We start from the raw sequence: 57,671 nt of genomic DNA on the forward strand, positions 1-57,671 counted from the left end.
AGCCAATGACAGGCAGGGTATTTGGAACGGTAGGCAGCATTATGACAGCCAGTAATATTATGGGCCCGGTGGTAGGTGGATTCATGGTCACCTCATTCGGTGTAGTGCCAGCTTTTGTCTGTTCAGGTATTTTGCTGACCCTGCTTGGTTTGATTTATTTGATGAGACGCAACAGGGAAAAAGCCGATCTGAATGGCTCCATTGCCGCCAAGACCATGATTGCAGGCGACTAAAAACATGCCGGATCTGTTCAGGTTAGAACAATTGAAATGAAGGTTTGAATTTACTTCAAATTTAAAGTTTTTGATTAAAATGCGTTTGAGTAAACGCCTTCACGTTTAATGAGGAACAGGCAGAAATCCCTGTATTCTAATTATTCCTAGGGGAAAACTCATATGCCTTGTCCCACCAACCAACGCAGTAGCGGAAAGGGGGTGAAGCAACTTGAATGTAAAGTTACCAAAATCCATAGTACGTCTTGGAAGCATACCACTGGCAATACTTGCCGGGACCTTGATGCTGGGGTTTGGATCTTCGCATGTGTATGCGGATGATGCTCAGATATCTTCTGAAAAACCGTCCAGCGGATTGTCGCTGAATCTGCTCTCACGCGATTCGGATGGCGGGTTGAACCTGACTCCGTCGGTATCGGTGTCCACACCATTATTGGATGTTGAAGTTCCGTCGATCAAAGCGAATGAATCCACAGGTAAGCTGAGTGTATCTGAGCTGAAAGTAGATACACCGCTTGGATCGGCCGGAACATCAGAGATAGGTATTGATGCGAAGGAGGGAACCGTTGAACTGCCGTCTGTACAGGCGGATACGCCGGTGATCAAAGCCGATGTATCAAGCAGTCAGGTGAATCTGAACGAAGGTACAGCTTCCTTGCCCGAGGTTACCGCAGAGGTACCCGAGGTAATCAAGGCAGAGACGTCTGCTGTGAAAACTAACCTTCGGCAGGGTAAGGTTGAATTACCTTCCGTGAAGGTGGATGTACCCGAGGTTACTTCGGTCAATATCTCTTCATCTCAAGTGGATCTGAGTAAGGGGAATGTCCAGCTACCTTCTGTGAAAGCAGAAGTTCCTGTTGTAGACGTATCCGCTGAACTCAATCCTGATCAGGAGAAGGTGGAGATTCCAAGTGTGAAGCCGGAACGGCCTGTAGTCACTCCGGAACAACAGCCGGTCGTCAAAACACCGAATGTTAAAACTTCCAATACGAGTGCACTCGCAGATCCTGTTTCATCACAGAACAACGTGGAAGGGCAGGACGCAGTTCAGGTTACGGGCAACGTGATTGAGGTCACCCCGGAACCAGGAGTACGTCCAGAACAACCTGTTGTCCCGCAGGCACTGCCTGTTGACGGAACCGATCTGACACAGGATTCCGATGTCAATGCAGATTTGCCTGATAACGAGTTATTCCTCGTGGATCAGAACACTGTTAAACCATCTGTCACTGAACAAGTGCGGAGCAACCTGGAAGCCAATTCGAAACAAGATGATGATAATGCAGCATCTCCATTGCAGCCTCGCACAGAACGACCAACAAGTTGGTCTGTTGCGGCAACTTCTCCCGGAGCAGCGAATGCTTCCGCCGGGACAAGCTCCGGTGCGTCAGGTGTAACTGGAGGTGGAGCAACCGCTCCAGCAGCTGCACTTCCGGGAGCAACAACAGGTCTGGTTACGCCGGATTATGATTTTGCTTTCCGAATGGAACGCCTGGATGGGTTCAGTCAATGGTCACAGGCACCACCGGGACGACCGCCGCAATATACCTCTTTCTCATAGACAACATTGGCGTTAATTCAACCAAAATTGAGAAGGAGTGTATATAATCATGAAAAAAGTGAATCGTTGGGTAAAATTGTCGGTATTGTCGGGTACGTTGGTGGCTGGATTGCTGGGAGCTTCGCAGGCAACTTACGCAGATAGCTATAGCAATAACAGTAATGGTAATCTGGATCTGAATGCAGGTTTGCGTCTGGAACTGGGATCTCTTCTGTCAGGACACCGGGACACAGGTTACGGTACCAATGGTAGCTATGGAGGTTCATCCAGTGCAAGCGGAGCATTGAATTTGGATCTTGGACTCAATGCCGGCTTATCCTCAGAGAGCACGAACCGATACAATGATCATTCTTCCGACCACACTGCTGAGCGTAGCAGTTCTGGCAAGCTAGGCCTTGGCTTGAATGCCAATGTGTCGGGAGAAGGTACAACGATGAGCGATTATTCACGAGGCGGCGATGGTCGGAACGTAAACAGCAGCTATACGAGCGAAAGCCGTGGAGCGCTGGGTCTCGGTCTGAACCTTAATGCGGAAGGTGAGAGTGCAACAATGACTCAAACTGAACGCAATAACAGCGTGAACGACCGTGAGCGTAACACGAGCAGTAATTTCATGAATGAAAGCCGTGGTGCGCTGGATCTGGGTCTGAACGCCAAAGCGGAAGGTGAGAGCGCAACAATGACTCAAACTGAACGCAACAACAGCGTGAACGACCGTGAGCGTAACACGAGCAGTAACTTCATGAATGAAAGCCGTGGAAGCTTGGATCTGGGCCTGAACGCCAAAGCGGAAGGTGAGAGCGCAACAATGACTCAAACTGAACGCAATAACAGCGTGAACGACCGTGAGCGTAACACGAGCAGTAATTTCATGAATGAAAGCCGTGGTGCGCTGGATCTGGGTCTGAACGCCAAAGCGGAAGGTGAGAGCGCAACAATGACTCAAACTGAACGCAACAACAGCGTGAACGACCGTGAGCGTAACACGAGCAGTAACTTCATGAATGAAAGCCGTGGAAGCTTGGATCTGGGCCTGAACGCCAAAGCGGAAGGTGAGAGCGCAACAATGACTCAAACTGAACGTAACAACAGCGTGAACGACCGTGAGCGTAACACGAGCAGTAACTTCATGAATGAAAGTCGTGGAAGCTTGGATCTGGGTCTGAACGCCAAAGCGGAAGGTGAGAGTGCAACAATGGCTCAAACTGAACGCAACAACAGCGTGAATGACCGTGATCGCAACACGAGCAGTAACTTCGCGAATGAAAGTCGTGGAAGCTTGGATCTGGGTCTGAACGCCAAAGCGGAAGGTGAGAGTGCAACAATGACTCAATCTGAACGTAACAACAGCGTGAACGACCGTGATCGCAACACGAGCAGTAACTTCATGAATGAAAGCCGCGGTGCGCTGGATTTGGGTCTGAACGCCAAAGCGGAAGGTGAGAGTGCAACAATGGCTCAAACTGAACGCAACAACAGCGTGAAAGACAGCGAGCGTAACGCAAGCAGTAACTTCACGAACGAAAGTCGTGGAGCACTGGATCTGGGTCTGAACGCGAAAGCCGAAGGTGAGAGTGCAACAATGGCTCAATCCGAACGCAACAACAGCGTGAAAGACAGCGAGCGTAACGCAAGCAGTAACTTCACGAACGAAAGTCGTGGAAGCTTGGATCTGGGTCTGAACGCGAAAGCCGAAGGTGAGAGTGCAACAATGGCTCAATCCGAACGCAACAACAGCGTGAAAGACAGCGAGCGTAACGCAAGCAGTAACTTCACGAACGAAAGTCGTGGAGCACTGGATCTGGGTCTGAACGCCAAAGCGGAAGGTGAAAGTGCAACAATGACTCAAACTGAACGCACTAACAGCGTAAACGATCGTGATCGCAACACGAGCAGTAACTTTACGAATGAAAGTCGTGGAAGCTTGGATCTGGGTCTGAACGTAGATGCGGATGCAGAAAGTGAAACTACATCTGTGGTGGAGACAAATCGGTAATATGAGATTTTCACTGTAATATGAAGAAGCAGGGGCTCCGGAACCCCTGCTTCTTTTTTTGCCGAAATAAAAACGCTCAAAATGATCAAACAAACAGCTCACAAATCGTATACAATAAAATGAGTTGATCTAATAAGCCCCGAATCAGAACAGGAGTGTTCGATATGAAGATAGAGTATGGAGGTACAGTTACACAGGAGTCCATATTGGACGTACATATTACAGAGGCAGGATACGAGCCAGGACAATCGACCATTCGCAATATTCGAATGAATGTGGCGCGAGGAGAGCTGGTAGGTATTATCGGTCCAAATGGTGCGGGCAAAAGTACCACGATCAAAACACTGCTTGGTCTGCTGGAACATGCAAACTATGAAGTGACAATTGGGGGAGATGGTCGCTATGCCTATATCCCGGAGCAACCGGTTTTTTACGAATATATGACCCTATGGGAACATCTTGATCTGGCCGCAGCAGCGTATGAAATGGAAGAAGAGGTCTTTGTCGCCAGAGCGGAGGAGTTGTTGGTTCGCTTCGGCATGGACCACGTTCGGAATGATCTTCCAGCCAGTTTTTCGAAGGGCATGCGGCAGAAAATGATGCTGATGATCGGTTTTCTGTCTTCGCCGGATATCTATATCGTGGACGAGCCGTTCATCGGATTGGACCCCCGTGCAACCAAGGATTTTCTGAAATTACTTGATGATGAACGCCGCCGTGGTGCGGGTGTGCTCATGTCTACGCATGTGCTGGATACCGCTGAACGAATCTGCGACCGATTTATTCTGATTGCTTCTGGCAGATCTGCTGCCGAGGGTACATTGGATGAGATCCGTGAAGTGGCAGGACTGCCGGGAGCCTCTTTGTTCGACTGTTTTGATATACTGACGACTTAGATAGAGAGGGTGAGAGAGGATGGAAACTTCCCGGCGTTATACACCACTTCGTTTATACAAGCGAAGACGCAAAGAGCATTTCAGGGAGCAGATGAAAAACCTCAGACTCGTCGTGGATTGGACGGTGTGGGTATACCTGCTTGTTCCGGGTCTGCTCTATCTGATTGGGTGGTACATGAGTTTATGGACCAAAATGCTGCCTGCATGGGCAACAGGATTACCACTTCCCGTACTGACCGGGCTAATTGACGTGGTCATGCTTACCGGGGGTGTGCTGATATTTGTGGAGGAAGCGGATGTATTGTTTTTGAAATCAAGGTCGTTGTGGATGCGCACCCTAATGAGGCAAGGGCTCTACCGGTCCTGTCTGCAACATCTGGGCAAGATGATCTTGGTTACAGCACTAACTGCTCCTCTGTGGTCCCGTGTCTATGAGATGTCGAATCTCCAGATTGCACTTATGGCTGTCTGGTTCGGCGCAGTAGCTTCATTTCAAGCGATAACACTACATATCACGAAGGTTCGATATACGGGTTGGCGACGCTGGATTCGGATGGTCCCTCTCGTGATTGGCATAGGTTATATGACCATCCATGCGACATCATGGATGCATGAACAGACGTGGAAAATTATCTTTGGCATCGTGCTTATCATGCTTCTTCTGATTACCGTTGGACAGATGAGGCTGTTAATGAAGGGAACGTTTGAAGGGGATGTACGAGAGGATCTGCGGAGCAGGCTGCAGCTTACAGCTCTAATGTTAAGTCGGGCGGTGAGCAAGCCGAAAGCTCCACGAACACGGTCCATAATCTTCCGCAAACCACGGAAACTGTTACGCAATCGTTCCATCGCGAATCGGACAGCAGAGATTGCGTTCAAGGCGTTTTTTCGGAACTCGGCCACGATGAAATTGTATTTGCAGCTTGGCGGACTATCCATTGCAGCAGTTGCATTACCCCCTTTTCCGGTCAATGTCATCGTGTGTGCGTTATTAATCATCATGTTGACGGTGATGTTTTATCGTTCCTGGGATGTCTTTGCAACGTCGGACTATGTTCAGCTTATAACGTATGACTCGGAGGCCCTGCATCGTGCAGGTTCTATGATGGTTCGAATGTTGTTCATTCCGATTGGTATTCTGATGGGATTCACGCTGGGATTGGCCTGGCTCGGCTGGATCGTGGGTATTCTGACAGCTGCAGGGGCGGTGGCCTTCGGACTTTGTGTATTATCGATTGCCGGATGGGTTCGGCTTACACGTGCCTAAAGGAATTCCTTACTAAGTTAGAGCATATCACGCGCTATAACTGACCATGCTATAGAAGAAGAATCTCATCTATGGGTGATGAGAGATTAGCTGTAGCAAGGAGGAAGAGATAATGATGATGGATAATAGCGAACTACAGGTGCATTTCTCAGACGGTTCAGCGTTGAATGCCGCCAAGGCAACCTTGGAGGAATTGGGATATAAGCCATATCAGTCTGGCCCGCTGGAATTGTATATCCCCACAGATCGCCAAGATCCTCAGTCTGCTGTAGAGATTGTACAATCTCATGGGGGAAGTGCTGTATTTGCCTCGCAGACGGAAGAACTGGATCAGTTTCAGAACATATCAATTCCGGCTCATCTCGTGAATGAGGACTGGAATGAGGGGTATGCGAGCGGAAACCAGGGAAGCCAGACGGAGCAGGGCAGACATAACTATAGCGAGGACCCGACATACGATGATTCAGCTGATGGATTCTCAGGCAGTGTCAAGGCATAGAAGGGAAAGATCACAAGCTAAGAGTGGTTCGTTCCGTCTTACTAAAATGAAATAATGCCCAAAAACCCCGATACTCCACAGACAGTGGATATCGGGGTTTTTGACATCTGAAGCAATTCATCGCTGATGATGCCAGTAGGCATGAGTTGTAATCAAAAGCGGACTTTTTTGAACAACCTCTACTATAATGTAGCGTGCTTATATTCAGCCGCATGCATGCCAGCCGTATATCCGGTGGAGAAAGCAGCAGTGATATTATATCCGCCGGTGTAGCCGTGAATATCCAGCACTTCACCGCAAAAGAATAGTCCAGGCAGCAGCTTGGATTCCATTGTTTTTGGGTATATTTCCTTTAAGTGAATTCCTCCCCCAGTGACGAAGGCTTCTTTGAGTGATCTCGTTCCGTCTGCACGGAAGGTAAAAGCTTTCATTAACCCACATAAGTTGCTTAACATGCCTTTGGGGAAATGGTGGAACGTAAGGTCATCACTGATCTCTGCCCGTTTCATCATTAATGGAATCATGCGCTCTGGAACCCATGTTTTCAGTATGTTTTTGACAGCCTTGCGGGACTCTTGTTCCAATACCTGTTGAACCTGTGCTTCCAATGCACCTGCGGATAGCTTTGGGAACAGATCAATGCTCATGATGACCTGCGGGTTTCCAGACTTCATCTGAACTTTGCGGATAAATTGGCTACAACGCAATGCAACCGGTCCAGACACTCCAAAATGCGTGAAGATCATATCCCCGCGATGGGAGATGACGGTTTTTCCTTTAGCGTCCAATACAGATAAGCCGATATCCCTCAATGACAAACCTTGCAGTTCTTTGGATTGAATCCAACTCTCCCCAGATACAATAGGCACTTCGGTTGGATACAACTCCGTAATCGTGTGACCCGCAGCCTCAGCCCAGGGGTAACCGTCTCCGGTTGATCCGGTTTGAGGTACGGATTTGCCACCAGTAGCGATAATGACAGAACGTCCAAGGATCGTTTTGCCGGACATCAATTTAACACCCTGTACTTGCTGACCGTTCTGAATGAGTTCCTTCACCGGTTCTTTGGTACGAATCTCAACGCCGAGGGAGACAATTTTGCCTACCAGCGCATCCACAACTGTTTTTGCTTTATCGGTTACTGGGAACATTCTGCCGTTGTCTTCTTCTTTCAGGGCGATTCCGAGATTCTCGAAGAAACGCATGATTCCCTGGTTGTCCAGATTCTGAAATGAACTATATAAAAAGCGTCCATTACCCGGAATGTGTCGGATGAGTTCATCCGTTTCCTTGGCATTGGTTACATTGCATCGACCTCCGCCAGAGATGCCGAGTTTACGACCCAGTTGATCTCCTTTATCCAGCAGAAGCACGGATGCTCCGTGCTCGGCAGCTGCAACGCAAGCCATCAGGCCCGCGGATCCGCCACCAATTACAATGACATCATACATATGTTATTACCCTCTTTTTTCATTGATTTTGTCTGTTTTACGTAAACTGTGTCTACTCCTGGCTTTTTCTGAAATATAATGGAGTTGTGGCAGTTCTATTGTGCAGTCTTAAGGGATATATTGTAATATACTGTCGCCTATGTTTTAATCAGAAATACATGAGGGAATGTGCAGGCAGAGGAGGAGATGGCATTGTGGTTGCGTTAAAGGACATGCTTTTACAAGTACTGCTGGCAGGGACGGCGGTATTTCTGATTCCCTTATTCCGTCTGGTACTCTCCAAGCGGGCTATTGCCAAAATGGATCATGCCGGAACCGTTTATACCAGTTTTGCTGTGACAAGTGCCCTGAGCATGCTATTGTGTCTGCTATTTGCACTCTATGCAAGCCCGGTAGCTGTACCCATATCATTAAGTATTGTACCTGTGATACTTGTTATTTTGTATTGTAAAACCGCTATAGGCGTAACGCTGTCCATTCTACATATTCTCTTCTATTTTCTGTTTGCGCATCCCTATGATCTGTACGGATTTCTCCTTCATACGGGCATTCTTCTCTATCCTATTGTATGGTTGTCTGCCAAACGATTCAAGCATAATACACCTTCACGCAAAATGACGATCCTCATTATCCTAATTACAATGGAACTGGTTGTAACGAGTCTGTTATGGATCGCATCCCTCCAGAATGAATCCACGTACTCTGCAACCTACCTGATACTTACAGCTCTTGGATATACCGCAGGAGCCATTGTTGCAGGCATTCTGAGTCTGCTATGGCTGGAACGGATGAAGCACTATCGCGGACTGGAGCAGCATCTCTCGGAAGTACACAACCGATACATAGACGAATCGGAGAAACTTCATCAGATTCTGAACGCAGTGCCGCTCTCCATTGCCACCGTAGATAAACAAGGCACAGTGATGTTTGTCAATGAGATGATGAAGCAAATGGCAAGAGAACAGCTTCCCTGTACCTCCACCCCTGATCTCATTGGACAGCCTGCCACTCAATTTGTTGAACAAGGTCAGGCGGACAAGATGGATAAAAGCATTCGCAGAGCCGTCGTTCATGGTGAGATTAGTGGATTGACCGTTCGTTACGGTGCAAACGTCTTGCAATCCCGAACCGTTCCGATCTATGCCTTTTCAACAGAGTCTGCGAGAGAAGTAACAGGAGCCATGCTGATCATTCAGGATATCACGGAGCTTGAGATGCTGCGAAGTGAACTCGATAATGTGGATCGTCTCAGTCTGGTAGGGCAGATGGCTGCAAGCATTACGCATGAGGTGCGTAATCCCATGGCAGTTGTGCGGGGCTTTCTTCAACTGATGCAGGAAAAGAGTCCGGACTCCCTGGATCACTATTACCGGATCGTTCTGGAAGAGCTGGATCGGGCCAACAGTATCATTAATGATTTTTTGTCTCTGGCTCAGAATCGTATTGCCGAGAAAGAGGAATCCCAGCTGCACGATATCATCCATGAACTCAGTCCATTGTTATGGGCGGATGCGAACCTGCGTGGTCAGAGTATTGAACTCATGCTCGCCCATAATGTGCCGAAGTTGCATCTCAATTCCAAGGAAATCAAACAGGTGGTATTGAACCTGGCCCGTAACGGGATGGAAGCCATGAACGAGAAGGGTGTGCTTACGCTGGAAACGCGGATCGTGGATGATAAGGTGGAACTGTGTGTACGTGACACAGGACCGGGTATACCCCGGGTGAAGAAGGAAAAGCTGTTTGAACCTTTTTACACGACAAAAGCCAAGGGAACCGGACTTGGATTGTCGATGTGCCTGAGTATTGTGGAACGACATAATGGAACCATCACTGTGGAATCGGAGGAAGGTCAGGGTACCACCTTCAAAGTGGCATTTGAACGTTAGTCATTCAGCATATTTTGCCAGACAATGAGACATAATATTATAGAAGAAGCCTTTCCGCAGGCGGTTTCTGAATCTTGCTTTCATTGCTTATGGATGTATAATAGGAATAGCACATCATTACATCCATAATGTTCGATATGAATGTAACGTTGTTTTGGAGAGTTATTCGCCTTTAATTCGATCGAGATCATAGAACAACCATTTATAAGGAGTGAAACCGAATGTCAATGTCATTTGATCAATACATGAAAGATATGGTTCAACCCATGCGGGATGAGTTAACTCGTCTAGGAATCCAGGAGTTGCGTACTCCTGAAGAAGTGGAAGCAAGTCTTCCAGATGCAAAAGGAACAGCACTGGTTGTCATTAACTCTGTCTGCGGATGTGCCGCAGGTCAATGCCGTCCAGGGGTGTCCCAAGCACTTCAACACGATATTACACCGGATCACCTGTACACTGTATTTGCTGGTCAGGACAAGGAAGCAACTGCAAAAGCACGTGAATTCTTTGCACCGTATCCTCCATCTTCACCGTCCATCGCTCTGATGAAAGACGGAGAACTCGTTCACTTTATCGAGCGTCATCAAGTGGAAGACCGTTCTGCAGAGGAAATTGCGGCTGATCTGACAAATGCATTTGAACGTTATTGCCGTTAATTCGCTCCATAGAACGCCCCGCCCTTCGGATCACCGATGCCGGGGCGTTTCATTTTGGATAGATAAGGTTATTGAACCATTCGTACCTTTCAAGATGGACATCAAATTTCATTAATTTAGAAACGGGGTGTGTGAACGATGAGTTTGCAACAACAGATCATCGCTGAATTGAAGGTTAAACCAAGCATTAATGAAGAAGAGGAAGTACGCAAGCGTGTTGATTTTCTGAAGACGTATGTTAAAAATGCGGGTGCCAAGGGTTTGCTGATTGCGATCAGCGGCGGTATTGACAGTGCAGTGGCAACGGCGCTTTGCAAAAAAGCGACGGACGAGCTTACGGAAGAGAATAAACAAGAGTACAAAACGCTGGGTGTGTTCCAACCTTATGGTGAACAATCCGATATCGACCACAGCTACGCTGTAGCGAAAGCATACGATCTGAAGCATGTTGTGGAAACGAATATTGAAGATGCGGTGAACGAGATTGCACTGGAAGTGGAGCAAGGATTCAAATCCTTGGGCAGCCCACGCCATATGACTCACCAAGGCAAAGGTAACGTTAAGGCGAGAACTCGTATGGTGATGCAATATGCGCTTTCGTTTGAAGAAAACCTGCTCGTTGTAGGTACGGATCATGCGTCCGAAGCCATCACGGGCTTCTATACCAAATGGGGCGATGGTGCTGTCGATATCACACCACTGAGCACGCTGAACAAACGTCAGGTACGCCAGCTGGCAGCATATTTGAAAGTGCCACAGGCTATTTTGGACAAGGCACCATCTGCAGGGCTATGGGAAGGTCAGACGGACGAAGATGAGCTGGGAATTTCTTATGAAGCGAACAGTGATTATCTCGAAGGAAAACAGATCGATCCGGCTGCCCAAGAGCGCCTCGAAGCGTTCTATACGCGTACACATCACAAACGCAATGCCATTCCGGGTATCTAATACGGATGGATGAGCAAGCTTGTTATAAGCTGTTAACACCAATATTGAAATACATTCCCTCTTAGGGAATGCAAAAGAGTCACTGCTCACACAGTGACTCTTTTTTTATGTGGATCGAGAAACTGCAAAAATCCAGGTGACTACAATATTAAAGAAGAGTTAGCTACTCCAGTCTTTGATCTGTTGCAGGGTCTGGGTGATGACTTGTTCCAGTTGCGGAGTTGTTTCTTTAAATGGATGAACAGTATTGAAGGTATGGTTTCCCTCATTAATCTGGTGCCATGGGATATCAGGACGGGCTTGAACAAGTGCAGCAGAACCCTCCCGAAGACGCTGCGGATCTTCCGTTCCCTGAATGAGTGCGACTCGCAAAGGTGAAGAAGACAGGCGGTCAATAATAGCGTAACGTTCGCTGTGCTTGTCCAGGTCTTCCAGTATAGACACGTCCAGTGGCATCTGCTGACCTGTACGTCCGTTAACGACATGGCTGCGGCCCTGCGTACGCATTTCTTCTTTTTGCTCCGCTGTGAAGAGATCCAGATTGGTTACGCCATTCCAGGAGATGACACCTGCCACCTGTTCGGGATGATCCAGTGCATAGACGAGACTTACGCCCGCACCGCGACTATGACCAACTAGGTACACAGGAAGTCCGGTGAATTCAGGTTGTGTAGCTACATGCTCCAGTACCAGGGCCAGATCGGCAAGCTCCCGGCTGTAGGTATTGACTGCGAACTTTTCCAGTTCTGAGAATTGCTCCGGATATTCACCGATACCGTTGTGAGAGAAATTAAAGGTCAATACATGATGCGTCTGGCTTAGCTGTGAAGCTGCGTAAGGGAACATACCCCAGTCTTTGAAACCTTTGTATCCGTGAGACAGAATGATGACGCCCTGAGCGGGGTGTTGTGCAGGGAAAAAGTCGCCGCGAATGATAGCATCTACGTCAGTGGGCAATTCAAAAGTGATGGGCATAATTCAGACCTCCTCAGAATTTCAGACGATTCCTGATTTATATTTTAGCATATATGGTAATGCCGATAGGTACTCGCTTCTGGACGCCCCTCCTGCTACAATAGAATACGTGTTCGGAGAGTTACGGATCATGTGATTGAATGGGGATATTTTACAATGCATGTTCAAAAAGAGCGGTTTTCAGTACCGAGAAGGTGGGACTTTTGAACAACCTCTTACAGTATAAAAGATTAAGCGGGTGAAGCGTTGATGATATATGGCATTGGCAATGATGTGCTGGAGATTGGACGTATGCGGAAGCTGCTGTCCGGTCGCCATGCGGAAGCTTTTTTGAAACGAATATTAACGCCAGCAGAGCGGGAGATCGCGGTTCGTCGAGGGAAGCGGATGACGGAGTTTGTATCCGGTCGATTTGCAGCGAAAGAAGCGGTGTCCAAGGCATTTGGGTGCGGTATTGGTGGCATTATGGGCTTTACTGACATCGAAGTGCTGCCTGATGGGACAGGACGTCCGGTGGCCTCGCTGTCCAGTCAGGCCTGGGAACGCCTGCAGCTGCCATACGACAAACAATATGACATACATTTGAGCATTACGCATCAGACGGAATTGGCAGCGGCCTTTGCGATCGTAGAACAGATGGAAAAGTAGCTAGCTTGGCAATAGGAGAGGACGGAAATATGGGTTTACAGGAACAGAAACAACATTTCAGCGTGAATTTGCTGGACTGGTATATGATCAACCGACGGGATTTGCCGTGGCGTCGCCACAACAATCCGTATTTTACGTGGGTATCAGAGATTATGCTTCAGCAGACACGGGTCGATACGGTCATTCCGTATTTCAATCGTTTTATCGGGAATTTTCCAACCGTGCAGGCACTTGCGGAAGCACCCGAGGAGGATGTTCTGAAAAATTGGGAGGGACTCGGCTATTACTCCCGTGCACGTAATCTTCAGGCGGCTGCGAGACAAGTCATGGAGCTGCACGGAGGCGAGATGCCTCAGGACAAGCAGGCTGTCTTCGCATTAAAAGGGGTTGGCCCGTATACTGCCGGGGCCATTCTCAGCATTGCCTTCAACCAGCCGCAGCCTGCGGTAGATGGCAATGTTATGCGGGTCCTGTCCCGATACTTCCTCATTGATGAGGACATTATGAAGGGCAGCACCCGGGTGTTGATGGAAGAGCTCGCAGGAGAGCTCATTCCGGAAGGGCGAGCGCGTGATTTCAATCAGGCGCTGATGGAACTTGGCGCGCTGGTGTGCACGCCCAAAGCGCCGCACTGCCTGACTTGCCCGGTCATGGAGCAATGTTCCGGCCGCATCGCCGGAAGAGAGCTTACGCTGCCGGTCAAGACCAAGGCGAAGCCGCCGCGCCCTGAGCAGCGGCTGGTCGCGATTGTGGAGGGCCGCGGCGATCACCGCGGCCAAGTGCTTGTGCGCCAGCGCCCAGACACGGGCCTGCTGGCCCGGATGTGGGAGCTGCCGCATGTGCTCGCGGCGCCCGCCGCAGCCAGCAAGAAGGCGGCGCCGCTGGCGGATGAGCCGGCCATGGCCTTGCTGGCCGGCAGTCTGTGGGCGGAAGGCTTCGCTGCCCGCCCGGAAGGGCTGGCTACCCATGCGGAGCATGTGTTCAGCCACATTGTCTGGAGCCTGCAGGTGTACAAGTGCACCGAGCAGGACCAGAGCAGTGAGCTTCCGCTAATCGCAGCGGAAGCCAGAGCCGCCTACGACGCACAGGCGGCAACGAAGGAGGGCACAGCCTCATCTTCTGCTGTGTCACCTGAGTCAGCCACAACGCATTCATCGGAGCCAGGCACGCCTGATTCGCAGAACATTATCTCAACATCGCTTAACGATGGAGAGAAGTTAATGTCCCCATCTGATGTTAGTGAACTGGCGCTGAACACTCCGACACTGACAGGGAAAGGCGATGGCTTGACCTACCGCTGGATCGGACCGGAAGATATGGACAAGATGGCATTTCCGAATATATTTCTGAAGCTGATCAGCAGTTATTTTGCCGGTGCGTATGATCAAGTGAATGATTAAATGGGGGAGCTAACGAATCTGAGTGACGTTATCTTAGCTAAATTAACCTAAAAGTGCGAATCAACGCCCTTATTTTGGGGAATAGTTATGCTGAGATTCGTTAGGTTCACGATACGATGAAATATGGAGCAATAGCGTGTCTGTGGTTCGTTAGAAAAGATATCCATTAACTATAACTATACCGATTGCGATAACAAAAAGAGAGCCTGATCACGGTCACGATGACCGAATCAGGCTCTCTTTTATGTTAACTGTTGCATGCGAACAGTCTTATTTTGCAGAAGCGTAACGCTTGTTAACTTCATCCCAGTTGATTACATTCCAGAAAGCACCGATGTAATCAGGACGTTTGTTTTGATATTTCAGGTAGTAAGCGTGCTCCCATACATCCAGACCCAGAACCGGAGTCAGACCTTCGAAGAGAGGGCTGTCTTGGTTAGGTGTGCTAGTGATGGACAACTTGCCATCTTTGCCAACTACGAGCCAAGCCCAGCCGGAACCGAAGCGAGTTGTAGCTGCTTTAGCGAAATCTTCTTTGAATTTATCAAAGCCACCCAGTTCGCTATCAATTGCTGCAGCGATATCGCCTGTAGGAGCGCCGCCGCCGTTAGGTCCGATGATTTCCCAGAACAAGCTGTGGTTAGCATGTCCACCACCATTGTTGCGAACCGCTGTGCGGATGCCTTCAGGTACGCTGTCAAGGTTAGCAATCAGATCTTCCAAGCTTTTTTCTTGCAGTTCAGGAGCGCTTTCCAGAGCTGCGTTCAAGTTCGTTACATAAGTATTGTGATGGCGATCGTGGTGAATTTCCATCGTTTGTGCATCGATATGTGGTTCCAATGCGTCGTTAGCGTAAGGAAGTGCCGGTAATTGAAAAGCCATAATGAAATACCTCCTGAGATTTTAGGTTTTTTTTAAATCAGGTACATATGTAATAATACCCTTGCCACTAATATTAAACCGCATTCGGGCTAATTAAGCAACATTTTTGTTTATTAAGTCCCCCGAAGCGTTGATTTAATCATGGGCCAGAGATAACAAACATATTTTACCCTTTATGAATATATTTATGTGATTTTAATAGACAAAAAAGCAAAAACTTGAATAATCGTATTGTAAACGGTTACAATTAAGCGCTTTCAAAAGAAAATGCGTGTTTTATGGAGTAAAGTATGGTTTAATTGACGAAGAAGCGGTATTTTCTCGTTTTTTGTCATTATATGAACATTGGGTTTTTGGTAAAAGGGAACTCCTTTTTGTAAAAAACCTCATCTAAGCTAACGAAAAGGGAGATTTAAGACATGCACGTTCGTTCCTTTCAGTTGAGTGATGCAAGCCAGATGACGGAGCTTCTCCAGGTTGCGCTATCGGAAGAGTGTTATGAGAACACGATGGGCCCGTTTGCCCGTCAATTGTCATGGGATTCTGACCTGATCATGGTTGCGGAAGAAGAGGGAGACCTCGTCGGCGCTTTGATCGGTACGATTGATCAAAACCAGGGTTGCATCTACCGTATTGCGGTACATCCAGACTATCGTCGCCGTGGAGTCGGCAAAACACTTGTCGAGGCTATGGAACAAAGGTTCCAGCAGCGTAAAGTCAGCCAGGTATGGGTGGCGGGTGATGAGCACAACAAAGTAGCCATGCCTCTATATGAAGCTATGGGTTACGGTGCCAATCAGATTATGAGCGCTTTCCAGAATCTTAGTATTTTGTCTAAAGCTTAGTTTGCATGTTTAAAAAGAAATAAAAAAGATGTTCATTTCATATTAGGCATATCTCTTTAACGTGTAAGAACGTGAGAGATGTGCCTTTCTATTTGTATGAAGGACCTTTACGTAATATTCCTCTGATTTTCTCATTCTCTGAACACGCTTCGGTGTCTCCCATTCAATTAGACCACTGCGCCTAACCAGGCTATACACATGATATCCAAGGTATTGGTGCTCATAACCAATTGTTTCACTCTTCCAAATGAAGTAGACTGAAGGGGAGTATGATCATCATTTTGCAAGCTCAATTCAACTAATTAATAAATGAGGTGTCCCTTTGAATTCCAATCATCATTCAATGGAACATATGGCTTCCGAGGAACGTAATCAACCGCCAAAGCCTGAACAACCGGAGAAATCCTGGGTGGTCGAGCTGTGGGACTGGGTCAAAACGATTGTTGTTGCTTTTGTCATCATGATGCTGCTTAACCTGTTTGTGTTTAATCTTTCGATGGTCAAGGGACAGTCCATGCAGCCGACATTGGTTGAGCGAGATCGTCTTTTCGTGAACAAAATTGTATATCATCTGGATACACCTTCCCGATCCGATGTAATTGTACTTCGTGATCCAAGTGAAGGTGTGGAGAAGAGGGATTTTCTGGTAAAACGGATTGTAGGACTTCCGGGAGATACCATTGAAGTCAGGGATCACCATCTGTATGTGAACGGCGAGCGTCAAGCGGAAACATACACCGATATCGAGGTGCAAGATCCCGATTTTGGCCCAATCACACTGGAGCCGGATCATTTCTTCGTGATGGGAGATAATCGTCATGAAGGCAAAAGTAAGGATAGCCGAGTGTTTGGCAGTATTACATCTGACCAGATTGTAGGCAAGGCTGAATTTATTTTCTGGCCGTTTTCTGAATTGAAGAAATTGTAAAATGCTGACAGGACAACAACTTCAGACTGCATTTTGCGTTAAACCATATAGACTCGATCCGTTTTGAATGCAAGTAAGCAAGGCATATATAGAAATTAACGCCTGTCCTCTTACCGTGAGGCGGGCGTTCACTATTTACGGAATACGTGTCGGAAGAAGAGAGGGAAGAGAAATGACGAGCGTACAGACCGGGGCAGCACAGGAAGCCTCCGTATGGGAGAAGTTAAAACAGGAGATCAAGGCAGCTGGCCCCGGACTGGGCATTGATGATATCGGATTTGCTTCGGCGGATCCCTTTGTTTCCCTGAAGTCGCTGTTGGAGCAGTCGCGGGATAAGGGGTATGCTTCAGGTTTTGAAGAACCAGATATTGAAAAAAGGGTACACCCTTCCTTGAAGGAGGGCGAACCGGCGTCTCTTATTGCGATAGCAGTAGCGTATCAGTCCAAGATGGTGAATCCACCGAAATCGGAGCCTGGTGCGTATCGCGGCATTTTTGCCCGTTCAGCTTGGGGTCAGGACTATCATCAGGTGCTGCGTACAGCGATGGACAAGTTGGTAAACTTTATACGTGAACGTGTACCTGAAGCCATGATCGAAAGCATGGTAGACACAGGAGCACTGGTGGATCGTGCGGTGTCCCAGCGTGCGGGGATTGGTTTTAGCGCCAAGAACTGTGCCATTATATCACCCAAATTCGGTTCATGGATTTTTCTCGGGGAACTGGTAACGAATATTCCTTTTCAACCGGACACTCCTGTGACCGAAGACTGTGGTGAATGTACGAAATGTATTGATGCTTGTCCGACAGGCGCATTGGTTGGGCCGGGGCAGTTGAATTCACAGCGTTGTATTTCTTTTGTAACCCAGACGAAAGGGTTCGTGGATGAAGAATTTATGCTGAAAATAGGCAACCGTCTGTACGGTTGTGACACATGTCAGATTGTCTGTCCGAAGAACCGGGGCAAGAACTGGGATCACCATCCCGAGTTTCACCCCGATCCGGAGATTGTGAAGCCACTCCTGCTGCCGTTACTGGATATCGGTAATCGGGAATTTAAGGAACGTTTCGGTCAGAGTTCTGCCGCTTGGCGGGGCAAGAAGCCAATTCAACGCAATGCCGTTATTGCCCTGGGCAATTTCAAAGACAAAAGTGCTGTACCCAAACTTACAGAAGTATTAAAACGTGATCCGCGCCCCGAGTTGCGGGGAACCGCAGCCTGGGCGTTAAGCAGAATTGGAGGAGAAGACGCCATGAGAGCAATTGGGGAAGCTGCCGCTAACGAACAAGATGGGAACGTACTAAGCATGCTGCAGAAGGCCGAGGAGCGACTGCGTTCGTCCGAGACCTTACCCAAACAGCCACAAGCTGGGCAAGTGAGTGAGAAGCAGCAAGAGGAACAGAACAACGAGAATAATGCCTTGCGTGCGTTACAACAGGATTTGAAAATGGAAGCGGGGAATGAACTGGGGATTGAACCGGGTAGTGAGGAGCCTGCACAGCCTGCCAAACCAGAAGCCGCAGCGTGGAGACCTTCTGCAGTTACGGGTCTTCATGGCAAGCCGGTATACTACGATGAGGTACTGACACCGATTGGTACACTTACGTTATGCGCGACGGATGAAGGACTGTGTCACATTGATTTTGGCGCATTTCACGTACGTGAGGCTCATCTGCAACAATGGGCCCGTACCTGGATTGGCGAGTATCGATATGAGAAGAATGAAGAGAAGCTCAGCGAAGCTGCAAAGCAGGTACAGCAGTATTTTGCAGGGGAGAGAAAAACGTTCGACTTGCAGCTTGATCAGCTTGGAACACCATTCCAGCTACAAGTATGGCAAGTTCTGTCCGATATATCTTATGGAGAGGCCTCATCACACCAACAGGTTGCGGAAAAGATCGGCAGACCCAAGGCTGTTCGTGCAGTTCTGGACGCCATTAGCAAGAATCCGATTCCGATTATTATTCCCTGTCACCGCATCAGCGGTAAAGACGGAACCCTGGTGGGTTATGTAGGCGGTCTGCAAACCAAGGAGCAATTGCTCGCATTGGAGCAGCAATCGTAAGAGCGGGGGACGTTCATGAAGTATGTAAACGTGGAGAGCGTGGAAGCGGGGGAACTTCTGGGCAAGACGGTATATTCCAGTAACGGTACGGTACTGTTGTCCGCCGGAGTCCAGCTCACCGTATATATGGTCAATACGCTGAAGCGTATTGGCGTGACCATGCTATACATCCAGGATGAAGCGTACAAAGATGTGGATACAGAGGACATTCTGGATGAAACCACGAAACGGGCAATAATTAACGAAATGAGTGTCACACTCGAATCCATTCGATCCGGCAAAGATTGGAGTCCTAGAAAGGTCGCCCTCAGTATAGAGAAGTTGCTAAACGATGTACTGAACGGACGTGAGCTGCTCGTGCAGCTTACCGATATTCGTACCAAAGACAATGCACAGTATGTTCATGCGATGAATGTATGTTTGTTATCTTCGGTCATCGGACTGAATATGGGACTCAATTATAATCAACTGAAGGACCTTGCTGTGGGGGCATTATTGCATGATATTGGCAAAGTGGGGGAACCTCCTGGCAGTGGCTCGGTTGCAAATTCTTCGCTGCACCATACATGGCGGGGATTCGAAGTGATTAAGAACAAGCGGGAGTTCAGTCTGTTGGTCGCCCATACATCCCTGCAACATCATGAGCATGTTGATGGTACAGGTATGCCAAGAGGTATTAAAGGGAATGACATCCATCTGTTTGCGAGAATCGTCAGTGTGGCTAATATCTATGATAATCTTATTAATGGGTTATTGAAGGACAGTCTGTTGCCACACGAGGCATGTGAAGAGATGATGGCGTTGTCTGGTACAAAGCTGGATCGGGACATTCTGATCGAGTTCAACAAGAGTGTATCCGTGTATCCCAACGGTACTGCAGTACGACTGTCTACCAAAGAGACTGGCGTCATTGTGCGTCAACATCGGGGATTGCCCGGCAGACCTGTAATCCGGGTGGCGCGCGGAAGTACGCGTTATTCTCTGGATGTGGTTGAAATTGATCTGGCTCAGCATACAACCGTTTTCATTGAAGCCGTCATGACGTAGCTTGTGTGCGGTTCAACTGGAAAATCCGTTTGCTCAAGGCGTGCGGAAATGCTATGATACTTTCAGGAAATCCGGTCTGTGTCAGGTTTGCAACATGTGCGCTTAACATCATGAATTGACACGGATTATCAGGCTTTTTAGAATGCATACAGAGGTGTCTAAGAGATGGATATTGTTATACCGATTATCACATTGATTGTTGGTCTGGTCGGGGGATTTTTCATCGGGGTGTTCTACTTGCGTAAACAACTCGAGAAAATGCAAAGCAATCCGGACATGCTTCAGAAAATGGCGAAGCAAATGGGCTACAACCTGAATGGCAAGCAAATGCAGCGTGCCCAGCAGATGATGAAGAATCAGCAGCCAGGAGCGAAAATGCCTCAGCCGCAACAGCATCCTGCGCGTAAAAGTTCGGGCCGCCGAAAATAATAGCAGGGAATAACTGCTTAAAGTGCGTGTTCAAAAAAGTTGGGTTTTCAGTACCTGAAGCGGACTTTTTGAACAACCTCTTACAGTAGTGGTTCGAAAGGAGGCGTTCGGCAGTGGCTGGCGTTAAAGATTATGTGAATTCAAAAGTATCCGACAATCGGGAAAAGATCGAATATCATGTAGAGCAGATCCTGAAATTGATCGGAGAAGATAGTACACGTGAAGGGCTGCTTGAAACGCCTGCACGTGTGACCCGAATGTATGAAGAAATTTTTGGTGGATATGAAGTAGATCCGCGCGATGTGCTCGGTGTCACGTTTGACGAGAATCATGAAGAACTGGTTATCGTCAAGGATATCGTCTACTACAGCCAGTGTGAGCACCATATGGCGCCGTTTTTCGGCAAAGTGCACATTGGGTATGTACCAAGCGGCAAGATCGTTGGTTTGAGCAAAATGGCTCGTCTGGTTGAAGCGGTAACACGTCGCCTGCAGGTTCAGGAACGTATTACTTCACAGATCGCTGACATTCTGACAGAAGCTGTCGAGCCTCATGGCGTGATGGTCGTGGTGGAAGGTGAGCACTTGTGCATGTGTTCCCGCGGCGTGAAGAAACCGGGAAGCAAGACGGTAACGTCTGCTGTACGTGGTTCTTTCCGTGAGAATCCGGCACAACGTGCAGAGTTCCTGTCTTTGGTAAAAGATTAAAATTCGGTACGTCCACTTCATGGACAAGCCGAATCAGTAGGTCCTTGTGGTTTTGGAAGCGGGAGCTTCTGAAGCCGCAGGACAGGATATAAATAAGCCGTGTTCCCAGGGGAACCGGCTTATTTATATATGGCGTTATCATTTCTATATATACTGAATACATACGAATTCGTTAAGCCGGAGGTAATGGAACGATGAGTGCATCTTCCCATTCAAGAGACCCGATACAGTCGGAAAAGAAACTACAAGCAGATAAACATGCTACATTGCGCCTGCAAATCTGGGAGACACCACTCAAGCGACAAGGCAGTAGTGTACTCGACGCTTTTGCATGGGAAGAAGTCATGTGCAGACGGGTTGGGGCAGGGCATCTGCCAGTTGCACACATATGGCGACATCCAGATGCCTTTGTAGCCGGTCTGCGTGACCGCAGGTTGCCACGGGCTGTAGAAGCGATGGAACGGATAAGAAGCCAAGGGACAGCAGTCTGTGTTCGACCTTCCGGTGGAGCGGCCGTACCTCTGAATCCAGGGGTAGTTAACGTGTCATTGATTCTGCCTAATCCCGGACATGCGATCAATATCCATGATGATTTTCGGGAGATGGCTTCGATTATTGCCGACTCGCTGACGCCATGGTCAAACCAGGCGCAAACAGGTGAGGTCCAGGGTGCTTTTTGCCCGGGGGATTATGATGTCAGTGTAGGTGGGCTGAAATTCTGTGGTATTGCCCAGCGCAGACAGGCAAAGGCGTATATTATTACTGCTTTTATCATCGTGGAGGGGCAGGGAGATCAACTGGCAGCAGACGTGCGTCAATTCTATCAACATGCATCAGGCGGAGCCAGTGAAGGATATCCTGATGTTCAGCCGGGCACGATGGCCAGTCTGAAGGAGTTGGCAGGTGTCCCTTCTGCCGCAGCCTATACCGCCTCATTGGTACGAACTCTGCGTGATCGCTATCCACAGGCGGAAGCTAGCAAAGTGCTTAGCGTTGGCTCTGAAGAAGTGCGTCTGACAGCTGAGCAGATGAAGCTGCGCTATGACTGAGTTCTTGATAATCGGACTTGGAATTGGGTAATAGAGATGATATGATGTGATTTCGGAAGGAGAGTGTTAGGATGGAGACGTTGAGATATACGTACTTATATGAGGTTGTATCTACAGGCGAAAAGTCTGAGTTCAGCCAGATGGCAACAAGCAAGGAAGAGGCTGCTGCACTGATCGTTGCTCGTATCGCCGATCTGGAGTTTACCGATGAGGCAGATATCAAGCTGGGCGACCTGATCGCTATTAGCAAACAAGTTGGCGACAACTATGTAGCGTGCGAGGGCTGTGCTTCTTAAGTGAGCATAAGCATTTTGAAATAGAAAGTCTCTCAAAAGATAAGCAAGTCTCTATTACATGGGGCTTGCTTTTTTGTTTACACCAAAAAGAGATATCTTGCAGTCATTCGGCTGGAGATATCTCTTTTCATTCCATCTAACTAAGCTCAAGCTTAATAAGGCGGCCACAACAACTTGCGTGCTGTTTCGTAACGCTCGGCAACAGCGGGCCAGTAGACGACATTCCACCAATCCTCGATATACTTTTTGCGTTCATTCTGGTGTTTCAGATAATAGGCATGTTCCCACACATCCAGCGGCAGGAGTGGAACGATATCGGACTGGGACAGGTTCTGGTGTTTTTCCGCCTGCAAAATCTCCAGACGATGTGCTCTTGGGCTCCAGACAAGCATCGCCCAGCCACTGCCTTCCACTTTGTTCGCCGCTTCCGTGAATTGATTCTTGAACGCTTCATAACTTCCGAAATCCCGCTTGATCTGCTCTGCGAGCATACCGGAAGGTTTACCGCCGCCAGCAGGATTCATAATTGTCCAGAAGATCGTATGCAGGTAGTGGCCTGCCCCGTTGAAGGCGAGTTCACGTTCCCAATGCTTGATGAGTTCAAAGTTATTCTTTTTTCGCGATTCCGCCAGCTTCTTCTCTGCTACATTTAGTCCGTCCACATAAGATTGATGGTGTTTATCGTGATGGATACGCATCGTTAGTTCATCAATATGTGGCTCCAGCGCATTGTACGCATAGGGAAGAGGGGGCAGTGTGTGCCCTCCAATGGGAACCGGCTTTTCTTTTACGGGAGGTGCAGTAGTGCTGGGCGTGGCTTGTGTTGTTCCGGTAGAAGGCGCTTGAACGGTTGTGGATTGAATCTGCGCTGAAGTAGCAGGTGCGTTTACATTCCCTTCTTGAGAAATTGGAGCTTCTGAAGCTTGGCGATGGGTGGTTGCTGACCCTGACGTATGCAGTGCATTTTCCAGAAAAAGTGACGGCTCCAAATTTGTTTCTCGCAAGATGCCAGGTTGGCCAAGCGTATCCAATACGCCTAGAAAATACTCTGATTCGCGGATCAAATGCAAAATAAGTACTTTGGCAAGCGGAACAGCTTGCACCGCAGCACTTTGCTCCAGAAGAACATACAGCTGTTTGATGAACTCTCTCGATTGCTGCCGAGCAGCCGACACAAGTTGATCGATACAACGAACGATGTAGGGAGCAGGCGGATGGGTTGCGGGCAATAGTTGTTTTAGCAGCTGATTCGCTACTCGCTCAGTGTTCGCAAAGGTAGCCTCCCATTCCTCCAAAAGCTTGACGTATGGGGGCTCCAGATCGGGCACCAGTGCACGAATGACGAGTGTATGTTCTTTCTCCTGCTCTTTCCAGAAACGGATTTCTTCCAAGGTCCGCAGAGGCAGCAGGTGACCATATCCATCCCAGTTCATATATGGTGGGCCTCCTTCAGTTGAATTTCATCGCATATGTAGACCGTTGCTTCATGCGTCCCAAGAGTATATTCCGCCGGGCTGTTGTCCTATGAGTGCAAAAAAAAGAGCCCCTGAGGGGCTCAAGAATCAACGGGAAATTCGATGATTGAAGTTTGATTATTCTCCACTATTCGTGTTCTGCACATCGTCACTGCTTGTTTTCGTTACATGACTCAGGAAAGTCGAGACACGGCGCAGATATTCCTTTGGATGCTCCCGGAAGATCAACTCATGGTGTGCATCCTGGACGATCCATACATCCGAGTACGGATTGGTCTGGTTAGCGGCGAGCTGTTCTGCAATCGGATAAGGCGCCTTCTCATCTTCCGTACCATGAATGAAGAAAATCGGGAACGGATAATCTTCCTTTTTCACTTCCTGGTATGGAATCTGCTGCAATCCGGTACCATTCAGAACAGGGAACAACAGCTTCATGATCTCCAGTGTAGGCTGACGCGGGAGATCGATCTGGTTATGAATGTTGTGGTACAGCGTATCCGGCTCAAGCAGGAACGTACTGTCCAGAATCATCGCATCCACTTCCTGTGTAATCAGTCCGGTTTGAAGCGCCGTACCGGCACCCATGGAGAAACCCCAGACTACCAGTTCCTGCGCACCGCGCTGCTTGGCGAACTGGATGGCACCCAGCAATTGCTGTGACTCAGCCTTGCCACCTGTGGCTACAGCTTTGTTCACCTGTGAGGCGAAGCCATAATCGAACATGACCACATTGAAGCCAAGTTGATGGGCATAGTGTGCCAGGTCATACATGGGTACCCATGTTTCTTCACGATTGGCACCATAGCCGTGACTGAAAATAATCGTTTTGCTTGCGGCATTGTCAGCAGGGATATACCATCCTTGCATTGTCCGGCTGCCATCTGCTGCCGGGAACGTGATGTCTTCGTACTTCATATTCTTGGCCTGCATCGGATTGGAGAAGACAGGCGCTACAGTCGGGTTGGATAATACCCATGCGATGTAACCATGCAGTGCAATAAAACAAAACAATAGAAAAAATACAACGGAGAGCAGCAGCGCTACGATAATATGTTTGAACCGAATCAGCCTCGGTGATAGGGAAGAGGGCAGATCGGACACTTTTGTTTGCAGCGGGGCTTCGCTCTGGGATGTTGGATACATGAATGCCCCTCCTTTGAAGTTCAGTTGAAGATAACAACGACATGAAAAGAGAATTGCGTTTATTTCAGAGCCTGCTTCAGAGCGATATCTTAATGTAATATATCTTTATCGTATGTTCCAATATAGTCAAAGTCAATTGATTGAGGGCATTTGTTACGCAATTGTTATATAGTTCTTAAGATATATGGGTAACATTACCTTAGTGTGTAAATTACAGGGGATTAAGTCTTATAAAAAGGAAAATTTTACACGTTGGTCTATTTCAATTTTGGCTCTTTTTGGTTTACAGATGAGACCGTTTCTCATATAATTTATGTAACCAAGTTTCATGTGATGAAACATGAGGAGGGCATTATGCCATGGAAGATCGCAAGTTAACCGTCCGGGCTGTGGAACGGGCGCTGGATATATTATTATGTTTTACCACACGCAGTGATCTGGGACTCACCGAGATTGCCAGCCAGATCGGCCTGCACAAAAGTACAGTGCACCGCTTGATGGCTACACTGGAGGATCGAGGATTCGTAATCCGCGATGCAGCAACAGAGAAGTATCGACTAGGCATCCGAATCTGGGAGCTGTCGGCTCATATGTCCCGCAGTGATGATCCCGCTATTCTGCTGCTGCCTGCGATGGAGCGACTGAGAGATCGATTGGGGGAGACCGTGAGTCTGTACCTGCGTGATGGAAGTGAACGGATTCGGATTCAGGCGGTGCAAAGTGATCAGGCGATTCGCCGAGTTGCTCCCGTTGGTGTTAGACTTCCGCTGTCTGTTGGCGCATCCAGCAAAGTCTTGATGGCGTTTGCCACGGATGAGGATCGTGAGGAACTGATGAACGGGCCGGAGTGGCCGGTGTTTATTGATCCGGCGGTGTATTTGGCGCAAATGGGAGATATCCGGGATAACGGATATGCGACGAGTTATGAGGAGCGTGAGCCGGGAGCTGCAGCAGTATCTGTACCGATTATGGATCGCCGAGGCAATATTGCAGCTGCTCTCTCGGTCTCAGGGCCTGTCAGCCGACTTTCGCAGGAGACTTTGCACGAATACGCACCTGTGCTAAAGGAAGCTGCTACGCAGATGGGGCTCATGTTATCCTGATATTGATGTAAGGTTTTTCTCCAATTGGGTTGGTGTTCTGGAATATAAAGGTTGTTTTTATGTTCCGGTTGCGCTACTCTGTAATGGACGGCCCATCGGGGTCAGCTTCATTGAATATGAACAGCGGCTTATGTATGCCGCAACTTTTAACGTTACTGGGGGAGTCCGAATTGTCCGGACTGAGACGGAATCGCATGAGATTCCGGACCCTTTGCACCTGATCTGGATCATACCAGCGTAGGGAAGTAATCGGCGATATGACCACAACCACCACATGTGTGACTCTTGCAGGACTCCGTTATGGAGCTGCAACCAGGAGCATTATTGGTGATGGACATTAAAGTCGGTTCCTTCGGGGGCCGGCTTTTTTTATATACAGTGGACGGGCGAGATAATACACATTCCATGGACTGTTTTTTCAATAACCTGCAAAAGTGGGCTTGGAGAGAGCAGTCATTATAGATCCATGATCTGTGGTAACCTCCGTTCTGTTGTTAACTGTACATGAATAATGTCTCCCCCTTGGTCTGGTGTAGGATCGCTCTTTCTTCTCTGCGCTCTGCATGATTTGGGACAGGTGCATAAGCGAGCTGATGACGATGCCAACCAAACCAAGTGAACGAACACGGAGGAGGAGACGAGCAAACATGAGTACAGGAAATCAAACGGGACAACAAGCGATGGAACAGGAACATAACGGTCAGCAGGTGGAAAAGGAAACAGGAGCGGCTGGACGGGTTCAGCCCTTTCCGGGCAGCCGCAAAGTCTACATTCAGGGCTCACGGCCGGACATAGCTGTACCTGAGCGTGAGATAGCCCTTCATGACACGAATACTCCCCAAGGGGTGGAGCATAACGAACCGCTACGTGTCTACGATACGAGCGGCCCCATGACTGATCCCGAATTCCAGATGGATATTCGGAAGGGATTACCCGCGCTCCGAAATCATTGGATTATGGAACGCGGTGATGTTGAAGCATATGAGGGCAGAGCCGTTCAACCCGAGGATAACGGACTAAAGCCCGGAGGGCGGAGAGCCGGGGCAGAGGAATACCCTGGATTTCTGGGACCACCACTGCGTGCTCAGGCTGGGCGCTCTGTCACCCAGATGCACTACGCAAGGCAGGGCGTCATTACACCAGAAATGGAGTATGCCGCTATCCGTGAAGGGGTGGAACCGGAATTTGTGCGGCAGGAGCTGGCGAGTGGACGGGCGATTCTGCCATCCAACATCAATCACCCGGAGAGTGAGCCGATGTTGATCGGTCGTCATTTTCACGTGAAGATCAATGCTAATATAGGTAACTCTGCCGTATCTTCCTCCATCGAGGAAGAGGTCGAGAAGATGACTTGGGCGGTACGATGGGGATCTGATACCGTGATGGATCTGTCTACAGGCAAAAACATTCATACGACACGGGAATGGATCATCCGTAATTCACCTGTACCGATTGGTACGGTGCCGCTGTATCAGGCACTGGAGAAGGTGAATGGCGAAGCGGAAGCGCTGACCTGGGAATTGTACCGAGACACGCTCATTGAGCAGGCAGAGCAGGGCGTGGACTACTTTACGATTCATGCAGGTGTGCTGCTGCGTTATATCCCCATGACCGCCAAGCGGATGACAGGTATTGTATCCCGGGGTGGGTCCATTATGGCAGCATGGTGCCTTGCGCATCATCAGGAGAATTTTTTATACACTCATTTCGAAGAAATCTGCGAGATTATGAAAAGGTATGATGTGGCGTTTTCGCTGGGAGATGGACTTCGTCCAGGCAGTATCTACGATGCGAATGACGAAGCTCAGATGGCGGAACTGGCTACGCTCGGGGAACTGACACAGATCGCATGGAAACATGATGTGCAGGTGATGATCGAGGGCCCGGGGCATGTACCGATGCACAAGATCAAGGAGAATGTGGATCTACAGATGGAGATATGCCAAGAGGCACCTTTCTACACTTTGGGGCCACTGACGACCGATATTGCCCCGGGATACGATCACATTACGTCCGCCATTGGTGCGGCTATGATTGGCTGGTTTGGCACGTCCATGCTCTGTTACGTCACGCCAAAAGAACATCTGGGCTTGCCTAACAAGGATGATGTGCGCGAAGGGGTTATTGCCTACAAGATCGCGGCCCATGCCGCTGATCTGGCGAAAGGCCATCCGCGTGCTCAGCGCCGGGATGATGCATTGTCCAAGGCACGCTTCGAGTTCCGCTGGCGGGATCAGTTTAACCTGTCACTCGACCCGGAACGGGCGCTTTCCTACCATGATGAGACGCTGCCGGCAGAAGGGGCTAAGGAGGCACATTTCTGCTCCATGTGCGGACCGAAGTTCTGCAGCATGCGCATTACGCAGGACATTCGTGCCTTTGCGGCAGATAAAGGATTGTCCGAGAATGAGGCTGTGATAGCTGGCATGCAGGAAAAGGCTGAGGAGTATCGGACACGCTCCTAGGCGCTGGTACAGCTTAACCTTGGCAGTCTGACATCGTTTGAAGGTGAGAATAATGATATCATGTCGTATTTTTCTCTTATTGATCAGCTTCCTAATACTTTTTATCAGTATTATGGTTGATTGTCTAGCAGATGTTTAATAAAATGAATGTAAGTAAACACCAATAAGAGTAGCCAGGCCAATGGCTACTCCTGCACAGCATTTGCGGTGGGTATTCCTCCGAGTGCAGCAAGTTCAGATGAAGTGACCCGTCAGGCCGTCAACCTGTGGCGGGTCACTTCTTTTTACGATCGATGTATGTCAGGAGCGCAATAATTAACATCGCGAACACGATTACGTCGTTAAAAGAGAAGTTCATAGGATCACCTCCCAGTGGAGGCAAGCCTATTTCCCACCACAAATTGGCTGTACAAAGTGATTATACCATTTGAAATGCTCTTGTTCGAGAGCATTTTTATTTTGCAAAGGAGCCTACATACTGCTTTTCACATATTTTTAGTGATTGTAATATGTCACTCCAAATCAGCCGCTACTGTCGAGCCACTTCCAAATTCTTCTCCAAATATGCCGCAAGCAATGCCAGCGGACTATGGATCGCAATGCCTGTGTCTGCAGTAACCTGTGCAGCAGCGGGAGCCATAGACAGTTGAGCTGCCACTACCGTTTTACTCGGATACTGCTCAGCAATCTGCTGTAATCCCTCACGCACCGCTTCGAAATACCCTTGCTGATCTCCACGCATAATCAACTCAAATGTCCCAGGGATGCACACCGCTTCCGTCTGATATGTATTTGCAATGTAGGGATGCTCATTCTCATTCTCTTGCTGTAATGCCTGATTCAGCCGTGCCATCGTTCCTTCAATGGTTGCCGGGTTGGTGAAGGCTATGATGTAATCTCCTGGTACTTGCCGCATCTCCTGCAATAGCGGATCATCTATGCCGATCACAGGCACAGGGACCTCTGTGGCTTCCTGCTCCAGTACTGCCGCAAACAGGGTACACGTGACCAGAATGGCATCGGCATGACACTCGGCGATCCATCGGAGCGTCTGAGCTACTTTCTCGTGGATGACGACATCTGAAAAGTCAGCGTCATGTTTAAGACGATCCAGGCCTGGATCGACGTAATGCACCAATTCAACTTCATAAGCAGCGAGCGTCTCTTCAATTAAGGCGATGTTGGAATAGTGAGCGTGAAAACAACCGATGGTGTTCATGTGCTAAATCCCCTTTTACAGTTCGTATAATGTCATGGTAATCGTAGATATTTAAACCATTATAGAAACATGCCTGAGAACTGTACAGTTGTTTGCGATTCAACGCCAATAACCGTCCTCCCGCCAAGCTGCGGAAAGACGGTTCATAACCGGACTGGCAATCGTCCAGCTTTCATTTTATCTAAGGGAAGGAGAAGCATTTTTCTTCGCCATTTTTTGCTGTAAAATTTCATGAAAGGATAGACCTTGAGTGTTCTCATTCTCCTTTTTAGGAGCAGTGGTCGCCGTGTTGCGCGGATATTGGTGATGGTACGGGATCATTTGCTGAATAGGCATGCGGATCATCTTGGTTCCTCCTTTGAAGCATATTTGTGAATTATGTATTTCGACAGGTTACCCTGCCAGGTGCGCATATAGGTATATGTGACTTGTTAGACGAAATAGAAGAGTTTAAAGCGTAATTCCAATTGGATTGTAGTGATTTTACCCCGTATTCAGGAGATGTAAACGGTTTTAGGGAAATTCAGGAGTAAAGAACCTGATTTGAAAGGTTTTGTGTGGGAGGATGGAATCGGTTGTTATGTGAATAGTCCCAATTTTAAGGAAGTCAATGGTACCCGCTTATGAGGCATATTGTCTGGTTGAATAGGTAGGTTCCATGCTAACTAACTTGGTACTATAGGCGGTTGTATCACGGGAGGAACATCAAAAAAACTGCCGGGTGAACTCGGCAGCTTGCATGATATGCAGAAGGATGTGAGGAAAATTTGGATCCAGTCTGAGTTGATATAGTGTTGGTTTTATCTACTATCTCGAACGGCGATGTATATATCGACTTGTGCATTTTCGGGATTCAGGCTGCGTTCATCATACAATTCAAAATCTCCGGTGAACGTACGATCACTTTGCTTCTCCCATGCCCATACGGCTCCCCAGGCTTCGTGAGCAACCTCTGCCATTGGCCCTTTTCTGGAAGTGAATATGGCGTAAGTTGCAGGCGGGAGCAGAATGTCGTCCAATCCTTCAGGCAATGATTCCTCCGAACTGATCTCATGCCCTACCAGTATGGTGTACTCTCCGTTTATGCCATCGGTATAATTCGTGTAACAGCCATAACGAGTAGCTTCGGGTGCAGGGAGATGCTCTGAGGCAAAATAATTGTTCCAAAGACCTTGGATACAGCCTTTGCCACTAATCTCAATGGCATTGGTTGTGCGGGCGGATATGCCGGCTAGGCGTTTGCCCGGAAGGGTGACATAACGAACGGGCTGGGCAGATAACGATTGAGTTGTTGTAACCTGACCCGGTATAGCAGAAGTGGCAGAGTTTGCAGCCGGAGATACTTCGTGTTGATCCGTTGTATTCGTGCGCCAACGTTTCAAAAAAGGAAGCTGATTACGCAGCATCGAACGAGCGGATTCCTCATCCATGCCCTCGTCCTTCAGAATGGCGGTGCACATCTCCGTCATGCCTTCAAGCGAGATTCCTGGCTGTGCAAACTTCCCATCCTTGTAACAATAGATACAGTACTCACGGGTTGTGCCTCCATCTGCCTCCGTTCCGAATTGGGCAGGGATGGTGAGTGGCATGCCACAGCTTTGACATACAGTAACGTTCATCTTTTATTCCTCCTTGGGTATATATGCAACTTCAACCTGAACATATTTGAAGTATACGGGGAGGAACTGGACAGCTGTCTGTCAGGTTTGAGCGGATGTTTTATAATTTTGAACAATTTGTTCGGCTATACGGCACACATTATCCCGAATATGCAAGGGTTCCAGCACCTCAACATCCGCCCCAAAGCCCAAGATGAAGCCGTACAGCCAGTTATCTTCTGGAAAAGCGACCTGGCTGATATAATAGCCGTTCCCGTCAGGCAATACATTTTCAATACCGAACCATTCCTCCGCAAGATGATGGACACGGGCATGGAATCTCAGGGTAATCCCAATCTGGTTGTCTGGTCGGCTCCATTCCTGCTGCCACGGTCGGTCTTGAAGGTTGATGGATTTTCGTTCAAAGTGCTCTGCAGCAAGAGAGACGTCTTTCATACGAACCAGCTTGAACATGCGGAATTCATTTCGTTCATGGCAAAAAGCATACAGATACCACGCGTGCCTCTTCAGCACAAGCGTGTGGGGTTCAACTGTACGATAGGTCTGTGCACCTTCGGCGCTGCAATAGGCAAAATAAATGCATTGAAGCTGATCAATTCCCTGATCAATAACTTTTAATTTCTGTTGTAGCGCTTCAGGGTGCGTCCACGTTGAATGATCCACGATGAATCGGTGCGTGCTGGCTTGAAAATCTTCATTTTTGGCTTCCGGAACGATACTGCTTAGTTTCTCCACCAGTAGTTCACGTGCAGCATTTGTATGTGAGGTGGATATGCTGCGCAGGGCGGTGACGATGGAAACAAGATCCTTGTCAGTTAACAGATTGCGATCCAGACGATACCCTTCCGCCAGACCGATGCCTCCGCTTGCTCCCTGATAGGTCACGACCGGAATCCCGGCTTGTCCCAATGTGTCGATATCCCGATAGATCGTCCGGATGGAAACTTCAAACATATCGGCCAGGTCTTTTGCCTGTAATCGCCCCCGGTTGATAAGCAGTACAACGATGGCTAACAAACGCTCCAGTTTCATAGCTACCTCTTCCTTTTTTTATTTGTGTTTATATAAATGAGCTATTTCTTTTACACTTGAACAGAGAGGACAGAAAAAAACTGGAGAAGCGAAGCGCTCGCCTAAAAGCTTTCTGGAAGGAAGCTTCGGAAGCATACGCTATCACCGGATTTTCCCCTTTGGAAGAGGGAATATTGCTTTCAATTGTTTATCTTGTACTTATCTGTTAGATTCATAGGTGTTATATTGCTCAGCATCCCATATAGGAGTGAAATAAGCAATGAAGCGAATTACGGTTCTGATTGCGGACGATGAAGTAGAGATCGCGGATCTGGTGGCTTTACATTTACAAAAAGAAGGCTATCATACCGTCAAGGCATCTGACGGACAGTCGGCACTACATGCGATTCAGACACATGCCATTGATTTGGCCGTACTGGACATTATGATGCCGGGTATGGACGGGTACGAGGTGACTCGTAAAATACGGGAGCAGCATCATTTTCCGATCATTTTCCTGAGTGCCAAAACCTCGGACATGGATAAAATTACGGGGCTGGTGATGGGTGCCGATGATTATATGACCAAACCGTTTAACCCGATGGAGCTTGTAGCACGCGTGAATTCTCAATTGCGGCGCTCATTGCAATTCAGCCAGTCCACAGCGGCGGTTCAGCGCTCGATTCTGGAAAAGGGCGGACTTGTCATTGTACCGGAGCAGCATAGCGTGACGCTTTACGGTAAACCGCTGGAGTTAACACCGAAGGAATTTGATATTTTAGTGTTGCTTGCGAGCAATCCAAAACAGGTCTTTAGCGCAGAAAGTATTTTTGAAAAGGTATGGGGAGAGGCTTATTTCGAAAGTGGCAATACCGTTATGGTACATATTCGGACGCTGCGCAAGAAGCTCGGAGAAGATGTGGACAAGAACAAGTTTATCAAAACCATCTGGGGCGTGGGGTACACGTTCAATGACTAAACGCAGAAGCTTTCGCACAACGATGATTATGCTGGTCGGTCTGAGCATGCTGTCTTCTGGCGTCGTAACATTTATCGTGTACAGGCTGTTGCAGATGTATTATGCAGGGGTCAGGAGAGAAGATCCGCTGGCGGAATATCGTAATATCATGAGAAGTATTGGCGATCTATATGTTTTTATGCTGCTCTTCATCCCGCTTGCGATTTTGTTTTTCTACTTGTTTACAAGACCCTATGTCACGTATTTCAAAGAGATTTCCGCAGGCATTAATCACTTGGCGAATGGAGACTTTCAGCATCGTGTACAGATTTCTTCGAAGGATGAGTTGGGTACGATTGCGGAGGATGTGAATCTGGCAAGTGAGAAGCTAAGGGAAGCGGTGGAACGAGGTGACTTTGCCGAGAACAGCAAAGACCAGCTTATCGTAAACCTTGCGCATGACCTGCGAACGCCGCTGACCTCTGTGCTTGGATATTTGGACCTGCTCATGAAGGATGATCAGCTGACAGAGGAGCAAGTAAGACACTTTACATCGATTGCATTCACCAAATCACAGCGTCTGGAGAAGCTGATTGATGATTTGTTCGAAATTACCCGTATGAATTATGGCATGTTGCCTATAAACAAAACACGGCTGGATCTTAGCGAACTGCTGAAGCAGATGAACGAAGAGCTCTATCCTGTATTTGAAAAGAATCATCTGATTACCCGTTTGAAAATAGACACTGAACTTACCATCTCCGGTGATGGTGAGCTGCTGGCTCGTGTGTTCGAGAATCTGCTGATTAACGCTGCACGGCACGGCAAGGATGGCATGTACGTGGATATTAACGGATATCGTGATGCAGACCGGATCATTATTCAGGTGATTAACTATGGGGGACATATTCGTCCGGAGGAATTGCCACATATCTTCGATATGTATTACACAGGAGATCGTGCCCGAACCCCTCAAGAGGGTGGGACAGGCCTTGGCCTATTTATTGCCCGCAATATTGTAGAGCAGCATGACGGTACGATTTCGGCCCAGAGCGATGTGGTACGGACGCAATTCGAAGTTCGTTTGCCGGTATTCCAATAAGGTTCAACGTATAATTTAAGAAAAACTTTAAAATTGCCCTGCTTTTTCTTTAACTTGTTTTGTCTATCCTTGATGTATGAGTTAAAAGGAGGAACAAGCATGAAAAAGTGGGGCTTTTTAATATGTATCGTTTTGGTTGGATATATTGTTACACAATCACCGGGATGGCTTCAGCAGAAGAATGAGCTGCCCATCGAGATTCAGAATACGCGTGAAAATCCCGCAGGTTATACGGTATCCGTCACAGGAAATATTCAGGATCAGGTACATAAGGGCAATTTGTTACTGGTTAATAAGCAATACCCCGTTTACGAGGAGGGGGTTAGATCCGATATTGTATATGTGGCGGATGAGGATGATCTGCTTCGTGGATATGGAATAATGGATCGGAAAATCATGTTATCCCGACTGGTGGCGCAGGAGTTTCAGAAGATGGTTGAGGCAGCAGGGGAAGAGGGAGTTCGATATTTTCTCATGAGCAGTGGGTACAGGGACTTTGAGAAGCAGGACGAGCTATATCAGGAAATGGGTTCAGACTATGCACTTCCTGCAGGTCACAGTGAGCATAATCTTGGCTTATCCCTGGATGTCGGTTCAAGTCTGGCTGCCATGAATGAAGCACCGGAGGGTGACTGGCTGGAGAAAAATGCATGGAAATACGGATTTATCTTGCGTTACCCGAAAGATAAAGTAAGCATCACGGGTATTCAATATGAACCATGGCACTTTCGGTATGTGGGGTTGCCCCACAGTGCGATCATGCATAAGAACAATCTGGTACTGGAGGAGTACCTAGATATGTTGAAGGAGAAGGAGAACATCTCTGTTGAAGTAGAGGATGAGACGTATCATATCCGCTATTATCGAGCCACTGGAGATACGACTGTTTACATACCTGAGCACGGCGAAACTGAAATATCGGGTGACAACATGGACGGCGTCATTGTCACCGTAAAGAAATAACAGGGCAACACAAGGGAGGCCAAACAACATGAAACACAACAACCAGAAGAAAAGCAAACATTACATCCTTTGGACTGCCGTGTTCATTATCTATTTATATCTGCTGACGAAGCTGATCCTGTTCAAAGGAAGTGCTGTCGACTTTGGCATCGTGAAGGTTCGACTGATGGCATTCTTGCAACAACCGGATCTTATTCATACGCGAACCGTCAACCTGACGCCATTTCAGGAAATTTCACGAGACTGGAACAGCCTGTCATCACATCGTCCAGGTACAGCTATCCATCTGGTAGGGAATGTTCTGGCTTTTATCCCACTGGGTATCTTCATTCCTGTTCTGACGGGTAACAAACTATTCTCTGGAATAAAGGTATTCCTGCTGTCCCTGCTGCTCAGTCTGGGCTATGAGGTGACACAGTTAGTGACTGGCATGGGCATATTTGATGTGGATGACCTGATGCTTAACACGCTCGGCGGCTTGATTGGATATATCATTTTCACCATGGCCATTGGCCTGAAAAGGGTGTTGGTGGGAGGAGAATCCCGCGAGACGACGAAGTTAACCTCTAAGGAGAGTCACGTGTAAGGAGGGATTACGTTGATTATCATCGCGATACTGTTCATTAGTGTAGGGCTAATGTTTCTCGTGTATCCACACAAGGTAACGGATGCTTCGGAAAAACAGATTACGGAGCGATTGATCATGTCTAGATGGGTCGGAGGTTCGTTAATTGCTCTGTCGTGTCTGTTTCTGATCATGGGCACGATTCAACTGTTCGATCAAGCCTCACATCACATTGGGCATTAGCAGGTCGTTGAATTGAGAATTGATGATTTTAAAAGGTATGCCGATATGAAAAGCAAAGCAAAAAAAGCTCCCCATTCCTGTGCAGATTGCACATGGTGGGGAGCTTTTCTGTCTCACTTTATCACATTAATGATTCATATCATTAAGCTTTTTTCATCATTTGACGCAATACGGTTTGCAGGATACCGCCGTTATGGTAGTAATCCACGTCAACCATACTGTCCAGACGAGCGATAACAGGGAAGTCGAACTGCGTACCGTCTTCACGAGTTACGGTAACTTTCAACTCTTGTCCTGGCTTCACATCATTGCTGAGACCCGTAATGTCATACGTTTCACGTCCGTTCAGACCAAGGCTGGACCAGCCGTGACCCTCTTGGAATTGCAATGGCATTACGCCCATGCCGACCAGGTTACTACGGTGAATCCGCTCGAAGCTTTCGGCGATAACGGCTTTGACGCCGAGCAGGAATGTACCTTTTGCCGCCCAGTCACGGGAGCTTCCTGTACCGTACTCTTTACCTGCGATAACGATCAGGTTCTGTCCTTCATCTTGATACTTCATGGAAGCATCGTAGATGGACATTTCTTCGTCCGTTGGCAGGTACTTCGTGATACCGCCCTCGGTGCCCGGAGCAACCTGGTTACGGATACGAATATTGGCGAACGTACCACGCATCATTACTTCATGGTTACCACGACGTGAACCGTAGGAGTTGAAGTCTTTGCGCTCTACGCCATGCTCTTTCAAGTACAGTCCAGCCGGGCTGGATACCGCAATATTACCTGCTGGCGAGATATGGTCCGTTGTTACGGAATCCGCAAGCAATGCCATAACGCGTGCAGAACGGATATCTGCGATATCGTTCAACTTGTCGCCAAGTTCTTGGAAGAACGGAGGATTCTGAATGTACGTGGAATTTGGATCCCACTCGTACAATTCACCTTCCGGTACAGAGATTGCATTCCAACGCTCATTGGCTGTAAATACGTTCTCGTACTTGTTGCGGAACATCTGAGCGTTCAGGGAACTAGCGATGGTATCCTTGATTTCCTCGGAGCTAGGCCAGAGGTCTTTCAGGAATACAGGCTCATTGTTCGTATCATAACCGATTGGATCGGTTTCAAAGTCAATATTCACAGTACCTGCAAGTGCATATGCCACAACGAGTGGTGGAGATGCCAGGTAGTTGGCTTTAACTTGTGCGTGCACACGGCCTTCAAAGTTACGGTTACCGGACAATACAGCCGCAACGGTCATATCGTTCTCAGCAATCGCTTCGCTCACTTCGTCTGGAAGTGGGCCGGAGTTACCGATGCAAGTCGCACAGCCGTAGCCGGCAACGTTGAATCCGAGTTGGTCCAGATATGGAATCAGGCCTGCTTTTTCCAGGTACTCGGTAACAACAAGGGAACCTGGAGTCAGACTGCTTTTCACATATCCTGGCTTGGTCAGGCCGCGTTCAACTGCTTTTTTCGCCAGCAGTCCTGCTCCAACCATAACACTTGGATTCGAAGTATTCGTACAACTTGTGATCGCCGCGATCACAACAGCGCCTGCTTTCAGTTCACTGGTGGAACCGTTCGGGTGCTTGACAGGTACGGTTTGTTCGATTTTCTCATCGCTCAGCCCGTATCCGCCTTTATCTACAGGTGTACGGATGATGCTGTTGAAGCTTTCTTTCATTTGTGTCAGCTCGATGCGATCCTGTGGACGTTTTGGTCCTGCAAGACTTGGTACAACAGAGCCGAGATCCAGTTCAATCACATCTGTGAATTCAGGGTCAACGGTGCTGGAAGTACGGAACATGCCTTGAGCTTTGTAGTAAGCTTCAACCAACTCCACTTGCTCGTCAGGACGGCCAGTGCTGCGCAGATAGTTCAACGTTTCACTATCGACAGGGAAGAAACCGATCGTTGCGCCGTACTCTGGTGCCATGTTGGCTACTGTTGCACGGTCAGCCAGACCGATGTTGGCAAGACCAGGTCCGTAGAACTCTACGAATTTACCAACAACGCCTTTTTTACGAAGCAATTGGGTAACTGTCAGTGCCAGATCCGTTGCTGTTGCGCCTTCACTCAGGCTGCCTGTCAGTTTGAAACCGATAACGTCCGGTGTTACAAAGTAAAGCGGTTGGCCCAGCATACCTGCTTCGGCCTCGATTCCACCAACACCCCAACCAACAACGCCAAGTCCGTTGATCATGGTGGTGTGGGAGTCAGTACCTACGAGGGAATCCGGGAATACAACGGTCTCGCCGTCAACAGTTTTCGTTGCTGCCACGGAAGCCAGATACTCCAGGTTAACCTGGTGAACGATCCCTGTGGATGGTGGAACTGCACGGAAGTTGTTGAATGCCGTTTGCGCCCAACGCAAGAAGCGGTAACGCTCTTCATTACGCTCGAACTCAACTTTGATATTGTAATCAAGTGCATCGTTGGTACCAAAAGCATCAACCATAACAGAGTGGTCGATAACGAGATCGACGGGTACGAGCGGGTTGATCTGTTTCGGATCGCCGCCTGCTTTTTTCACAGTATCACGCATTGCAGCGAGGTCAACGACAACCGGTACACCGGTGAAATCCTGCAGTACGATACGTGCAGGAATGAATGGAATTTCCTTGTTATTATCACGGCCATCTGCCCAGCCGGTCAGTTGTTTTACATGTTCTTCGGTAATGGCACGTCCGTCGAATTGACGAATTGCTGCTTCAAGCAACACTTTAATGGAGAAAGGGAGTCTGGAAAGATCGCCGTGGCCGTTTTCCTGAAGAGCATCGAGACTGTAGTAGCGGTAAGACTTGCCTCCAACCTCAAGACTGCGAGCGGCGGAGAAATGATTCTTTGCTGACATACATGTACCTCCTTGGGATGTGTCGGTGAGATGAAGAAAACGTTCATTTAGGTGAAGAACAGGCCTTCATCGTTCCGTGTTCTTGTTCGTTAGTTTCATCAGATGAAACGTAATTTCATAATCATGACTTTAGTATTAAGTATACCGTTTTCACCTCCGTACGTAAAGGTCTTTTTGCCTGATCAAGCAAGCATTTGGACCAATGAAGGCGTTTTCGTGAAGCGGGCAGGAATAAGATATCTCGTGTACCTGTATTTGCCGAATTTTGGACCTCCTTCCCGAGCCGTGTACATACAACCGGGGACCCTCTCATATGAATAGTAGGAGTTTATATACGCAATGAATATTCCGGACATAACTCATGCCAAAGGGGGACATAGGCTTGGAACGGGAATGGAAGAGTGCCTTATATACTTACGTGAACCAGTACAATCGCTGTGAGATCGACTACCGTCCACAGACCAGCGAACGGATCGTTACCGATCCTGAATTCGTGGTGGAACGGGGAGAGCGTATGGCAAGGCTGGACGAATGGTATCGTAAGCGGCGCGCCGTGCCTCTTCGCAGCGAGACCAGCGCCAAGCTTGTACGCACGCTTATGGATGGACAGGAAGAGGCCGTGGTGGATGTACAATTGTACAGCAGACTGTTCTATGAGAAGAGCGGTATCACCCACCGGGAGGACCGGATTGAGCGGGAGCGGTTAACCTTTCTGCGGCAGAGTGGTGGATGGATCATTGGACGGGTTGAGCGAGAAGTGCCGGAGCGTCGCCCTGCCGGGGAAGGGCGTCCGTTTCAACAAGCTGATTTTGTACAGGCGATGAATCGACCGTTGCTGAATCGGGAAGTGCTGGGTCAGGGAAGAAGCTCACGGCAACAAGCCTATCGCAGAGATTTGGCGGTTGCCTATGCGGATCGGTGGTGGAATGCGGGAAATCCGGCCTTTGAGGAATTTGATGTGGATTGCACTAATTACGTGTCTCAATGTCTCTTTGCAGGGGGGGCACCCATCCACTATACTGGTAGAAGAGAAGCCGGCTGGTGGTATAAGGGGTATGTGAACGGCTCCGAAATGTGGAGTTACAGCTGGGCAGTCTCCAATAGTCTGGAGCGTTATTTGTCAGGCAGCAGCTGGGGTCTGACCGCGACAGAAGTGGAGCGTCCTGAGCAGCTGATGCTCGGTGATGTTATTCTCTACGATTGGGATGGAGATGGACGATTTCAGCACAGCACCGTTGTGACCGCGTTTGATGCAGGTGGTATGCCGCTGGTCAACGCACACACGGTTAGCAGCCGTCACCGATTTTGGGATTACCGGGATTCTTACGCTTGGACGGAGCGGACGGTATACCGGCTTTTTCATATTTCAGATGAGTTTTGAACACGAAAGATTTTCGGGATGCGGTGACGCAGACATCCAGTTCCGTGTAAAATAAGACCAGATAACACAAGCAGAAAAACAAGGGTGCTGAGCATGCAAGCATGACAGCATCAGGCACAGATAATCGGAGGGTACACATGAGTATGGATAAATTAAAAGTAGGCGTCGTGTACGGCGGAAAATCAGGCGAGCATGAGGTGTCGCTGCAAACGGCGTTCGCTGTAACAAACGCATTTGATTATGAAAAGTATGAACTGGTTCCTTTTTATATCTCCAAGCAGGGGACGTGGAAAAAAGGACCTGTCATGCATGCGCCGTTCGCGCAGATTGAAGATTTGAAGCTGGAGCAATCGGCGGGTGGAACGCAGGATGCGCTTAACGCACTGTTTGGCCGTTTGTATGGCGGAGCAGAAGCGCTGGACGTAATGTTCCCTCTGCTGCATGGTACGTTTGGCGAGGATGGCACCATTCAGGGCATGTTCGAGATGGCGGATATGCCATATGTAGGTGCAGGTGTACTCGCTTCGGCTGGCGGCATGGACAAAGTGGTCATGAAAAAGCTGTTTGCACAGGCTGGCATTGACCAATGTGCCTTTACGTATTTTAATGCTACACAATGGAAGCAGACAGAGCACGAAATGATCGTACAGGTCGAAGATCAGCTGGGGTATCCTTGTTTTATCAAACCGGCCAATCTGGGCTCCAGTGTGGGCATCTCCAAAGCGCGTAACCGCGATGAGCTGAAGACAGCTGTCGAGTTCGCACTACGGTATGATACGAAGGTGGTCATTGAGGAGTTCGTTGAAGCACGTGAAGTTGAGGTTAGCGTGCTCGGCAATGACGAGCCAATGGCTTCCGTTCCAGGCGAGATCGTATCCTCCGGTGAGTATTATGACTATGCAGCCAAGTATATTGATGGTCAATCACAGATGCTGATCCCAGCTCCACTGGACCCGGAGGCCGCAGATCGTATTCGTGAGGCAGCTCTCCAGGCGTTCCGTGCGATTGAAGGTAACGGCATTTCACGTGCGGACTTCTTCATTCGAAAAAATGACGGCGCATTGCTTATTAATGAAGTGAACACCATGCCTGGTTTCACACCATACAGCATGTATCCACTTCTTTGGCGTGAGACAGGTGTATCGTATGCCGAATTGCTGGATCGCATGATTGAGCTGGCACTGGAGCGTTACAACCGCAAGCAGGCACTGAATTACGAGAACGGCGTACAGGCGTAGCCTGCAACCACAAGATCAGGAGGGATATGCATGGGATTTCAGACTGAATTCAATTCCGTATGCAAGTTCAAGAGTGAGCAGGAGCTGTTCGAACTGCTTGAATACGGACGCGGCAAAATGGTCAAACAGGGCTTCCGGGTATTTCCTACCGGCCAGAAAGTGATTGCATACACACCGGATAACGTGGCTGTAGCCATCGTGAAGATCGTGGTTTCCATTGCAGAGATCAACTTCCAGGGGCAAGAAGTAACCGAAGTGGAGATGCAACTGATCCGCAAACTGACGGAGGAAGAATCACGTATCCAGACCGCGCTTGCCGATGAGATGTTCTTTGGAGAACAAGCGCAGGAGTAGTGATTTTGACCGGGAATGCGGGTTGGATGGACTGATTTGCCAGAATACGATTATGGTCACTCTTTTAGGGTAAAACTTGGTTATATACAGTGACGGTACATCCTGACGGCTGAACATGCCTTGCAGGTTCTCCGCCCTAATAGAGAGGAAGAAATTCATGCTCGTACGCTTTGGTTACGTGGCCATGTCCGTGCTCATAGAGAATGCCTCGCCTTCCCGGACCATGACCATGTCGAGTTTTAACAAAATCGATGACAGGGAAGCAGCGATCCGCAAGCTCGAACGGATTGCAGCCGAGAACCTGCATAATACATTACGTTTGCTCAGGCACAACAAGGGCAGCCATATTCATGTATATCGCTTCTCTTCCAAATTGATTCCACTGGCAACACACGAGGATCTGAATGACTGGGACCCGTTCCCGGCTCTGAAGCAGGACTTTGCGGCCATTGGTGATTTTGTGAAGGGAAATCATATGCGTGTCTCCTTTCATCCGGATCATTTTACCGTACTTAGTACACCCCGTGAGCAAGTTCTGCGCAACTCGATTCGCGACCTTCGTCATCATGTTCGGATGCTGGATGCCATGGGACTGAATGCCACTGCCAAGAACAATATACATATTGGTGGTGCATACGGGGACAAGCCTTCGGCGGCGCTTCGTTTTGAAGAAAATTTTTTGAAGCTGGATCGGGACATTCAGGAGCGGCTCACACTCGAAAATGATGACAAAACATTCAACGCACCCGAGACACTGGCCGTGTGCCAGCGCCTGGGATTACCCATGGTATTGGATATCCACCACCAGTGGGTGAACAACGAGGGAGAACAGCCATGGGATCTGTGGCCTGATATTCTGAAGACCTGGGAGTCACCGCTTGCCCAGGCAGATTCACCGGCTGATCAGCCATTGCCACCCAAAATTCATGTCTCCAGTCCGAAGAGTGAAAAGGATGTGCGAGGTCATGCGGATGGCGTGGAGGTAGAGCCTATGCTCGACTTCTTGCGTCATATCGCAGCAGACACCCCAAGGCTTGACGTGATGATTGAGGCCAAACGCAAGGATGAGGCTCTTGTGCAGCTGATGCAGAAGCTGGCATTCTATCACGAAGAAGGCGTGGAGTGGGTGGACGAGTCTACCGTCATCATTCATCCGTAGAGCCAAAAGGGGCTTGGGCAACGAGAAACTTTACGACCTGCGGGGCGTATACTTTTAACAAGTATTTCAACTTTTCGTAGATTGATATAGAAAGTAGAGTGAACGCTTTGAATGAGAAGGAAAAGATACCTTATGTCGTGACAAGCAAAAGCTATACTGCCGTTGCTATTAATGCAGCTTCCAAAGCTGGCGAATGGATCAAAAGCCGTCTTGGGACGGTAGCTGAACTTGGCACCAAGTATTCACCCCAAGATCTGGTGACCGAAGTGGATAAAGGAGCGGAGCAGATGATCCGCCGCCTGATTCTTACGCATTTTCCCCACCATGCCATTCTGGGTGAAGAAGGCGTCGAACCGGGACCGGAAGCTTCGGCAAAAGCATTGAAAGAGGCCGAGGAAGAAGAGTTCCTGTGGATTGTTGATCCGGTGGATGGAACGACGAACTTCGTACACGGATTCCCGTTTTACTCGGTGTCTATCGCATTGGCTCATAATGGTGAAGTCATTGTCGGCGTGATCTACGACCCTTCCCGTGATGAAATGTTTGTTGCGGAAAAAGGTAAAGGAGCTTACGTTCACGGCAACCGGATGCAAGTATCTGGTGAACAGAATTTGGCTCAGAGTCTGATTGCGGTTGGATTCCCAGCAGACACAACCTTTGCGTTGCCACTGAATATGGCTGCTGTGCAGGCGCTGGCTCCGCAAGTTCGTAACTTGCGTGCAGGCGGATCTGCCGCTCTTCATCTGGCATATGTTGCCGCAGGGCGTCTCAGCGCCTACACCGAAGTTGGGTTGAAACCGTGGGATATTGCCGCAGGTGCGCTGTTGGTTGAAGAATCCGGCGGTAAGGTAACAGATACCATCGGAACACCTTATCAACTGTCAGTAAGTCATGTCGTTGCCAGCAATGGCAAAATCCATGATGCACTGACGGATGTGTTGAAGGAAGCGAAAGCAACGGGTCTGGAGTGAGTTTATTCAGCTCATCGATGCTTTAATTATTTTTAATTGTACATTAACGGAGGGGACAGAAAGCATCTGAAGAAGCGGAGCTAAAAGCTTTCTGAAAGAAAGCTGCTTCGTAAGCATATGCTACGCCTTTATCACCGGATTTCTACCTTGGAAAGGGGAATCAAAGAAATCTGGGGATAACAGCGATCGGAAGATGGTTCTGTACACGAAGTGAACGTACAATAGTAATAATTAACGCATGTATGACTTTAATTAAAGGAGCGAGAACAATGGATGAATCCAAAGAACTGGAACGACGGCTCAGTGATATGCTGACGGAAGGGGACATGGAAGAGTCCGGCGACACCGATCAGCGTGAACGTCAGTTGATTCCTCCCAAATATGAAGTGCGAATCCAGACAGAGCGTGATCCGATTGTCGAGGAAACGTTAAAGTACCGGAAGATGGCACGCGAGTTGGATGATCGTTATGATCGATATCTGGAGCGAGCTACCGGGAACAAACCGGAGAGCGACAAGGGTCATTCGAATGCCGAAGACTCGGATAAGCCGCAATCTTAACTAATCACTGAACGTCATAGCTGTGCTTCACCAGTAACAGACTCCCCATCCGGGAGTCTGTTATTTCATGCGCACTTCCAGCAGAGAGGACAGCGCCTGCTTTAAAATGATAGAATAGAGTAACACGAACTTATATCATTGGAATGAGCGATGTACTATATATTAGTGTGAATGAAGATAGATTCACGAAAAGGAGTGTTACCTGAATGAAGCGTAAACGGATATGGGAAAATACGGCTGCCGGTTTAACAGCGAGCATGTTGGCAGGAATGCTGCTCTTCACATCTTCTGCATTGCCTGCACACGCGGCTGACACCACAACAAGTGTACTGCCAGCGGGTACAAACGAAGCTTCGCTGACTGCGAAGAAAGATGCAGTGGCCGTAACTAAGGAGTTCCGCATCGTCACATTGGGAGATTCCATAACGGTAGGTTATGAGCCCAACACGAAAGAATTGCCTTATGGTTATGTCGAACGTCTGCAGGAGCAAGGTTTGCTGCACGGACGTACACAGGTGGACAACTACGGGATTGCGGGACTTAAGACCAGTGGTCTGAAAAACTTCACTACTGCAATTAAGGATGGTAAAACACTGACTTCCGAAGCCATTCAACCAAGTCTTCCTGATCCAAGAGCGGGACAGATCGGAGCCAATACTGCTGCAATCCGTGAGAGTGTAGCGCAAGCCAATCTGGTTGCAATTACCATTGGGGGAAATGATGTATCTGAGCTTCTTGGTACAGCAGACAAACTGAGTGATCAGGAACTGCAAGCGAAGTTAAAAGAATTACTTGCAACATATACAGACAATGTTAGTGCAACGATTAATACGATCCATGAAATTAATCCGACCGCTACAATTGTCATCGCAGACCAATATCAACCGATGCCAGAAGTAGCGGGCAAGGCACTTTATGCCAAACTGATGGAGGCATCCCAAGGTTTCACACAGACGATTGATGGAATCGCAGCTAAATTCTCTGCTCAAGGAACCAATGTCAAAGTCGCACACGTGGCCAAAGAGTTTGTTGGCGGTGAAGGCACGATGACTCATATGATCAAAGATCGTGATTTCCACCCGAATCAATTCGGATATGCGGCCATTGCCGAAGTATTTGCCAAAACGATCTGGGGAGATTACACCAAGCTGACTGCACCTGCCACAGGTGAACCCATGAATATTATCGTGAGTGGTAAAACCTTGAATACACCGTACAAACCAATTATCCGTAACGGCAAAAACTTTGTGGCGATTCAAGATATCGTGAACGCTGTTGGTGCCACTACGGTATGGGATAACAAGACTTCAACCGCAACCATTACATATGGAGATCGGAAGGTTGCTGTGAAGATTGGTGCTAATGCAGTGAAGGTAAATGGAGCATCGGTTAACGTGGATACACCTGCATTTCTGAATAAGGTAGGCAAAGAGTCTAAAACCTATGTACCCCTTGCCATGGTAGCTGAAGGACTTGGCTTTGATGTGCAATATGTAGCGAAGCTGAAAACTGTTTTTGTTAATCCGTAAGATATGTTTCATGCTTTAGCATGATGTGATTCAACAGCCAGAATGCCTTGATTTGTTCAAGGCATTCTGGCTGTTTTGTGTTCTTTTTGAGTTGCTGACACAGATGGATCACTCCTCTAATGACCTGAAATGTTGGATAAATATATCTTGTCAGATGCCCAATGGATGTGTAAATATGAAAATAACTTACAATAAAACGATTAAACCATAACACGACAGCACCCTTCGCAAGGCAAAGGAGCGCTTAGGATGACTAAAATTAAGAACGCTTTCACAACACTGCCGATTCATCACAAAACGATTCTTCTTATTGGCATTTTGATGTTAATCAGCTTTACGTTTTATGCGTCTGTACTCCGATATGTGTTCAGCATCTATGATCGTCAAATCTACGAGAAGTCCTCGCAAGTCCTCAATATGTCTTCAGTAGGCATTGAGAATCAACTGCGTGAGATGTCCAGCCTCTCTTTCAAGGTGATGTCAGATGAGCCGCTTCAGCAATATCTGCTTCAACTTGAAAAGGCCGAGACAGGTTACGAGAAAAATGGTCTGCGCAAAAAAATTACTAACCGGTTAGTTGCTTATGCAGGGTCTGAGAAATACGTCTATTCCATGCTATTTATCGATAATGATAATAACGTTATGGCTGCAGGGAACCGGGAAGGAATTTCGGAGACAAAACAGAAGGAACTGGTGACATTGGGAGACCGATATTCGGGGTCCAATGTGTGGCATACCAGCGGGGATCAACAAGCTAGGCTTTTATCCGTCCGACAGGTGAAATCTTTTACGGGTGGGGCGTTTACGCTGGAAAAGCTCGGTACGCTGATTATCCGTGTCCGTCTGGACCGAATTGTCCAGGATCAGATGCAAGAACCGGCAGAGGACTCCCAGTTGTTGATTACGGATGGAAAAGAAGTGATCTATCCAACAGAATCAGCAGTCAGTGAAGCTGAGATAGAGTCAGAATTGAAGCGGACCCAACCTTATGGCATCGCCATGTTTGAGCATGGTCGTTATTTTGTCGCCCGGGCCAACTCTTCCTACACTGACTGGACTTACCTATATACGACGCCTTTTGATCAGATGTTTAAACAAATTCAGTTTGTCAAACAGCTGGTCACGGTCATCTTTATTATGATTTTTCTGGTCGCACTGATTATTGGAGCGAAGTTTTCTCGCAGTATCACCCACCCGATTGCGCAGTTGATCAAAAAGATGCGTAATATCGAAAAAGGCGATTTGGATAAACTGGAGGAGGCTGCCCTTGGCAATGTTCCCATATCTCCACAGAATGAGGTGGGGCTGCTGCATCGCACCTTCAAGATGATGCTTCAACGGATACGTGAATTGATTGATGAGAACTATGCCAAGCAATTGGTGATTCGTGAGACGGAGTTGAAAGCGCTTCAGGCGCAGATTAATCCACATTTTCTATATAACACGTTGGAATCAATTAACTGGTTGGCCAAAGTGCAGAAGCAACGACAGATCTCGGAAATGGTTGAGGCGCTTGGATTTCTGCTGCGTAGCTCTGTGAATATGTCCGAGAAGTGGATCACGCTGGAAAGAGAGCTGGACATTGTCCGCAGTTACGTGACCATTCAGCGCACCCGTTTTGAGGAGAGACTTAATTTTGACATGGAGATTGCTCCTGAGGTGGGAACGGCCCGGATTCCCAAGTTAACGTTACAGCCACTCGTGGAGAACGCCATACATTATGCACTCGAACCAAGCATTGAACCATGCCGAATTCGTATTCGGGCGAGAGCAGATGGAGATAAGGTGATTATCGAAGTCGAAGACGACGGTCCGGGGATGACACCGGAATTTCTGGAACAACTACACGAAGGACGTATTCAGACAAGAGGACAGGGCATTGGGTTATCTAACATCCAGGAACGAATCAGACTGACCTTCGGTGATGAAGGTGGAATGGTGATGAGCAGCAAGCCCGGATCAGGAACTGTAGTATCGATCAGCATACCTTGGATCAGAGAGGACGATGACGATGTACAAAGTGATGCTCGTAGATGATGAACGTGTCATTCTGGAGGGGATTTCCCAAGTGGTCGATTGGGCCGCGGCAGGTACGGAATTGGTGGGTACGGCGAGGAATGGGATTGAAGCATTGGACAAAATCGGGCAGTCGAGACCTGACATTATTATTACGGATATCTCCATGCCTGGTCTGGATGGTCTCGGACTCATAGAGAAGGCATCGGAAGCATATCCAGGGGTACGTTTCATCATGTTATCCGGCTACAAGGAGTTCGAGTATGCCCGCAGGGCGATGCAATATGGTGTGAAGCATTATTTGCTCAAACCATGTAATGAGAATCAGATCCATGATGCGTTAACCGAACTGTTGCAGGAACATCAGGATGCTCAAGTGAAGGAGCATGTTGCTGGTGAGATGAAACAGCGATTGCAGCGTGTCCTTCCGCATGTGAAGGAGCAATTTCTGCTAGAATTCATGACCAACCGAACCTATGGGCCAGTTGATCTGGAATATTATCAGGAGCTGTTCGATCTGGAGCTTGAAGAGAACACAGTTCGGTTACTGCTGTTCCGAATCGTAGATGAGCATGATTACAGTCACTTATTTGCGATCAAAAACATTGCCAGTGATCTGCTACCGGATGTACTGTTAAGCACTACCATTGAAGGCAAACTTCTGATTCTGCTTGCGGATTCAACTGATCCGGGCCGATTGGAAGAAAATATTGAAGAGGTTCGGGCTGCATTTACCAGACTGTATAAACTGGAAGTGACCGCTGCGCTGAGTGAAGCAGATCGAATGATCCAGTCCCGGCGGTTGTTTCGTGAGGCATTGCAGTATCTGAACCATCGTTTTTTTATTGGTGAAGGCAAACTGATCACGAAGAATGATCTCGTTCTGGCAGGAGAATGCGACGGCGTGCATGTAGAACAGGATGCGGAGCAACTGTGTCAGTTGATCAAATCGGGCAATACAGAAGAAACCGCGGCAGAGGTGGATCGTCTGTTTGATCTATTATCGCGTCAGCAGTTGGAGATTGAGGTGACTCGTTCTTATGTAGTGCAGCTGTATTCTGCGATGGTTCATGTATGTCCGCCCGAGGAGGCAACAGAATTCACCCAGCGTATGGCGGAACTACCTCATATCGATACGTTATCTGGATTAAAAACTTTTGTTGCAAGCAGTGCAGCCCGGCTAACTTCCGGGTATTACAAAAACCACATCAGTCGCCAGTCTTCCGCCGTGGAGAAGATGATGGATATCGTGGATCGTCATTATGGAGAGGCAGATCTCTCGCTCAATGGAGTCGCTCATCAGATGTTATATATGAATCCGGATTATCTGGGCAAGATTTTCAAAAAAGTCACGGGCGAGAATTTCTCCAATTACGTCAATCGTCTGCGCATCGAACGGGCGTGTGATCATATCCGCAGAGGCGGGGATGTTAAAGTATTCGAACTCGCTGAGTTGTTCGGATTCGGCGGTAATTCGCAATATTTCAGTCAGGTGTTCAAAAAATGGACCGGTATGACACCTACGGAATTCCGCAGGAGCGGCATATAACAATGGGATATCAATCGTATGAATCATGTCTGGGGAGGATGAACAGCGCTGAGAGGGGCTGTTGTCCTCCTCTGTTTTTTGAACCAACAAGACGGTTTTGTGTATTCAACTCTGGTCGTACATTTGCGAAAATGACATTAACAAGTTTGTGAAAGCGTTATCAGAAATAAGAGGATAACGCGTTCACACAACCATATCAACATAAAAGGGGAGATTGGCATGGTGAAAAAGGCAATATTCCTGATGATGGCTGCGTTGCTCGTTTTTACAGCGGCATGTAGTTCAGGTGGAGGAAGCGAACAGGGGTCTTCGGATGGATCGGTTACTCTGCGGATCGCTTGGTGGGGTTCGGATGCAAGGCATGAATATACACAGAAGGTCATTGACCTGTACAAGTCGAAAAATCCGAATGTCAAAATTGACGTGGAATATGCTTCATTTGATGACTACTGGAAAAAGCTCGCACCACAAGCAGCAGCAAATCAATTGCCTGACATCGTTCAGATGGATATTTCCTACATCAGCCAATATGCACAGAATGGTCAGCTTGAGGATCTAGCTCCTTATCTGGGCAACCAGATCAAAGTGGACGATGTGTCTGAGAATGTAATTAGCACAGGTGTAATTAATGGCAAACAATACGGTGTACCTGCCGGTGTTAACGTTCTGGGCTTCCAATATGATCCGGCGTTGCTTAAAAAAGCAGGCGTGGATGCAATCCCTGACAATATGACTTGGGAGTCGTACGAAGCACTGGGTAAACAAGCCGCTGAGAAAGGTCTGTATTTGGATGGAGGGGTAGCTCCGGATATCTTCTTCCATTACTTCCTGCGTACCAAAGGCTTGTCGCTATACAATGCGGAAGGCACAGGTCTTGGTTATGATGATGACCAATTGTTTGTTGAATTCTTCGGACTTATGCGCCGTATGATTGAGCAGGGCGCAGCACCTACACCGGATGTAGCCAACCAAACCAAAGGCATTATTGAGGAATCGGATCTCGTGAAGGAAAAAGGAATTGGCGTATGGCAGTGGTCCAACCAGTTCGTAGCTTTGCAACAGGTAGCGAACCGTCCGCTCGAAATTGCTCCAATGCCAGGACCTGATATGGAAAAAGGACTTTATATGCAACCAAGTATGTATTGGGGTGTAACATCCAACTCCAAAGTGAAGGAAGAAGCGGCTAAATTCATTGATTTCTGGGTGAATGACGTGGAAGCCAACAAACTGATCAAAGGGGAGCGCGGTGTACCAATCTCCGGAGCAATCAAGGAAGCCATCGCACCTGAGCTGAGTGACGCCACGAAACAGGTCTTTGAATTCGTAGCCGCAATGGAGCCTAAGGCTTCACCAATGAGTTCACCGCCACCGGTGGGTTCACCGGAAGTAATCTCTGCTCTGGCCGATGTGGTTGAAGAGTTGAACTTTGGCAAAATCACACCTGAACAGGCAGCAGAAACATTCCGCAAAAATGCCGAATCGGTACTTGCAAACAATAAATAACAGTTGAATGATAGCTTGCTCGTCCCACTTCAGGGATGGTCGGGAATGGGGCTGCTCGCGAATGCGAGGGCCTTTCCCCGTCCAGATGACCGAAGTAAGGATGAGAGAGCAAGCTGATCCATGAAGGAGGTTCGTTCCATTGAGGCAGTATTCGTCGTTACGTCGAAACTTAACCGGATATGCGTTCATAAGCCCGTTTATTATTGGATTCCTGGGCTTCACACTCATCCCCATGTTTGTATCCTTATATATGTCGTTCACGAGTTATAACTTGTTCACTTCTCCGCGGTGGATTGGGCTCGATAACTACACCAAAATGTTTTTTGATGACCCGAAGTATTGGAACTCGGTCAAAGTGACGTTTCTGTATGTATTCATTGGGGTTCCGTTAAGATTGATCTTTGCCCTCTTCGTAGCGATGGTCCTCAACACTGGCTCTCGTATGATTGGAACGTACCGGACGTTGTATTACCTGCCATCCATTATCGGCGGTAGTGTGGCTGTATCTATTATGTGGCGTAACCTCTTCAGTAATGAGGGTGTTATCAACAGCGCTCTAACGGCAATTGGGATTGGGCCTATAAGCTGGTTTGGTGACCCGAATGCGTCCCTGGTTATGCTGATCTCACTGTCTGTGTGGCAGTTCGGTTCGTCCATGCTGATCTTCCTGGCTGGGCTCAAAAATATCTCCCCTGAGATGTACGAGGCAGCAGGTGTGGATGGAGCGAATCCGGTTCGGAAATTTTTCAGCATCACCTTGCCGCTTCTTAGCCCAATCGTCCTGTTCAATATGATCATGCAGACAATTGGGGCATTCATGACCTTCGTACCTGCTTACATTATCTCCAAAGGCGAAGGCGGCCCAATGGATGGTACCATGCTGTACTCCCTGTATCTGTTCCGTCAGGCATTTATGTTTAACAACATGGGGTATGCTTCGGCAATGGCCTGGATCATGCTCATTATGATTGGTATGCTCACGGTGGCTGTGTTCCTGACATCCAAGTACTGGGTATTCTACGAATCTGAAGGAGGGAAGTAACGATGATGGTATGGAAAAATGTAAAATGGCCCGTGTATCACCTGTTCGTTGCAGCTCTTGCCCTCCTGATGCTCTATCCCGTACTCTGGATGCTCTTCAGTTCATTCAAGGAAAGTCGTACGATCTTTGTTACCGCAGATACCCTGTTTCCAGCAGAGTGGATCTGGAGTAACTATGTGGATGGTTGGAAAGGCACAGCAGGAAGACCGTTCATGGATTACATCACCAACTCCCTTGTAATTGTAGTTATATCTACCATCGGTGCTGTGATATCGTCATCGCTGATCGCTTTTGGTTTTGCCAGACTTAGCTTCAAAGGTCGTAGCTTCTGGTTCTCCATTATGATGTTGACGCTGATGCTGCCACATGACGTGGTCTTGGTTCCTCAATACATTATCTTCACGAAGCTCGGTTGGCTGAATACGATTCTGCCAATTGTTGTCCCTACATTCTTCGGAATGCCGTTCTTCATCTTCCTGATGGTACAGTTCATTCGAACAATTCCGAAGGAGCTGGATGAGGCTGCAACCATCGATGGATGTAACAAATTCAGATTATATATTCAGATTATTATGCCGCTGATCAAGTCTTCTCTGGCAACTGCAGCAATTTTCTCCTTCTACTGGAGATGGGAGGATCTGCTCGGTCCGGTATTGTACCTCAACTCGCCTGAGAAATATACCGTATCGATGGCACTGAAAATGTTCCTGGATAGCGAATCTGCTTCCAACTGGGGCGCAATGTTCGCGATGTCCATCGTCAGTCTGGTTCCGGTTGTAGCTGTGTTCTTCATCTTCCAGAAACAAATTGTTCAAGGGATGAGTACCAGCGGATTGAAAGGATAAGCAGGCTTAACTGTATATCTTCGTATCTTGCCCGATTGAACGTTTACGAAAGTTAACCAAGGAGGTTATCGCTTTTGAATAAAGCTCAGGATCGTCAGGCCGTTGCCATGGAGGCAGCGGCAGAGGGCCAGGCAGTGTCCGTGACCAGCTGGAAGTTTAACTTTGGACCGGACTCGGGAAGAGCAGATGAGACAGGGGATTATCTGAAAGTAACTGCAACAACCGCATATGAGGAACGAGACGGATACGGATTCGAAGCGGGTTCTCTGGTGTATGAGAAACAACGCATCGGAGATGATGACGTGTCGAATTCCACGAAACAACATCATAACAACCCGGGGCAGACAACCATGTCTGCCCGATTGCGTTCGAGCTTCTGTATTCCGCTCAAAGCATCCTTCATTGTGGATGTTCCCGATGGAACCTATCAAGTTTTACTTGTTGCAGGTGATGAATTGGCTGAGACAGTAACCCGTGTGAAAGCTGGTGAGGGCAGGCTTGTACTGCCAACCATTCGTACACTTCCTGGGCAATTTGCAGAGATGCGATTCTCGGTCGTTGTTCGTGGCGGCAGACTTCGTCTGTCATTCTCCGGTCCCGCGCCAAGAATTAATGCGTTAGAGATCACCCTTGCGAATCAGACCATGACTATATTTCTTGCCGGGGATTCAACCGTAACGGACCAGCCGGAAAGTGGGTATCCGTATTGTGGTTGGGGCCAGCTATTGCCAGCACAGTTCAAACATGATGTGGCAGTGGATAATCATGCCCAGTCAGGGCGCAGTTCCCGCAGCTTTATGAATGAAGGCAGGCTCAGCGCTATTCTGGAGCGAATCAAACCCGAGGATTTTCTGTTTATTCAATTTGGACATAACGATGAGAAGCCGGACCCTGAACGTGGGACCGACCCATTCACAACATATAAGGAATATTTGAAAAAGTATATCGATGCTGCCCGTGAAGCCAAGGCACGTCCGGTGCTCATAACCCCGGTGCATCGTCGTTATTTCGCGGATGATGGCACATTGACTGATACGCATGGCGATTATATCATCGCCGTACGTGAGCTGGCGGAACAGGAAGGTGTACCGCTGATCGATCTGGCTGAGCGCAGCCGCCGTCTGTTCGAGCAGGCGGGCGTTGAGGGCACCAAGGACGACTTTATGTGGGTGCTGCCAGGAGAGTATGTGAACTTCCCTTCGGGTGTGGAGGATAACACGCATTTTCAAGAACGCGGCGCCCGCCGCCTTGCCCAGCAGGTGGCAGAAGCCATCCGCGAGTTGCAATTACAACCATTGCAGATGTATCTGCGGTAGGTTCATGCCCTTAATTATTAAGCGAGTTAAACGAAGTAACGAGCGAAACAAAGTTGCCCAGCGAAGAGCGAAGGCAATAATTTTTTAAATCAGTTCGGCGAGCATAGCAGCGGAGGAGGACGGAATCGGGTAGAGGGAGCGAAGCGTCCGCCTTTGGAGCGGGATTTCCCCTGCTGAGGGGGAATAAATAGAAATCCCGATCCAACAGCGGCCCATAGCCTGATCAGTCCATCGAAGCGACTACCGTGCGAGTTATTTTAAGGTTTAAGAACTGTAGCGAGTTAAACGAAGTAACGAGCCAGCAAAAAGCTGCCCAGCGAATAGCGAGGGCAATAATTTTTTTAAATCAGTTCGGCGAGCGTAGCAGTGGAGGAGAACGGAATCGGGTAGAGGGAGCGAAGCGTCCGCCTTTGGAGCGGGATTTCCCCTGCTGAGGGGGCATAAATAGAAATCCCGAGCCAACAGCGGCCCATAGCCCGATCCGTCCACCGGAGCGACTGCCGTGCGAGTTATTCAGGGTTTAAAAACGGTAGCGAGTTAAACGAAGTAACGAGCCAGCAAAAAGTTGCCCAGCGAAGAGCGAAGGCAATAATTTTTTAAAATCAGTTCGGCGAGCATAGCAGCGGAGGAGGACGGAATCGGGTAGAGGGAGCGAAGCGTCCGCCTTTGGAGCGGGATTTCCCCTGATGAGGGGGAAAAAATAGAAATCCCGAGCCAACAGCGGCCCACAGCCCGATCCGTCCATCGGAGCGACTACCGTGCGAGCCCACCGGATTTTTAAGAGTTTGCCCCCGCGAATGAGCCAAAGAAATCCCGAGCCAACAGCGGCCCACAGCCCGATCCGTCCATCGGAGCGACTACCGTGCGAGCCCACCCGATTTTAACTTAATGATTGGAGGATATATTTCAATGACATTGGAGCCGACCAAACAAGGTGCATCAGCCCATAAGAACGATCCGACAGCCACAGGTCATACCTACTGGGTTATCCCTGATGGCTACATCCCGCCGGAGAGCAGCGGCACACTGGAAAGTCACGAGAGCATCTGTGTATTAAACACAGGTGCCGCCGATGCGGAACTGAACATCACAATCTATTTTGAAGACAGAGAACCACTCGAAGATATTGTGGCGGAGGTGCCAGCGAGAAGAACAAAACATATTCGTACCGCATCGCTACAATCGGGAGAGCAGTCTATCCCGTCAGGCGTACCTTATGCCATCACGGTTTCAAGCAATATCCCAGTCATCATTCAGTACAGTCGTTTGGACACCACCCAGCCAGAATTGGCTCTGATGAGTGTCATGGCTTATCCATTAAAATAACGTATCAACTTGGCACGAAATTCAAACCCAAAAGAAGACCATGCAGGTCACAGGTCTTCTTTTATTTACTGTATTTATACGTGCTTGCATTAAGGATATCCACATGCACTTCCACTTTACCAAGCTTGAAACGCTCAAGGGGATCAGACCGTTGAGAGACCTCTTGCTGCCACAAGGGTAGATTGTGGCGATAGAGATGTTCTGCAAGACCATATGAATCAATCTTGCGTGACTTGTTTTTTTCGAACGTATCTCGAATCTCGGATTCGATCTGTTTTTCCGCTTCTTGTTCCATGGCGTGTGGCGTGCGCGGGGCTCCATGGTCTTCGGTGATGGAACTTTTGACCGAGGTAACCATATCGAATGTGACGCCGTCTCCTTGTTTCCTGGCCGTGATTCTGGTCTTGGGATTACGAAGCATCAGGGTTAAATCAGGAGTCTTTCCGCCATTCCCATACACGTACAAAGGATATTGATGAACACGCTTATATTTCACATATCGTGTACCGTCTGCATCTGCTCCTGCAACTCTACCCTGACTTTTGCCTTGGGAAATGACATAAAATCCATCCATTCTAACCAGAGGTGGGTTTTTATCGCCATTGAACCACGTCTCATTCCTTGTGGAGACCGAAGGTAAGAGAATGACGGAAGCTGGTTCCCGTAATCCATCGAGAAGCTGATGTAGCCGAATAGGTTCGTAACCCGAATGCTGTTTGTATAGCCTCATGGGTTCGAATATCTCAATGGTCTGGGCGGATTGGTTCAGCAGCGCAGAAGGGGATAGTACTTCCGGAATGTCCTGCTCAGTCGCATAAATCCAAGGTGTATATCTCAGTTGACCTGAATGCAGCAACGTATTAAATATATCCTCCAACTTTCCGTCCAAAGCATTTTTTGATAAAACAATGGCCTTAACATGAGTCCAGAGCGTTTGCTGCTGTGATGTTTCATACAAGTCATTAATAGCCATGCTCAGAGTTGTACCCTTGCCTCGTCCTATCCACATGTCCCTTGTTTCCCGGGAAGTTGGTGTTTCCTGTTTTGCAATACTCGAGAAGTCTATCAATTGGGCATACGCAATATATTGGTTGTCCACATAGTCTATTCCTATCGCTGTGATGAAGTTAATACTTTGCACTTCCTTGGAATCCCAGCATCCGGTTAGCAGGATCAAGCACCCCACAAGTAGGCAAGTCATGGACGTCCATCGGATCATGGGCGTTTTCTCCGACGAGTTGAATCTTGGGTGTGAAGTGCTTCCGGACGCTTATTTTTATTCATGGACGGTGGCATGGATACGGCCTGCGTGAAATCTCCTGGAATGTAGGGAGAGACGGGCGTCAGATAAGACACTCCATAACATTCTAAGGATACAAGGTGAACCAACAGGGCGAATAGTCCAATCATGAATCCGAATAATCCAAGAATGGAAGAGATGAGAAGCATCCCGATCCGAACCTGGGCGGTAGCTCCGCTCAGCACGGTGTTC

At 48.3% G+C, this 57,671-nt stretch carries 52 protein-coding genes and 1 riboswitch (2 of these 53 running past the window's edge); of the genes, 40 read left to right on the top strand and 12 right to left on the bottom strand.

The genetic code is table 11. From position 1 onward, the window contains the following. From MKY85_RS03235 to MKY85_RS03260, 6 genes are all read left to right on the top strand, one after another. Nucleotides 1-233, top strand: the final stretch of a protein-coding gene (locus MKY85_RS03235) for an MFS transporter (RefSeq protein WP_342571762.1). The gene continues 1,099 nt to the left of window position 1, outside the view; 233 of the gene's 1,332 nt are visible here — the last part of the coding sequence; its start codon lies off the left edge, out of view; its stop codon occupies nt 231-233. Between the two features lie 211 nt (nt 234-444). Continuing rightward, nucleotides 445-1,794, top strand: coding sequence for a hypothetical protein (locus MKY85_RS03240; RefSeq protein ID WP_339239398.1), 1,350 nt, complete (start codon nt 445-447; stop codon nt 1,792-1,794). A 49-nt stretch (nt 1,795-1,843) separates the two neighbouring features. After that, nucleotides 1,844-3,790 carry a hypothetical protein gene (locus tag MKY85_RS03245; protein ID WP_342571763.1) on the top strand — a complete coding sequence of 649 codons (1,947 nt, stop codon included), beginning with the start codon at nt 1,844-1,846 and terminating at the stop codon, nt 3,788-3,790. 164 nt (nt 3,791-3,954) lie between these two features. After that, entirely contained in the window at nt 3,955-4,686 is a 732-nt protein-coding gene (locus MKY85_RS03250; protein WP_342571764.1) for an ABC transporter ATP-binding protein, read from the top strand. A 19-nt stretch (nt 4,687-4,705) separates the two neighbouring features. Continuing rightward, on the top strand, nt 4,706-5,953 hold the full coding sequence (locus tag MKY85_RS03255) for an ABC transporter permease (protein WP_342571765.1): 1,248 nt from the start codon (nt 4,706-4,708) through the stop codon (nt 5,951-5,953). A gap of 112 nt (nt 5,954-6,065) precedes the next feature. Continuing rightward, entirely contained in the window at nt 6,066-6,452 is a 387-nt protein-coding gene (locus MKY85_RS03260) for a hypothetical protein (protein ID WP_339239403.1), read from the top strand. A gap of 182 nt (nt 6,453-6,634) precedes the next feature. Here MKY85_RS03260 and MKY85_RS03265 read toward each other — a convergent pair whose 3' ends face one another. Next, complete coding sequence (locus tag MKY85_RS03265) at nt 6,635-7,903, bottom strand: NAD(P)/FAD-dependent oxidoreductase (protein WP_342571766.1); 1,269 nt, start codon at nt 7,901-7,903, stop codon at nt 6,635-6,637. A 194-nt stretch (nt 7,904-8,097) separates the two neighbouring features. On the opposite strand from MKY85_RS03265, the gene MKY85_RS03270 reads away from it, so the two are divergent. The 3 genes from MKY85_RS03270 to nadE all read left to right on the top strand — a co-directional run bounded on the left by MKY85_RS03270 (nt 8,098) and on the right by nadE (nt 11,396). Further along, complete coding sequence (locus MKY85_RS03270; RefSeq protein WP_339239405.1) at nt 8,098-9,792, top strand: ATP-binding protein; 1,695 nt, start codon at nt 8,098-8,100, stop codon at nt 9,790-9,792. A 221-nt stretch (nt 9,793-10,013) separates the two neighbouring features. After that, a complete protein-coding gene (locus MKY85_RS03275; RefSeq protein ID WP_278297014.1) occupies nt 10,014-10,448 on the top strand; it encodes a BrxA/BrxB family bacilliredoxin in 435 nt (144 codons plus the stop codon). Nucleotides 10,449-10,586: 138 nt separating this feature from the next. Beyond that, the gene (gene nadE, locus MKY85_RS03280; protein ID WP_339239406.1) at nt 10,587-11,396 is read left to right on the top strand and encodes an ammonia-dependent NAD(+) synthetase; all 810 of its coding nucleotides are present in this window, start codon (nt 10,587-10,589) and stop codon (nt 11,394-11,396) included. A 159-nt stretch (nt 11,397-11,555) separates the two neighbouring features. On the opposite strand, the gene MKY85_RS03285 is transcribed toward nadE, so the two are convergent. Then, nucleotides 11,556-12,371, bottom strand: coding sequence for an alpha/beta fold hydrolase (locus MKY85_RS03285; protein ID WP_342571767.1), 816 nt, complete (start codon nt 12,369-12,371; stop codon nt 11,556-11,558). Between the two features lie 249 nt (nt 12,372-12,620). Between MKY85_RS03285 and acpS the strand changes: the two genes are divergently transcribed. After that, nucleotides 12,621-13,019 (top strand): holo-ACP synthase, encoded by a 399-nt coding sequence (gene acpS, locus MKY85_RS03290; RefSeq protein WP_342571768.1) that lies wholly within the window; start codon nt 12,621-12,623, stop codon nt 13,017-13,019. Nucleotides 13,020-13,048: 29 nt separating this feature from the next. Further along, nucleotides 13,049-14,419, top strand: coding sequence for an A/G-specific adenine glycosylase (gene mutY, locus MKY85_RS03295; RefSeq protein WP_342571769.1), 1,371 nt, complete (start codon nt 13,049-13,051; stop codon nt 14,417-14,419). Nucleotides 14,420-14,689: 270 nt separating this feature from the next. Here the strand turns inward: mutY and MKY85_RS03300 are convergent, their stop codons facing one another. Then, complete coding sequence (locus MKY85_RS03300) at nt 14,690-15,301, bottom strand: superoxide dismutase (RefSeq protein WP_150364015.1); 612 nt, start codon at nt 15,299-15,301, stop codon at nt 14,690-14,692. Nucleotides 15,302-15,720: 419 nt separating this feature from the next. On the opposite strand from MKY85_RS03300, the gene MKY85_RS03305 reads away from it, so the two are divergent. From MKY85_RS03305 to MKY85_RS03340, 8 genes are all read left to right on the top strand, one after another. Further along, nucleotides 15,721-16,146: a GNAT family N-acetyltransferase gene (locus MKY85_RS03305; protein WP_278297013.1), complete on the top strand. Its 426-nt coding sequence runs from the start codon at nt 15,721-15,723 to the stop codon at nt 16,144-16,146. A 322-nt stretch (nt 16,147-16,468) separates the two neighbouring features. Then, nucleotides 16,469-17,074 carry a signal peptidase I gene (lepB, locus tag MKY85_RS03310; protein ID WP_342571770.1) on the top strand — a complete coding sequence of 202 codons (606 nt, stop codon included), beginning with the start codon at nt 16,469-16,471 and terminating at the stop codon, nt 17,072-17,074. Between the two features lie 172 nt (nt 17,075-17,246). Further along, nucleotides 17,247-19,139: a tRNA epoxyqueuosine(34) reductase QueG gene (gene queG, locus MKY85_RS03315; protein WP_342571771.1), complete on the top strand. Its 1,893-nt coding sequence runs from the start codon at nt 17,247-17,249 to the stop codon at nt 19,137-19,139. A 15-nt stretch (nt 19,140-19,154) separates the two neighbouring features. After that, the gene (locus tag MKY85_RS03320) at nt 19,155-20,186 is read left to right on the top strand and encodes an HD domain-containing phosphohydrolase (RefSeq protein ID WP_342571772.1); all 1,032 of its coding nucleotides are present in this window, start codon (nt 19,155-19,157) and stop codon (nt 20,184-20,186) included. A 165-nt stretch (nt 20,187-20,351) separates the two neighbouring features. Further along, entirely contained in the window at nt 20,352-20,615 is a 264-nt protein-coding gene (locus MKY85_RS03325) for a YneF family protein (RefSeq protein WP_017690778.1), read from the top strand. 113 nt (nt 20,616-20,728) lie between these two features. After that, complete coding sequence (gene folE, locus MKY85_RS03330) at nt 20,729-21,322, top strand: GTP cyclohydrolase I FolE (RefSeq protein ID WP_339239415.1); 594 nt, start codon at nt 20,729-20,731, stop codon at nt 21,320-21,322. A 194-nt stretch (nt 21,323-21,516) separates the two neighbouring features. Continuing rightward, nucleotides 21,517-22,371 (top strand): lipoate--protein ligase family protein, encoded by an 855-nt coding sequence (locus MKY85_RS03335; protein WP_339258697.1) that lies wholly within the window; start codon nt 21,517-21,519, stop codon nt 22,369-22,371. 71 nt (nt 22,372-22,442) lie between these two features. After that, nucleotides 22,443-22,667, top strand: a complete 225-nt coding sequence (locus tag MKY85_RS03340; protein WP_091039003.1) for a hypothetical protein — start codon at nt 22,443-22,445, stop codon at nt 22,665-22,667. Between the two features lie 152 nt (nt 22,668-22,819). On the opposite strand, the gene MKY85_RS03345 is transcribed toward MKY85_RS03340, so the two are convergent. Both MKY85_RS03345 and MKY85_RS03350 read right to left on the bottom strand, forming a co-directional pair. Further along, entirely contained in the window at nt 22,820-24,100 is a 1,281-nt protein-coding gene (locus tag MKY85_RS03345; RefSeq protein WP_342571773.1) for a Fe-Mn family superoxide dismutase, read from the bottom strand. A gap of 159 nt (nt 24,101-24,259) precedes the next feature. Continuing rightward, entirely contained in the window at nt 24,260-25,285 is a 1,026-nt protein-coding gene (locus tag MKY85_RS03350) for an alpha/beta fold hydrolase (protein ID WP_339258701.1), read from the bottom strand. 359 nt (nt 25,286-25,644) lie between these two features. On the opposite strand from MKY85_RS03350, the gene MKY85_RS03355 reads away from it, so the two are divergent. Together MKY85_RS03355 and thiC are read left to right on the top strand one after the other, a co-directional pair. Continuing rightward, nucleotides 25,645-26,388, top strand: a complete 744-nt coding sequence (locus MKY85_RS03355; protein WP_076216717.1) for an IclR family transcriptional regulator — start codon at nt 25,645-25,647, stop codon at nt 26,386-26,388. A gap of 147 nt (nt 26,389-26,535) precedes the next feature. Beyond that, a riboswitch (TPP riboswitch) is annotated at nt 26,536-26,649 on the top strand. Between the two features lie 419 nt (nt 26,650-27,068). Next, nucleotides 27,069-28,853: a phosphomethylpyrimidine synthase ThiC gene (thiC, locus tag MKY85_RS03360; RefSeq protein ID WP_342573265.1), complete on the top strand. Its 1,785-nt coding sequence runs from the start codon at nt 27,069-27,071 to the stop codon at nt 28,851-28,853. Nucleotides 28,854-29,382: 529 nt separating this feature from the next. Here the strand turns inward: thiC and MKY85_RS03365 are convergent. The 4 genes from MKY85_RS03365 to MKY85_RS03380 all read right to left on the bottom strand — a co-directional run bounded on the left by MKY85_RS03365 (nt 29,383) and on the right by MKY85_RS03380 (nt 32,723). Beyond that, nucleotides 29,383-30,072 carry an aspartate/glutamate racemase family protein gene (locus MKY85_RS03365; protein WP_342571774.1) on the bottom strand — a complete coding sequence of 230 codons (690 nt, stop codon included), beginning with the start codon at nt 30,070-30,072 and terminating at the stop codon, nt 29,383-29,385. 177 nt (nt 30,073-30,249) lie between these two features. Next, nucleotides 30,250-30,417, bottom strand: coding sequence for a hypothetical protein (locus MKY85_RS03370; protein WP_017690769.1), 168 nt, complete (start codon nt 30,415-30,417; stop codon nt 30,250-30,252). A gap of 455 nt (nt 30,418-30,872) precedes the next feature. Next, a complete protein-coding gene (locus tag MKY85_RS03375) occupies nt 30,873-31,691 on the bottom strand; it encodes a zinc ribbon domain-containing protein (RefSeq protein WP_342571775.1) in 819 nt (272 codons plus the stop codon). Nucleotides 31,692-31,772: 81 nt separating this feature from the next. Then, nucleotides 31,773-32,723: a YafY family protein gene (locus MKY85_RS03380; protein ID WP_342571776.1), complete on the bottom strand. Its 951-nt coding sequence runs from the start codon at nt 32,721-32,723 to the stop codon at nt 31,773-31,775. A gap of 259 nt (nt 32,724-32,982) precedes the next feature. Here MKY85_RS03380 and MKY85_RS03385 point away from each other — a divergent pair, with 259 nt between their 5' ends. From MKY85_RS03385 to MKY85_RS03405, 5 genes are all read left to right on the top strand, one after another. Further along, nucleotides 32,983-33,681: a response regulator transcription factor gene (locus MKY85_RS03385; RefSeq protein ID WP_342571777.1), complete on the top strand. Its 699-nt coding sequence runs from the start codon at nt 32,983-32,985 to the stop codon at nt 33,679-33,681. Then, a complete protein-coding gene (locus MKY85_RS03390) occupies nt 33,674-34,762 on the top strand; it encodes a HAMP domain-containing sensor histidine kinase (protein WP_342571778.1) in 1,089 nt (362 codons plus the stop codon). Before MKY85_RS03385 ends, MKY85_RS03390 begins: the two co-directional genes overlap by 8 nt. Nucleotides 34,763-34,861: 99 nt before the next feature. Then, nucleotides 34,862-35,725, top strand: coding sequence for a M15 family metallopeptidase (locus MKY85_RS03395; RefSeq protein WP_342571779.1), 864 nt, complete (start codon nt 34,862-34,864; stop codon nt 35,723-35,725). Nucleotides 35,726-35,753: 28 nt separating this feature from the next. Beyond that, nucleotides 35,754-36,311: a VanZ family protein gene (locus MKY85_RS03400; protein WP_339239427.1), complete on the top strand. Its 558-nt coding sequence runs from the start codon at nt 35,754-35,756 to the stop codon at nt 36,309-36,311. Between the two features lie 12 nt (nt 36,312-36,323). Beyond that, nucleotides 36,324-36,533, top strand: coding sequence for a hypothetical protein (locus tag MKY85_RS03405; RefSeq protein ID WP_339304239.1), 210 nt, complete (start codon nt 36,324-36,326; stop codon nt 36,531-36,533). A 142-nt stretch (nt 36,534-36,675) separates the two neighbouring features. Here MKY85_RS03405 and acnA read toward each other — a convergent pair whose 3' ends face one another. Beyond that, on the bottom strand, nt 36,676-39,390 hold the full coding sequence (acnA, locus tag MKY85_RS03410) for an aconitate hydratase AcnA (protein WP_124118742.1): 2,715 nt from the start codon (nt 39,388-39,390) through the stop codon (nt 36,676-36,678). Between the two features lie 376 nt (nt 39,391-39,766). Between acnA and MKY85_RS03415 the strand changes: the two genes are divergently transcribed. The 14 genes from MKY85_RS03415 to MKY85_RS03480 all read left to right on the top strand — a co-directional run bounded on the left by MKY85_RS03415 (nt 39,767) and on the right by MKY85_RS03480 (nt 56,179). Continuing rightward, nucleotides 39,767-40,771 (top strand): amidase domain-containing protein, encoded by a 1,005-nt coding sequence (locus tag MKY85_RS03415; protein WP_339242904.1) that lies wholly within the window; start codon nt 39,767-39,769, stop codon nt 40,769-40,771. A gap of 137 nt (nt 40,772-40,908) precedes the next feature. Continuing rightward, the gene (locus MKY85_RS03420; protein ID WP_036614110.1) at nt 40,909-42,009 is read left to right on the top strand and encodes a D-alanine--D-alanine ligase; all 1,101 of its coding nucleotides are present in this window, start codon (nt 40,909-40,911) and stop codon (nt 42,007-42,009) included. A 30-nt stretch (nt 42,010-42,039) separates the two neighbouring features. Beyond that, nucleotides 42,040-42,363 (top strand): hypothetical protein, encoded by a 324-nt coding sequence (locus tag MKY85_RS03425; protein ID WP_062837611.1) that lies wholly within the window; start codon nt 42,040-42,042, stop codon nt 42,361-42,363. 157 nt (nt 42,364-42,520) lie between these two features. Continuing rightward, complete coding sequence (uvsE, locus tag MKY85_RS03430) at nt 42,521-43,522, top strand: UV DNA damage repair endonuclease UvsE (protein ID WP_342571780.1); 1,002 nt, start codon at nt 42,521-42,523, stop codon at nt 43,520-43,522. 98 nt (nt 43,523-43,620) lie between these two features. Beyond that, nucleotides 43,621-44,493, top strand: a complete 873-nt coding sequence (locus MKY85_RS03435; RefSeq protein WP_339258719.1) for an inositol monophosphatase family protein — start codon at nt 43,621-43,623, stop codon at nt 44,491-44,493. Nucleotides 44,494-44,762: 269 nt separating this feature from the next. Beyond that, on the top strand, nt 44,763-45,053 hold the full coding sequence (locus MKY85_RS03440) for a hypothetical protein (protein WP_339239431.1): 291 nt from the start codon (nt 44,763-44,765) through the stop codon (nt 45,051-45,053). A 206-nt stretch (nt 45,054-45,259) separates the two neighbouring features. Continuing rightward, entirely contained in the window at nt 45,260-46,582 is a 1,323-nt protein-coding gene (locus MKY85_RS03445) for a stalk domain-containing protein (RefSeq protein WP_342571781.1), read from the top strand. Nucleotides 46,583-46,831: 249 nt separating this feature from the next. Further along, nucleotides 46,832-48,619, top strand: coding sequence for a histidine kinase (locus MKY85_RS03450; protein WP_339258725.1), 1,788 nt, complete (start codon nt 46,832-46,834; stop codon nt 48,617-48,619). Next, entirely contained in the window at nt 48,594-50,147 is a 1,554-nt protein-coding gene (locus tag MKY85_RS03455; RefSeq protein ID WP_342571782.1) for a response regulator, read from the top strand. The genes MKY85_RS03450 and MKY85_RS03455 overlap by 26 nt, the downstream gene beginning before the upstream one ends. A gap of 219 nt (nt 50,148-50,366) precedes the next feature. Further along, nucleotides 50,367-51,650 (top strand): sugar ABC transporter substrate-binding protein, encoded by a 1,284-nt coding sequence (locus tag MKY85_RS03460; protein ID WP_339239437.1) that lies wholly within the window; start codon nt 50,367-50,369, stop codon nt 51,648-51,650. A 139-nt stretch (nt 51,651-51,789) separates the two neighbouring features. Next, nucleotides 51,790-52,692, top strand: a complete 903-nt coding sequence (locus MKY85_RS03465) for a sugar ABC transporter permease (RefSeq protein WP_278296989.1) — start codon at nt 51,790-51,792, stop codon at nt 52,690-52,692. Nucleotides 52,693-52,697: 5 nt separating this feature from the next. Next, entirely contained in the window at nt 52,698-53,537 is an 840-nt protein-coding gene (locus MKY85_RS03470; RefSeq protein ID WP_339242906.1) for a carbohydrate ABC transporter permease, read from the top strand. 74 nt (nt 53,538-53,611) lie between these two features. Continuing rightward, nucleotides 53,612-54,853 carry a rhamnogalacturonan acetylesterase gene (locus MKY85_RS03475; RefSeq protein ID WP_342571783.1) on the top strand — a complete coding sequence of 414 codons (1,242 nt, stop codon included), beginning with the start codon at nt 53,612-53,614 and terminating at the stop codon, nt 54,851-54,853. A 909-nt stretch (nt 54,854-55,762) separates the two neighbouring features. Further along, complete coding sequence (locus tag MKY85_RS03480; RefSeq protein WP_339304213.1) at nt 55,763-56,179, top strand: sensory rhodopsin transducer; 417 nt, start codon at nt 55,763-55,765, stop codon at nt 56,177-56,179. 61 nt (nt 56,180-56,240) lie between these two features. On the opposite strand, the gene MKY85_RS03485 is transcribed toward MKY85_RS03480, so the two are convergent. Together MKY85_RS03485 and MKY85_RS03490 are read right to left on the bottom strand one after the other, a co-directional pair. Further along, nucleotides 56,241-57,398 (bottom strand): Ger(x)C family spore germination protein, encoded by a 1,158-nt coding sequence (locus MKY85_RS03485; RefSeq protein ID WP_342571784.1) that lies wholly within the window; start codon nt 57,396-57,398, stop codon nt 56,241-56,243. Then, nucleotides 57,395-57,671, bottom strand: the final stretch of a protein-coding gene (locus MKY85_RS03490) for a spore germination protein (RefSeq protein ID WP_342571785.1). Its footprint extends 1,193 nt past the window's final position; 277 of the gene's 1,470 nt are visible here — the last part of the coding sequence; the start codon falls outside the window, past its right edge; it ends in the stop codon at nt 57,395-57,397. The genes MKY85_RS03485 and MKY85_RS03490 overlap by 4 nt, the downstream gene beginning before the upstream one ends.

Source organism: Paenibacillus sp. FSL R5-0749, assembly GCF_038595085.1.
Lineage (GTDB): Bacteria > Bacillota > Bacilli > Paenibacillales > Paenibacillaceae > Paenibacillus.

Excerpts from the sequence above, each read along its gene's own strand:
- MKY85_RS03325 (WP_017690778.1), top strand. The coding sequence starts at position 20,352 with ATGGATATTGTTATACCGATTATCACATTGATTGTTGGTCTGGTCGGG.
- MKY85_RS03355 (WP_076216717.1), top strand. The coding sequence starts at position 25,645 with ATGGAAGATCGCAAGTTAACCGTCCGGGCTGTGGAACGGGCGCTGGAT.
- MKY85_RS03305 (WP_278297013.1), top strand. The coding sequence starts at position 15,721 with ATGCACGTTCGTTCCTTTCAGTTGAGTGATGCAAGCCAGATGACGGAG.
- MKY85_RS03335 (WP_339258697.1), top strand. The coding sequence starts at position 21,517 with ATGAGTGCATCTTCCCATTCAAGAGACCCGATACAGTCGGAAAAGAAA.
- MKY85_RS03460 (WP_339239437.1), top strand. The coding sequence starts at position 50,367 with ATGGTGAAAAAGGCAATATTCCTGATGATGGCTGCGTTGCTCGTTTTT.
- uvsE (WP_342571780.1), top strand. The coding sequence starts at position 42,521 with ATGCTCGTACGCTTTGGTTACGTGGCCATGTCCGTGCTCATAGAGAAT.
- MKY85_RS03485 (WP_342571784.1), bottom strand. The coding sequence starts at position 57,398 with ATGATCCGATGGACGTCCATGACTTGCCTACTTGTGGGGTGCTTGATC.
- MKY85_RS03370 (WP_017690769.1), bottom strand. The coding sequence starts at position 30,417 with ATGATCCGCATGCCTATTCAGCAAATGATCCCGTACCATCACCAATAT.
- mutY (WP_342571769.1), top strand. The coding sequence starts at position 13,049 with ATGGGTTTACAGGAACAGAAACAACATTTCAGCGTGAATTTGCTGGAC.
- MKY85_RS03300 (WP_150364015.1), bottom strand. The coding sequence starts at position 15,301 with ATGGCTTTTCAATTACCGGCACTTCCTTACGCTAACGACGCATTGGAA.
- MKY85_RS03480 (WP_339304213.1), top strand. The coding sequence starts at position 55,763 with ATGACATTGGAGCCGACCAAACAAGGTGCATCAGCCCATAAGAACGAT.
- MKY85_RS03265 (WP_342571766.1), bottom strand. The coding sequence starts at position 7,903 with ATGTATGATGTCATTGTAATTGGTGGCGGATCCGCGGGCCTGATGGCT.
- queG (WP_342571771.1), top strand. The coding sequence starts at position 17,247 with ATGACGAGCGTACAGACCGGGGCAGCACAGGAAGCCTCCGTATGGGAG.
- MKY85_RS03365 (WP_342571774.1), bottom strand. The coding sequence starts at position 30,072 with ATGAACACCATCGGTTGTTTTCACGCTCACTATTCCAACATCGCCTTA.
- MKY85_RS03375 (WP_342571775.1), bottom strand. The coding sequence starts at position 31,691 with ATGAACGTTACTGTATGTCAAAGCTGTGGCATGCCACTCACCATCCCT.
- MKY85_RS03445 (WP_342571781.1), top strand. The coding sequence starts at position 45,260 with ATGAAGCGTAAACGGATATGGGAAAATACGGCTGCCGGTTTAACAGCG.
- MKY85_RS03400 (WP_339239427.1), top strand. The coding sequence starts at position 35,754 with ATGAAACACAACAACCAGAAGAAAAGCAAACATTACATCCTTTGGACT.
- MKY85_RS03440 (WP_339239431.1), top strand. The coding sequence starts at position 44,763 with ATGGATGAATCCAAAGAACTGGAACGACGGCTCAGTGATATGCTGACG.
- acnA (WP_124118742.1), bottom strand. The coding sequence starts at position 39,390 with ATGTCAGCAAAGAATCATTTCTCCGCCGCTCGCAGTCTTGAGGTTGGA.
- MKY85_RS03245 (WP_342571763.1), top strand. The coding sequence starts at position 1,844 with ATGAAAAAAGTGAATCGTTGGGTAAAATTGTCGGTATTGTCGGGTACG.
- MKY85_RS03345 (WP_342571773.1), bottom strand. The coding sequence starts at position 24,100 with ATGAACTGGGATGGATATGGTCACCTGCTGCCTCTGCGGACCTTGGAA.
- MKY85_RS03390 (WP_342571778.1), top strand. The coding sequence starts at position 33,674 with ATGACTAAACGCAGAAGCTTTCGCACAACGATGATTATGCTGGTCGGT.
- acpS (WP_342571768.1), top strand. The coding sequence starts at position 12,621 with ATGATATATGGCATTGGCAATGATGTGCTGGAGATTGGACGTATGCGG.
- MKY85_RS03385 (WP_342571777.1), top strand. The coding sequence starts at position 32,983 with ATGAAGCGAATTACGGTTCTGATTGCGGACGATGAAGTAGAGATCGCG.
- MKY85_RS03285 (WP_342571767.1), bottom strand. The coding sequence starts at position 12,371 with ATGCCCATCACTTTTGAATTGCCCACTGACGTAGATGCTATCATTCGC.
- MKY85_RS03455 (WP_342571782.1), top strand. The coding sequence starts at position 48,594 with ATGTACAAAGTGATGCTCGTAGATGATGAACGTGTCATTCTGGAGGGG.
- MKY85_RS03425 (WP_062837611.1), top strand. The coding sequence starts at position 42,040 with ATGGGATTTCAGACTGAATTCAATTCCGTATGCAAGTTCAAGAGTGAG.
- MKY85_RS03340 (WP_091039003.1), top strand. The coding sequence starts at position 22,443 with ATGGAGACGTTGAGATATACGTACTTATATGAGGTTGTATCTACAGGC.
- MKY85_RS03395 (WP_342571779.1), top strand. The coding sequence starts at position 34,862 with ATGAAAAAGTGGGGCTTTTTAATATGTATCGTTTTGGTTGGATATATT.
- MKY85_RS03420 (WP_036614110.1), top strand. The coding sequence starts at position 40,909 with ATGAGTATGGATAAATTAAAAGTAGGCGTCGTGTACGGCGGAAAATCA.
- MKY85_RS03320 (WP_342571772.1), top strand. The coding sequence starts at position 19,155 with ATGAAGTATGTAAACGTGGAGAGCGTGGAAGCGGGGGAACTTCTGGGC.
- MKY85_RS03255 (WP_342571765.1), top strand. The coding sequence starts at position 4,706 with ATGGAAACTTCCCGGCGTTATACACCACTTCGTTTATACAAGCGAAGA.
- thiC (WP_342573265.1), top strand. The coding sequence starts at position 27,069 with ATGGAACAGGAACATAACGGTCAGCAGGTGGAAAAGGAAACAGGAGCG.
- MKY85_RS03275 (WP_278297014.1), top strand. The coding sequence starts at position 10,014 with ATGTCAATGTCATTTGATCAATACATGAAAGATATGGTTCAACCCATG.
- MKY85_RS03350 (WP_339258701.1), bottom strand. The coding sequence starts at position 25,285 with ATGTATCCAACATCCCAGAGCGAAGCCCCGCTGCAAACAAAAGTGTCC.
- MKY85_RS03450 (WP_339258725.1), top strand. The coding sequence starts at position 46,832 with ATGACTAAAATTAAGAACGCTTTCACAACACTGCCGATTCATCACAAA.
- nadE (WP_339239406.1), top strand. The coding sequence starts at position 10,587 with ATGAGTTTGCAACAACAGATCATCGCTGAATTGAAGGTTAAACCAAGC.
- MKY85_RS03260 (WP_339239403.1), top strand. The coding sequence starts at position 6,066 with ATGATGATGGATAATAGCGAACTACAGGTGCATTTCTCAGACGGTTCA.
- MKY85_RS03470 (WP_339242906.1), top strand. The coding sequence starts at position 52,698 with ATGGTATGGAAAAATGTAAAATGGCCCGTGTATCACCTGTTCGTTGCA.
- MKY85_RS03380 (WP_342571776.1), bottom strand. The coding sequence starts at position 32,723 with ATGAAACTGGAGCGTTTGTTAGCCATCGTTGTACTGCTTATCAACCGG.
- MKY85_RS03250 (WP_342571764.1), top strand. The coding sequence starts at position 3,955 with ATGAAGATAGAGTATGGAGGTACAGTTACACAGGAGTCCATATTGGAC.